The organism is Cupriavidus sp. GW822-FHT06G04, assembly GCF_058799075.1.
Genome location: NZ_JBXALD010000017.1, coordinates 1 through 57,671, shown reverse-complemented (window position 1 = coordinate 57,671; position 57,671 = coordinate 1). Strand labels below are relative to the sequence as shown.

The following is a 57,671-nucleotide window of genomic DNA, read 5'->3' as shown; positions in this document are numbered from 1 at the left end:
TCGGTGCTCGGCGTCATCGTGAAGTCCTGGAAAAACGGCGGCTCCGCAATGTAGGTCGATTTCGGCCAGTCGTAGACCTGTCCCTTGGTGCCCTTGATATTGGCCCACAGCTTGCTGGGCTTCTTCACCTGCTCGTAGTTGCCCTTGAAGGTCTTGGCGTCCATCGCAAACTTCAGCAGCGCGTGGATTTCCTCGGAAGTCGGCCAGATATCGCCGAGCCAGATGTCGCGCCCGTCCTTGCCCTTGCCGACCGGCTCGGTCATCAGGTCGCGCGTGATCGTGCCGGCGATGGCGTAGGCCACCACCAGCGGCGGCGACGCCAGGAAATTGGCGCGGATATTCGGGTGGATCCGGGCTTCGAAATTGCGGTTGCCCGACAACACGGCGGCGGCCACGATGTCGTTCTGCACGATCGCTTCGTTCAGCGCGGGCGTGAGATCGCCGGCGTTGCCGATGCAGGTGGTGCAGCCGTAGGCGGTGACGCCGAAGCCGAGCTTTTCCAGATACGGCAGCAGGCCCGCGGCGGTCAGGTATTCGGTGACGACCCGGCTGCCAGGCGCCAGCGAAGTTTTGATATGCGGCGCCACGTTGAGGCCCGCTTCGACGGCCTTCTTGGCCAGCAGGCCGGCCGCCAGCAGCACGCTCGGATTCGACGTATTGGTGCACGACGTGATGGCCGCGATCAGCACGTCGCCATTCTTGACCTTCACGCCGTCGGCGTTGGTGTATTCCTTGTCCAGGTCCGCAGCGTCCTTGTTGAAGCCGTTCTCGGCCACCGGCTTGCTGAACAGCGACGCGAACGTGCTTTTTACGTGGCCGATCTCGATGCGGTCTTGTGGACGCTTCGGGCCGGCCAGCGACGGGGCCACGGTGCCCAGGTCCAGCGTCAGCGTCTTGGTGTAGTCGATCTCGCCGGCCTTCGGCACGCCAAACAGGCCCTGGGCGCGGAAGTAGCCTTCAAATGCGGCGATTTCCTCGTCCGTGCGTGCCGTGCCGCGGAAGTATTCGATAGTCTTTTCGTCGACCGGGAAGAAGCCCATCGTGGCGCCGTATTCCGGGGCCATGTTGCCGATGGTGGCGCGGTCCGGCGTGGTCAGGCTGGCGGTGCCTTCGCCGAAGAATTCGACGAACTTGCCGACCACCTTCTCACGGCGCAGCATTTCGGTGATCGTCAGCACCAGGTCGGTGGCCGTTACGCCTTCGCGCAGGCGGCCCTTCAGTTCCACGCCGACCACGTCGGGCGTCAGGAAGTACACCGGCTGGCCCAGCATGCCGGCTTCGGCCTCGATGCCGCCGACACCCCAGCCCACCACGCCGATGCCGTTGATCATCGTGGTGTGCGAATCGGTGCCGACCAGCGTGTCCGGATAGTAGACGCCGTCCTTCTTGTGCACGCCGCGCGCCAGGTATTCCAGATTCACCTGGTGGACGATGCCGAAGCCCGGCTGCACCACGCCGAAGGTGTCGAATGCCTGCATGCCCCACTTCATGAACTGGTAGCGCTCGTTGTTGCGCTGGAATTCCAGTTTCATGTTCAGATCCAGCGCGTTCTTCTCGCGGAAATAGTCGATCTGCACGGAATGGTCGACCACCAGGTCGACCGGCACCAGCGGCTCGATCTGCTTGGGGTTCTTGCCCATTTTCTCGGCCACATTGCGCATCGCCGCCAGATCGGCCAGCAGCGGTACGCCGGTGAAGTCCTGCAGCACCACGCGCGCCACCACGAAAGGAATCTCATCCACGCGGTCGCCATCGGGCTTCCAGTGGGCCAGTTGCCTGACGTGTTCTTCCGTGACCTTCTTGCCGTCGCAGTTGCGCAGCACCGATTCCAGTACCAGCCGGATCGACACCGGCAGGCGCTCGATCTTCACGCCAAGCGCCTTGCCCAGTTGAGGCAGCGAATAGTACTGGCCGGAGCCGCCGGTGGCGAGCTTGAATTCCTTGAGGGTGTTATTGAGGTTGTGGGGCATTGCCTGACTCCAATCGAGGGATGACGCGGGAGATGCTCTTCTTCTTGATACCCCGGTACGCGAAAGGGTTCCGCCGCTGACCATGCGGCGCGGCCGACCGGCCCGGTCGCACACCGTTGACAAACATTCGGTTCAGGCCGCGCGGCGCCATCGGTCAGGCGCCGCGCGGGTAAGGCAAGACTTCGACTTTACTGCTTCGGCGCGGGTTGTGCACCGGGCTGCTGGCCTTCCGCCGGCTGGGCGGCCGGCTGCGACGGCGCCACCAGCAGCGGCGTGGCCACCGGCGCGCGCAGCGCACCGGCCTGCGTCGGCGCGGAGCCGCCGGCCTGCATGTCGGCGTTCTGGCATTCGTCGGCCAGGCGCTGGCCCAGGTTGCGGTTGAACAGCATGGCCTTGGACGGGATCACGACCAGGTCCAGGCCCGACGCGGCGTCGAAGTAACGGTCGGCGCCCGTGACGGTGGATTGGCGCGGCAGGCGGTAGTTCTTGCCTTGCCAGTGCACGGTCAGAACCTCGTCACGGAGCATGTTGCCGTTGATCCAGATGGCGTTGCCCAGCTCGCATTGCCACTTTTCGCCCGACGGCTCCACGGGCGCGGCGGCGGCTGCGGCGGTGGACTTCTTGGCGGGCGCTTTCTTGGTCTTGGTGGCGGCAGGCTTCTTGGCAGGTTCCTGGGCCAGCGCGGCGCCGGCAGTGGTCAGGGTCAGGGCGCCAAGGCAGGCCGCCAGCACGAGTTGTTTCATTGTGGATTCCTTCCGGATTGCTAAATGATCAAGGGGGCTCGTTATAGTGAAACCGTCGGGGGTAAAGCTGGGATGTTACGTGCACGCCCCGGCAACTTTCCGCCGCTATTCTCTACGATTTGTCTGACTGGGCGAAGTCTGACTTCCATTGGTTACACAATCGCCGGCAGTCGGTTCGTCATCGGCCACTTGGCGTCAGAAATGAGCAGTGTGCGCATGCATGGCGGCCAGGGGAGGCGGGTCAATCGAAGAAAAGCTCGGCGACAGGCGGGGGAAGCGGGGTGCCGGTGGCGTGGGCGCGTTGCAGCAGCGACCAGTAGTACCGATAGCTGGCGCGGTCGTGCAGTTGTCCATCATGCCGGATCGGCGCCCAGCTGTTTTCGTGCGCGGCCAGAAGAATCTGACTGGCGGCGCCGATCTCGCGGTCGCTGGGCCGGAACGCCGCCACGATCGGTTCGATCTGGCCCGGATGGATACTCCATTTGCGCAGGTAGCCGAATTCGGCGCGCGCTCGATGCGCGTCGTCGCCTGCGCGCTGCGGCGTATCGATGTCGGTGCTGACGTTGTGCGATGGCACCTTGCCGTGGCGGTGGCACGCGGCCGAGATCTCCAGCATGGCGCGCCGGATCAGCGGGTGCTCGAACTGCTCGGGCGAGCGCATCGCCTCGCCCGGAATCGCGCCGTGGTGTGCCGAAACAAAATCCATCAGCCCGAAGCTCAGGCATTCCACCTGGACCAGCGCGGCGATATCGAATGCCTGCTCGAGCGCGGCATGCGTTTCGATCAGGACATGGATCGGAATGTGACGTGCGATGCCTGCGGTGCGAGCAACCTGATTGACGTGATCGGTCACGCGCGCCACTTCCACCACGTCGGTCACCTTGGGGATCACCACATAGGCGAGACGGGCGCCGGCGGCTGCCACCAGGATGTCGATGTCCTCGCGCCAGCTGGCGTGGCTGGGATCGTGGATGCGCACGCCGACGCGGTTGTACGCATTGTCGGCACTGTTGATCAGCTGCGCGCACAGTTGGGCGTGCTCGCGTTCGAGTCCGACGGCCGCGCCGTCTTCGCAATCGAACGTGATGTCGAAAATGGGGCCAAGCGAACGTTGCAGCGCCAGCGATTTGCGCATCAGCTTTTCGCTGCCCGCATAGTGGTCGCAGACCGGCAGTTGCACCGGGATGGCTTCGCCCTGGAACAAGACCTCGGATGGATGCACGTTGATATAGCGATGAAGCGAAGGAGGTGGCTAGGAATTTCCGGTTGCCCAAACAAAAACCGGGGTCCGCGCCGATTCTTCAATCGATGCGGACCCCGGTTTCATCGAGCGGAAGGCTCTAAAGAATCAGCCCAGCAGGTGTTGCACGCCGGCACGCTCTTCTTCCAGTTCCTTGAGCGTGATGTTGATCTTTTCCTGGCTGTAGGCGTCGATTTCCAGGCCTTGCACGATTTCGTACTTGCCGTTGGCCGTGGTCACCGGGTAGCCGAACATGACGTCCTTGGGAATGCCGTATTCGCCGTTCGACGGGATGCCCATCGTTACGACCTTGCCGTTGCTGCCCAGCACCCAGTCATGCACGTGGTCGATCGCAGCGTTGGCTGCCGAAGCTGCCGACGACAGGCCGCGCGCCTCGATGATGGCGGCGCCGCGCTTGCCAACGGTCGGCAGGAACACGTCGTTGTTCCACACCGGATCGTTGATCAGGTCCTTGACGCTCTTGCCGTCCACGGTGGCGTAGCGGTAGTCGGCGTACATGGTCGGGCTGTGGTTGCCCCACACGAACATCTTCTCGATCGACGACACCGGCTTGCCGGTCTTGGCGGCGATCTGCGACAGGGCGCGGTTGTGGTCCAGGCGCAGCATGGCCGTGAAGTTCTCGCGCTTCAGGTTCGGCGCGCTCTTCATGGCGATGTAGGCGTTGGTGTTGGCCGGGTTGCCCACCACCAGCACCTTGACGTCGCGGCTGGCGACTTCGTCCAGTGCCTTGCCCTGCACCGTGAAGATCTGGGCGTTGGCTTCGAGCAGGTCCTTGCGCTCCATGCCCTTGCTGCGCGGACGGGCGCCAACCAGCAGGGCGACGTCGACATCCTTGAAGGCGACCTTGGGATCATCGGTGATGACCACGCCGGCCAGCAGCGGGAACGCGCAGTCTTCCAGTTCCATCACCACGCCCTTGACGGCGGCCTGGGCTTGCGGGAGGTCGAGCAGTTGGAGGATGACCGGCTGGTCTTTGCCGAGCATGTCGCCATTGGCGATGCGGAACAGCAGGGAATAGCCGATCTGGCCAGCGGCGCCGGTGACTGCGACGCGCATTGGGGCTTTAGCCATGAGTAAGTCTCCAAACGAAAAGAGGGGGGTAACCGGTCGGTGGCAACAGGCCATTCGGACATGTGTCTGGCCGGCGCTTCACCGGATGCTGGTTCGCGTGTCGCCACGGGCAGGCGGGCATCCGCCGCGAGCCCGCGGCGCTGCATCTGACCGGCGACGAGGAGCGCGCGGGCCATGAACAGGCGTCGAGGGCGACAAGGCGTAAGTCTACTACTGCTATGTGGTGCGCCGCATCCGGGAGGTGTCGGAAATTCAGAGGCGATGGCCCCGGGGCGAGACCAACCGGCGGCGGCGGCGCGGACTGCGCGAGTGTAGGGTGAGCCCTGATTGATGTCAATTCATATGTCTTATATAAGACATAAGACATTTCATAGCGCGCTGGACGCGATTCTGGCTTTTGTGGTTGAATCCGGCCTATGTCATCCCTGCCTACGTCCCCGTCCGCCGCGCATGCCAATGGCTCGCCGGAAACGGTCGCCCCACAGAGCGGCGCCGGGACGCAGCCGTCCCCCAGTTCTCAGGCCGCGCCGTCGGGCGCCACGCCGTCTCCCACTTTCAGTCCGCTCTACCAGCAGATCAAGGCCCTGATCATGCAAAGCCTGCAGACGGGCGAGTGGAAGCCGGGCGAAATGATTCCGAGCGAGATGGACCTGGCGGCCCGCTACAAGGTCAGCCAGGGCACGGTGCGCAAGGCCATCGACGAGTTGGCGGCCGACAATCTCGTGGCGCGCCGGCAGGGCAAGGGCACCTTCGTGACCACCCATCACGAGGATGTGGTCAAGTTCCGTTTTCTGCGTCTGGTGCCGGACGAGGGCGAGCCCCACTATGGCGCCAGCCGCGTGCTCGAATGCAAGCGCCTGCGCGCGCCGGCCGAGATCGCGCGCCTGCTGGACATCCGCACCGGCGACAGCGTCGTGCAGATCCGCCGCGTGCTGACGTTTTCCAATGAAGCGACGGTGCTCGACGAAATCTGGCTGCTGGGTGCCAATTTCAAGGGTCTGACGGCCGAGAAGCTCAACGAGTGGAAGGGTCCGATGTACGCGCTGTTCGAAGCCGAGTTCGGCACGCGGATGATTCGCGCCACGGAAAAGATCCGTGCGGTGGCCGCCGACGATACCGCCGCGGAACTGCTTTCCGTCGCGGTCGGCTCGCCGTTGCTATCGGTCGAACGTGTGTCGTTCACCTATGGCGATCGCCCGGTGGAAGTCCGCCGTGGCCTGTATGTCACGACGCGCCACTATTATCAAAACGACTTGAGTTGATGCGTAATGGCAATGCCAGGGCAGTCCCGTTCGCTGATTATTGCCGTGCGTATATGGGACATTCGCCAACCATTGTCGTTAGTGAATGGAATAGCGCGATTTTTCGCGTCCGGCATGGTGCGCGCATTGTCGCGTGCGATTGTCGGGCACGCCGCGCTGGTGCGCGATAGGCGAAAATTATTGGTGCGCTGCGCAACAAAGGCGCTAAAATCACGTCGATTTGCTCCACTGCATCCATTTGCATTCAGCGTTACCCACGCGCCCGATGCAATACGGTGCACAGACGGTACCCGTAGTGACGCACCGGTGCAATCGGGAGCAATGGCAGTGTCGTTCTTTTGCAGTTTTCTTTTCACAGCAAATGGGGTCTCGCATGGCTGAAGCCGCCAAACAAGCCAGGCCGGAATTCCGGAACATCGGTATCGCGCAAATCTCGCGCTACCGTTTGCCCTGGGCCGGCAAGGTATCCATCCTGCATCGCGTAAGCGGCGCATTGATGTTTCTCCTCCTTCCTTTCGTTCTGTACCTGTTCGAGCAGAGCGTCACTTCCGAACTGAGCTACGCGAAGTTCTCGGCCCTGCTGTCCAACGGCTTTGTCAAGCTGGTAATCCTGGCGCTGATCTGGGGTTATCTGCATCACTTCTGCGCCGGTATCCGCTTTCTGCTGCTCGACGTCCACGTCGGCGTGTCGAAGCCTGCCTCGGCCACCTCGGCCAAGGCCGTGCTGATCGTCAGCCTGCTGCTCACCCTGGTTTTCGGGCTGAAGCTATTCGGCCTGTTCTGAGGAGAATCACGGTGGCAAATAACAATATCGGTCCCAAGCGTCTTGTCGTCGGTGCCCATTACGGCCTGAAAGACTGGCTCGCGCAACGCGTTACCGCCGTCATCATGGTGGTCTTCACCGTGGTGCTCGCCGTGGCGTTTCTCGCCTTCGGCAATCCTTCGTACGAAGGCTGGTCGGGTCTCTTCGCCAATCAATGGATGAAGCTCCTGACGTTCTTGACCATCCTGTCGCTGCTCTATCACGCCTGGTTTGGCGTGCGCGATATCTGGATGGACTACGTGAAGCCGATGGCCGTGCGCCTTCTGCTGCAAGTTCTTACGATTCTGTGGCTCGTCGGTTGTGCGGGCTACGCTGCTCAGATTCTCTGGAGGGTGTAATAAATGGTCGCAGTCAAGACTGGATTGCCGCGTCGTAAATTTGACGTGGTCATCGTCGGGGCGGGCGGCGCTGGGATGCGCGCATCCCTCCAGCTCGCAGAAGCCGGCCTGAACGTGGCCGTGCTGTCGAAGGTTTTCCCGACCCGTTCGCACACCGTTGCGGCACAGGGCGGCATCGGCGCCTCGCTCGGCAACATGAGCGAGGACAACTGGCATTTCCACTTCTACGACACCATCAAGGGCTCCGACTGGCTGGGCGACCAGGACGCCATCGAGTTCATGTGCCGTGAAGCGCCGAAGGTCGTGTACGAGCTCGAACATTTCGGCATGCCGTTCGACCGTAATGCCGACGGCACGATTTACCAGCGTCCGTTCGGCGGCCACACCGCCAACTACGGCGAGAAGCCGGTGCAGCGCGCCTGCGCGGCAGCCGACCGTACCGGTCACGCGCTGCTGCACACGCTGTACCAGCGCAACGTGCGCGCCAAGACCCATTTCTTCGTGGAATGGATGGCACTGGACCTGATTCGCGACGAAGAAGGCGATGTGCTGGGCGTGACCGCGCTGGAAATGGAAACCGGCGAAGTCTATATCCTCGAAGCCAAGACCACGCTGTTTGCGACCGGCGGCGCCGGCCGTATCTATGCGGCTTCCACCAACGCCTTCATCAACACTGGCGATGGCCTGGGCATGGCGGCTCGCGCCGGCGTGCCGCTGGAAGACATGGAATTCTGGCAGTTCCACCCGACCGGCGTGGCCGGCGCGGGCGTGCTGATCACGGAAGGCGTGCGCGGCGAGGGCGGCATCCTGCGTAACAAGGATGGCGAGCGCTTCATGGAGCGCTATGCCCCGACGCTGAAGGATCTGGCGCCGCGCGACTTCGTCTCGCGCTCGATGGACCAGGAAATCAAGGAAGGCCGCGGCTGTGGCCCGAACGGCGACTACGTGCTGCTCGACCTGACGCACGTCGGCGCCGAGACCATCATGAAGCGCCTGCCGTCGATCCGCGAAATCGGCCTGAAGTTTGCCAACGTCGACGCGATCAAGGAACCGATTCCCGTGGTGCCGACCATCCACTACCAGATGGGCGGGATCCCGACGAACTTCCACGGCCAGGTCGTGGTGCCGAAGAACGGCAACCCGAACGAAGTGGTCAACGGCTTCTACGCAATCGGCGAATGCTCGTGCGTATCGGTGCATGGCGCCAACCGCCTGGGCACCAATTCGCTGCTGGATCTCGTGGTGTTCGGCCGCGCCGCCGGCAACCACATCATCGCCAACGCCGCGAAGCAGAAGGAACACAAGCCGCTGCCGGCCGACGCCGCCGATCGCGCGATGTCGCGTCTGGCCAAGCTGCAGGGCACGACGTCGGGCGAATACACGCAGGATGTGGCCAACGATATCCGCCGCAACATGCAATCGCACGCTGGCGTGTTCCGCACCCAGAAGCTGATGGACGAAGGCGTCGAGCGCATCCTCGAAGTGGCCGAGCGCGCCAACAACATCCATCTGAAGGACAAGTCCAAGGTCTTCAACACCGCGCTGGTGGAAGCCCTGGAAGTGGCCAATCTGGTGGAAGTGGCCAAGGCGACGATGATTTCGGCGGCAGCCCGCAAGGAATCGCGCGGCGCCCACGCCCACAGCGATTTCCCGAACCGCGACGACGAGAATTGGCTCAAGCACACGCTGTTCTACAGCGAAGGCAACCGCCTCGACTACAAGCCGGTAAAGATGCAACCGCTGACGGTGGAATCCGTTCCGCCCAAGGCCCGTACGTTCTAAGCCCGCGTCGTAGAGAAAACAGGACCCACAGAAATGAAGCGTATTTTCGAAGTCTACCGCTACGATCCGGACAAGGACGCCGCGCCCCGCATGCAGACCTACGAGGTCGAACTCGACGGTCACGAACGCATGCTGCTGGACGCCTTGGTCAAGCTGAAGAAGCTCGATGAAACCATTTCGTTCCGTCGTTCGTGCCGCGAAGGCGTGTGCGGATCGGACGCGATGAACATCAACGGCAAGAACGGCCTGGCGTGCCTGACGAACATGCGCGAGCTGCCGGACCGCATCGTGCTGCGTCCGCTTCCCGGCCTGCCCGTGGTGCGCGACCTGATCGTCGACATGACGAACTTCTTCAAGCAGTACAACTCGATCAAGCCGTTCCTGATCAACGACGAGCCGCCGCCCGAGAAGGAGCGTCTGCAGTCGCCGGAGGAGCGCGAGGAACTGGACGGCCTGTACGAGTGCATCTTGTGCGCCAGCTGCTCCACGTCGTGCCCGTCGTTCTGGTGGAACCCGGACAAGTTCGTAGGCCCGGCCGGCCTGCTGCAAGCCTATCGCTTCATCGCGGACACCCGTGATCAGGCCACGGGCGAGCGTCTGGATAACCTGAACGACCCGTACCGTCTGTTCCGTTGCCACAGCATCATGAATTGCGTCGATGTGTGCCCGAAGGGCCTCAATCCGACCAAGGCGATTGGCAAGATCAAGGAATTGATGGTTCGCCGCGCTGTTTAATCGGCCGGTATAAACTGCCTGTTGCGCCGGCCCCTGGCGCAACAGACAGTCTGCAGTTGATGTAAGCGGCGCGTCAGCCCGATGCGGTATCAATCGGGCCGCGCCGTTCAAAGAAGGCTGACCATGAGTCTTTCCACCACATTCTCCCATCAGGCCGATCCGCACAAGCGTGCCCGTCTGCGCTGGCGCGCCCGCCGCGGCCTCCTGGAGAACGACATCATCGTCGAACGTTTTTTCAACCGTTACGAGGAGAGCCTGTCCGATGAGGACGTGGCATCGCTGGGCGAGCTGTTCGAGCTCAGCGACAACGAGTTGATGGACCTGCTGCTTGTCCGCAAGGAGCTGGACGGTGAGCTCGACACGCCCCCGATGCAACGGGTACTCAGCCTGCTGCGTTCGGTCTGAGTTTGGTCAACACTATTATTCACAGTATTTGAAGGAACCGACATGACGCCGTCCGATGTGAAAGCCACGCTATCGTTTTCCGATGGTTCCCCCAGCGTTGAGCTGCCGATCTACAAGGGCACGGTAGGCCCGGACGTGATCGACATTCGCAAGCTGTACGGACAAACCGGCAAGTTCACCTATGACCCGGGGTTCATGTCGACCGCTTCGTGCAACTCCAAGATCACCTACATCGATGGTGACAAGGGCGAACTTCTGTATCGCGGCTACCCGATCGAGCAACTCGCGCAGAAGTGCGACCACCTCGAAACCTGCTACCTGCTGCTCAAGGGCGAGCTGCCCAACGCCAAGCAGAAGGAAGAATTCGTGAACTCGGTGATGAACCACACCATGGTTCACGAGCAGCTGCAATTCTTCCTGCGTGGCTTCCGCCGCGATGCCCACCCGATGGCCGTGCTGACGGGCCTGGTCGGTGCAATGAGCGCGTTCTACCACGATGCGATGGACATCGACGATCCGCACCAGCGCGAGATCTCGGCCATCCGCCTGATCGCCAAGATGCCGACGCTGGTCGCCATGGCGTACAAGTACAACATCGGCCAGCCGTACATCTATCCGCAGAACGACCTGTCCTATTCGGGCAACTTCATGCGCATGATGTTCGGCACGCCGTGCGCGCCTTACACCGTGAACCCGGTGCTGGAGCGCGCGCTGGACCGCATCTTCATCCTGCACGCCGATCACGAGCAGAATGCGTCGACGTCGACCGTGCGCCTGGCCGGTTCGTCGGGCACCAACCCGTTCGCCGCCATCGCCGCCGGCGTGGCCTGCCTGTGGGGCCCGGCACACGGCGGTGCGAACGAAGCCGCACTGAAGATGCTGGAAGAGATCGGCAGCGTCGACAACATCAACGAGTTCATCAAGCAGGTCAAGGACAAGAACTCGGGCGTGCGCCTGATGGGCTTTGGCCACCGCGTGTACAAGAACTACGATCCGCGCGCCAAGCTGATGCGCGAAACCTGCCACGAAGTGCTGGAAGAGCTGGGCCTGCACAACGACCCGCTGTTCAAGCTGGCCATGGAGCTGGAAAAGATCGCGCTGGAAGACGAATACTTCGTCAGCCGCAAGCTTTACCCGAACGTGGACTTCTACTCGGGTATCGTGCAACGCGCGCTGGGCATCCCGACGTCGCTGTTCACCTGCATCTTCGCGCTGGCTCGCACGCCGGGCTGGATCTCGCAGTGGGAAGAGATGATCACCGATCCGGAATACAAGATCGGTCGTCCGCGCCAGCTGTTCAATGGCGCCGCCGCTCGTGACGTGCCGGACATGGGCAAGCGCTGATCCGCCTGCTGTACCGCAGCATGAAGAACGCCCCGGATTTCCGGGGCGTTTTTTTGTTTGCTGGCCGCGGGCGATTGGGGGCTCGCCGCGGCGCCGTGGTCCGTCCCGCGCGGTTGCGCGAAGTGGCGCCATGCTGTGGTGGCGTCACAAATGCGGCTATGCACAACTGTTGTGAAAGTCGATTTTCGCGACGATTCCTGCTGTTGGCCGGTTGCAACCATCGGCATTAGTTGTCGGATTTTCTATAAAACCGAAGAACTTCACTCTATTCGGGTGCAACTTTGCCCCTATAATGCGGGCTGCTTTACCGACTGGCGGCCGGGCCACCCTTCCGGCATCGCCACGTTGGAGAAGCGGGGCAGGCGAAGCGCTTGCGCGCAATAGAGAACGCATCAACGTTGTCTTTCCGAACTTTTGGTGTGCGCCGCCAGGCGTGCGCCGACACATGCCGGGCCCCGCATTCGCTTCACTGTCTTCACCGCAGGCCCGACTTCCGCTTTGGGCCTTTTTCGTTCGCCACGTCAGGCGGCGCTTCTCCCCGCGGGTGTTGTTCGATTGCGCCGGTCATGCCGACTCTGCCCGGAATGACCCATACATAAATCGAGGAGCTCCTGATGACGCTGTCCCGTCTCACGTCCACTGCCATGGCTGCGGTGCTTGCCACTGCCGGTCTCGCTGCCTTCACGTCGGCCAACGCCGAAACCATCAAGATCGCCATTGCCGGTCCGATGAGCGGCTCCGTCGCCCAGTACGGCGACATGGTCAAGGCCGGCGCCCTGACCGCGATCGAGCAGATCAACGCTGCTGGCGGCGCCAATGGCAACAAGTTCGAAGCCGTCATGATGGACGACGCCTGCGAACCGAAGCAGGCCGTAGCGGTGGCCAACAAGATCGTCAGCCAGGGCATTCACTACGTGATCGGTCACGTGTGCTCGGGTTCGACCATTCCGGCTTCCGACATCTACGAGAACGAAGGTATCGTGATGGTCACGCCGTCGGCCACGGCGCCGCAGCTGACCGAAACGAAGAAGCGCAACTTCATCTTCCGCACCATCGGCCGCGACGACCAGCAGGGTCCGGCAGCCGCCCAGTACATCATCGGCAAGGTCAAGCCGAAGAAGGTGGCCGTGCTGCACGACAAGCAGTCGTACGGCCAGGGCATCGCCAGCTCGGTGAAGAAGGATCTCGAAGCCGCCAAGATTCCCGTGGCCGTGTTCGAAGGCATCAACGCCGGCGATTCCGACTACTCGGCGGTCATCACCAAGCTGAAGTCGCAGGGCGTGGATTTCGTGTATTTCGGCGGCTATCACCCCGAAATGGGCCTGCTGCTGCGCCAGGCGCGCGAACAGGGCGTGAAGGCTACGTTCATGGGGCCTGAGGGCGTGGGCAACAAGGACGTGACGGCGATTGCCGGTCCGGCTTCGGAAGGCATGCTGGTCACGCTGCCGGCGGACTTCTCGGCCGATCCGGCCAATGCCGCGCTGGTGAAGGCGTTTGCCGACAAGAAGCGCGACGCCAATGGTCCGTTCCAGATGCCGGCGTACGCCGCGGTCAAGATCATCGGCGATGCGATCGCCGGCGCCAAGAGCACCGATCCGACCAAGGTTGCCGCCTACATGCACAAGAACGCGTTCACCACGCCGATCGGCAAGGTCGAATACGACGCCAAGGGCGACCTGAAGTCGTTCAAGTTTGTCGTCTACACGTGGCACAAGGACGCCACCAAGACTGCCGCCAACTAAAACCGGCGCCATCCTGGCGAAACGCCCCGCTGCCGATCCGGCCAGCGGGGCGTTTTGGTATCGGTTCGATGTGGGTTAATCGCCACATAACGGCGACGCAGCATTGCACATCGGACTTTTCGATCCACAAGGTCCCCGCATGAACGAATTTCTTCCACAGTTCACCCAGCAACTGGTCAATGGCCTGACGCTAGGTGCGATCTATGCGTTGATCGCCATCGGCTACACGATGGTCTACGGCATCATCGGCATGATCAACTTTGCCCACGGCGAGATCTACATGATCGGCGCCTACGTGGGACTCGTGACACTGACCGCGATCGGTGCGCAGGCCGGTTATCCGCTGCCGCTGGTGCTGGGCGCGGCGCTGGTCGTCTCGGTCGTCGTCACCGGCTGTTATGGCTTTGCCGTGGAGCGCGTGGCGTATCGCCCGCTGCGTGGCGGGCCGCGACTCGTGCCGCTGATCTCGGCGATCGGCATGTCGATTTTCCTGCAGAACTATGTCCAGATCGGGCAGGGCGCGCGCGACGTGTCGGTGCCGCTGCTGATCTCGGGTGCGATCGAATTCCAGATGGGCGGCGATTTCACGGTGACCGTGCCGTATTCGCGCCTGTTGATCGTCGGCGTGACGCTGGTGCTGATGATCGCGCTGACGCTGTTCATCGGGCATTCGCGCATGGGACGCGCCTGCCGCGCCTGCGCCGAAGACATGCGCATGGCCAACCTGCTTGGCATCGACACGAACCGTGTGATCTCGTTCACGTTCGTGCTCGGCGCGATGCTGGCCGCCGTGGGCGGCGTGCTGATCGGGCTGACCATCGGCAAACTCAATCCGTTCATCGGTTTTATCGCCGGCATCAAGGCGTTCACCGCGGCGGTGCTGGGCGGCATCGGCAGCATCCCCGGCGCGATGCTGGGTGGCGTGCTGCTGGGCCTGGCCGAAACCTTCGCCTCCGGCTACATGCCCGCGGAATACAAGGACGTCGTGGCGTTCGGCCTGCTGGTGCTGGTGCTGCTGTTCCGTCCCACGGGCCTGCTGGGCAAGCCCGATGTGGAAAAGGTCTAAGGGGGACGACATGACTCAAGCGACTTCGATCTCGCGGGCGTCGGCCCCGCAAACGGCGGTCTCGGACACGCTCAAGAACGCGATTACCGCGTCCGTGCTGACCGCCATCCTGACCATTCCCGTGCTCGGCCTGCAACTGAAGCTGGACGGCTACAAGGTTGTGCTGGAGCCGCACTGGCGTCCGGTCTGGATCGCCGTTGCAGCGGTGTTCCTGTTCCAGTTGGCCAAGCCGCTGCTCGCGCGTGCGCGCGGGGCAGTGAAGCTGCCCGCGCTGCCCGCCATGGGTGCACAGCGGCAGCGCGCTGCGGTCTGGGTGTTGCTGGCCGTGGGCCTCGTGTTTCCGTTCTTCGGATCGCGCGGCGCCGTGGACGTGGCGACGCTGGCGCTGATCTACGTGATCCTTGGCCTGGGCCTGAATATCGTGGTCGGCTTTGCCGGCCTGCTGGACCTGGGCTACGTGGGCTTCTACGCGGTGGGCGGCTACACCTACGCGCTGCTGAACCAGTACTTCGGCCTGACGTTCTGGGAATGCCTGCCGCTGTCGGCCGGACTGGCCGCTACGTTCGGCTTTGTGCTCGGTTTTCCGGTGCTGCGGCTGCGGGGCGATTACCTGGCCATCGTGACGCTGGGGTTTGGCGAGATCATCCGCCTGCTGCTGAACAATCTGACCAGCTTGACCGGCGGCCCCGACGGCGTGTCGGGTATTCCGAAGCCTTCCGTATTCGGCATCGAGATGGCGCGCAGCGCGAGCGTGGAGGGCGCCAAGACGTTCCACGAACTGATCGGCTTGCCCTACGCCGGCCAGCACATGGTGATCTGGCTGTACCTGCTGGCGCTGCTGCTGGTGGGCTTCACGCTGTTCGTTACCAGCCGCCTGATCCGCATGCCGATGGGTCGCGCCTGGGAGGCGCTGCGCGAGGACGAGATCGCTTGCCGCTCGCTGGGTTTGAACCCCACGCGCATCAAGCTGTCGGCGTTCACGCTGGGCGCCTCGTTTGCAGGACTGGCCGGCGCGTTCTTCGCGGCGCGCCAGGGCCTGGTCAATCCGGAATCGTTCACCTTCATCGAATCGGCGCTGATTTTGGCCGTGGTGGTGCTGGGCGGCATGGGTTCGCAACTGGGCGTGATCCTGGCTGCGATCCTGCTCACGATCCTGCCCGAGGTGGCGCGGGATTTTGCCGAGTACCGGATGCTGATCTTCGGTCTGGTGATGGTGCTGATGATGATGTGGCGTCCGCAGGGCCTGCTGCCCGCAAGCCGTCCGCACGTGGAGTTGCCGCGATGAGTGCTGAAATGCTGAAAGTATCCGGCCTGCAGATGCGCTTTGGCGGTCTGCTGGCCGTGGACGGCATCGAGTTCGATGTGCGTCGTGACGAAGTCTTCGCCATCATCGGGCCGAATGGCGCGGGCAAGACCACTGTGTTCAATTGCGTGGGCGGCTTCTACAAGCCCACCGCCGGCGAGGTAATGCTCGACGGCCATTCGATCGCGCGCAAGCCCAGCCACGTAGTGGCGCGCCACGGGCTGGTCCGGACGTTCCAGAACATCCGCCTGTTCAAGCAATTGACGGTAGTGGAAAACCTGCTCGTCGCCCAGCACCGTCAGGTCAAGGCCGGACTGCTGCGCGGGCTGCTGGCCACGCCAGCGTATCGCCGCGCCGAGCGCGAGGCACTGGGCCGCGCGGCCGAATGGCTCGAACGCATGGGGCTTAGCGCGGTGGCCAACCGCGAGGCCGGCACGCTGTCGTATGGTCATCAGCGCCGCCTGGAAATCGCCCGCTGCATGATCACCGGGCCGCGCCTGCTGATGCTCGATGAACCGGCTGCCGGACTCAATCCGCAGGAAAAGATCGAACTGCAGCAGTTGATCGACCGGCTGCGCCGCGAATTCAAGATCTCGGTACTGCTGATCGAACACGACATGAGCCTGGTGATGGGAGTGTCCGACCGCATCCTGGTGATGGAACACGGCAAGCCGATCATGATCGGCAAGCCGGACGAAGTGCGCAACGATCCGCGCGTGATCAAGGCCTACCTGGGAGAGGACTGATGCTGAAGCTGGAACAGGTCCATACCCACTACGGCGCCGTGGAGGCGCTGTCCGGTGTGTCGATCGAAGTCAACAAGGGCGAGATCGTCACGCTGATCGGCAGCAACGGCGCGGGCAAGACGACTCTGATGATGACCGTGTGCGGCACGCCGCGTGCGTCGAGCGGACGCGTGATGTTTGAAGGCGAGGACATCACGCGGCGCAACACGCACGAGATCATGCGCATGGGCATGGCGATTTCGCCGGAAGGCCGCCGCGTGTTTCCGAGCCTGACCGTGCTTGAAAACCTCAAGATGGGCGCGTTCTTCGCCAGCCGTCATGACATCGAGGACGGCATCGAGCATGTGTTCAAGCTGTTTCCGCGCCTGAACCAGCGTGCCAGCCAGCGCGCCGGTACGATGTCCGGCGGCGAGCAGCAAATGCTCGCGATCGGCCGCGCGCTGATGAGCAAGCCGCGCCTGCTGCTGCTGGACGAGCCGACGCTCGGCCTGGCGCCGCTGATCATCGCGCAGATCTTCGACATCATCCGCACCATCCGCGAGGAAGGCGTCACGGTGTTTCTGGTCGAGCAGAACGCCAACAAGGCGCTGCAAGTGGCCGACCGCGGCTATGTGCTCGAAACCGGCCGTGTGGTACTGGCCGATACCGGCGCCAACCTGCTGGCCAACGACCGCATCCGCTCGGCTTACCTGGGCGGCTGACGACCGTCCAGCCTGCCGGGTTCACGGCATCGGGTACGGGCGGCGGCGCGCGAGGCGCCGCCGCCTTCGCCATCCACGAAATCCCCCTTTCGCCAATGACCGCCGCCCGGGTGGTCTGCCCGCCCCGTCGGCGGCTGGCGCACATGGCATAATCGCTTGCCATGTCAAGCAATCACCGGCATGGCCGGAAAAGCGCAAAATAGCCGCTTTCCAGCGCATCATCCGAACAACAACCCCCTGCAAACCAACGCGCGGATTCGCGCCGTTCGACGCCCTGGCGTGCGAGCGGACGGTCTGCCTCAGCATCATGGCCAAGACGCTCTACGACAAACTTTGGGATGACCACACCGTTCACGTCGAGGAAGACGGCACCACGCTGCTCTACATCGACCGTCATCTGCTGCATGAAGTGACCAGCCCGCAGGCCTTCGAGGGGCTGAAGCTGGCGGAGCGTCCGGTATGGCGTATCAGCGCGAACCTGGCCGTGTCCGACCATAACGTGCCGACTACCGACCGCACGCAGGGCATTGCCGATCCGGTGTCGAAGCTGCAGGTGGACACGCTCGACGCCAACTGCGACGCCTATGGCATCACGCAGTTCAAGATGAACGATCACCGCCAGGGCATCGTGCATGTGATCGGGCCGGAGCAGGGCGCGACGCTGCCCGGCATGACGGTGGTTTGCGGCGACTCGCACACCAGCACGCATGGCGCGTTCGGCGCGCTGGCGCATGGCATCGGCACCTCCGAAGTGGAGCACGTGCTGGCCACGCAGACGCTGCTGGGCAAGAAGGCCAAGAACATGCTGATCACGGTGGAAGGCAAGCTGCCGCGCGGCTGCACCGCCAAGGACATCGTGCTGGCCATCATCGGCAAGATCGGCACGGCGGGCGGCACCGGCTACACCATGGAGTTTGCCGGCTCGGCTATTCGCGATCTGACCATGGAAGGCCGCATGACCGTGTGCAACATGGCGATCGAGGCCGGGGCGCGCGCCGGTCTGGTGGCCGTGGACGACGTGACGCTCGAATACGTGAAGAATCGCCCGTTTGCACCGCAGGGCGTGGAATGGGATCAGGCCGTGGCCTACTGGCGCACGCTGCATTCCGACGCCGGCGCCCATTTCGACAAGGTCGTGCAGCTGCGCGCCGAGGAAATCCGTCCGCAGGTGACCTGGGGCACGTCGCCCGAGATGGTGGTCAGCATCGAGGATCGGGTACCCGATCCCGAGCGCGAAAAGGATCCGAACAAGCGCAACGCCATGGAGCGCGCGCTCGAGTACATGAACCTGCAGCCCAACGTGCCGATGGAATCGATCAGCATCGACAAGGTGTTTATCGGCTCATGCACCAACAGCCGCATCGAAGACATGCGCGCCGCCGCGTGGGTGGTGCAGAAACTTGGCCGCAAGGTTGCGTCGAACGTGAAGCTGGCGATGGTGGTGCCAGGTTCGGGTCTGGTCAAGGAGCAGGCCGAGCGCGAAGGCCTTGACAAGGTGTTCAAGGCGGCCGGTTTCGAATGGCGTGAGCCGGGCTGCTCGATGTGTCTGGCCATGAACGCCGACCGGCTGGAGCCGGGCGAGCGCTGCGCGTCCACCTCGAACCGCAATTTCGAGGGACGTCAGGGCGCCGGCGGCCGTACGCACCTGGTCAGCCCGGCCATGGCGGCGGCGGCGGCCATCGAGGGGCATTTCGTCGATATCCGCAAGCTCGGCTGAGGGCCGGGCAGGGCAACGGGTCAACCACGACTTTCGAACAGAGAGAACATGAAAAAGTTCGTGATCACGCTGCTGGCATGCCTGGGCATGCTGCAACTGGCTGGCTGCAACACGATGGCCGGATTGGGCAAGGACACGCAGGCTGCGGGGCGTTCGCTGGAAAACGCCGCCCGCAAGTAAGGACACCACCATGGAAAAATTCACCGTACATAGCGGCCTTGTGGCGCCGCTCGATCGCGAAAACGTCGATACCGACGCGATCATCCCGAAGCAGTTTCTGAAGTCGATCAAGCGCACGGGGTTCGGCCCGAACCTGTTCGACGAGTGGCGTTACAAGGATGTGGGCGAGCCCGGCAAGGACAACAGCAAGCGTCCGCTGAATCCCGATTTCGTGCTTAACCAGCCGCGCTACCAGGGCGCTTCGGTGCTGCTGGCGCGCAACAACTTCGGCTGCGGCAGCTCGCGCGAGCACGCCCCGTGGGCGCTGACGCAATACGGTTTCCGCGCCGTGATCGCGCCGAGTTTCGCCGATATCTTCTTCAACAACTGCTACAAGAACGGTCTGCTGCCGGTGGTGCTGACCGAACAGCAGGTCGATCACCTGTTCAACGAGACCAACGCGTTTGCCGGCTACAAGCTGACCATCGACCTGGACAAGCAGGTGGTATTCACGCCGGGCGGCAACAGCTATCCGTTCGACATCGCGCCGTTCCGCAAGTACTGCATGCTCAACGGTTTCGACGACATCGGCCTGACCTTGCGCCACAAGGACAAGATCAAGGCGTACGAAGCCGAGCGCCTGACCCGCATGCCGTGGCTCGGCAATCGCGTGGTCGGTTAAGGTTCGCTTAGTCCGGGCGACGCCGGCGATGCGGCCGGCGCGTCCACATCAAGGAAGACAGATGAAGATTGCAGTTCTGCCGGGCGACGGCATCGGCCCCGAAATCGTTGCGGAAGCCGTCAAGGTGCTCAACGCGCTCGACGAAAAATTCGAACTGGAAACCGCACCCGTGGGCGGCGCCGGCTACGAGGCCGAAGGTCATCCGCTGCCCGAGAACACGCTGAAGCTGGCCCAGCAAGCCGACGCGATCCTGTTCGGCGCCGTAGGCGACTGGAAGTACGACAGCCTCGAGCGTCCGCTGCGTCCGGAACAGGCCATCCTGGGCCTGCGCAAGCATTTGCAGCTGTTCGCCAATTTCCGTCCGGCCATCTGCTACCCCGAACTGACCGGTGCATCGAGCCTGAAGCCCGAACTGGTGGCCGGTCTGGACATCCTGATCGTGCGCGAACTGAACGGCGACATCTATTTCGGCCAGCCGCGCGGCGTGCGCGAGGCGCCGGACGGCCTGTTCAAGGGCGCCCGCGAAGGCTTCGACACGATGCGCTATAGCGAGCCGGAAATCCGCCGGATCGCCCACGTGGCATTCCAGGCCGCGGCCAAGCGCGGCAAGAAGCTGTGCAGCGTCGACAAGGCCAACGTGCTGGAGACGTTCCAGTTCTGGAAGGACATCATGATCGATGTCAGCAAGGAATATCCGGATGTCGAGCTGTCGCACATGTACGTGGACAACGCAGCGATGCAGTTGGTGAAGGCGCCGAAGAGCTTCGACGTGATCGTCACGGGCAATATGTTCGGCGACATCCTCTCGGACGAGGCCGCCATGCTGACCGGTTCGATCGGCATGCTGCCGTCGGCGTCGCTCGATGCGAACAACAAGGGCCTGTACGAGCCGTCGCACGGCTCCGCGCCCGATATCGCCGGCAAGGGCGTGGCGAATCCGTTGGCCACGATCCTGTCCGCCGCGATGATGCTGCGTTATTCGCTGAACCGCGCGGAACAGGCCGATCGTATCGAGGCGGCGGTCAAGAAGGTGCTGGCCCAGGGCTATCGCACCGGCGACATCCTGACGCCGGGCTGCAAGCAGGTGGGCACGCGCGAGATGGGCGACGCGGTGCTGGCAGCACTGTAATCGCCGCGCCCACCTCTTTCGCCCCTCCCGTCTGGCGCGAGGGGCGGGAGGACGGGGCGGCGGGCGATACCACGCGCGGCGGCACGATGCGAATGCGCAATTTGTTGCCGTTTGCAAAGCGGTGCGGCGGCTGGACGAGGCCGGAAATACCGGAAAATCGCTTCGAAAGCTACAAAACACCCCGCATTTCCGCTGCGGCGGCGCGGCAAATTCGTGTAGACTCTCCCGCTATGGCCCGAATCCACCAGTCCCCTCTGACTGCCAGCGCAGCTTGCACCGCCACCCGCGGCGCGATCGGCGTGGATTCGCCTGGCCAGGCAGTTACCGCAACGACGATTAAAACCATTACCAAAAAAACGATCCGCTAGATCGTTCGTCGTGCCTGCCCGTCTTCCCCGCGCAGCCACGCCGGGCGAGGAAAATGGCGGGGAAGTTCAAATCACATCCGAGGTAAGTCATGATTGTAGGTCTCGTCGGTTGGCGAGGAATGGTCGGCAGCGTCCTGATGCAGCGCATGCAGGAAGAGGGCGATTTCGACCATATCGAGCCCGTTTTCTTCAGCACGTCCAACGCCGGCGGCAAGGCCCCGGCCATGGCGAAGAACGAAACCACGCTGAAAGATGCCAATGACATCGAAGCGCTGAAGAAGTGCGATGTTGTGCTCACGGCGCAGGGTGGCGATTACACCAACGACGTTTTCCCGCGCCTGCGGGCCGCCGGCTGGAATGGTTACTGGATCGACGCGGCTTCGTCGCTGCGGATGAAGGACGATGCAATCATCGTGCTCGATCCCGTGAACCTCGGCGTGATCAAGGACGCGCTGTCCAAGGGCGTGAAGAACTTCATCGGCGGTAACTGCACGGTCAGCTGCATGATGATGGGTCTGGGCGGCCTGTTCCAGCACGATCTGGTCGAGTGGATGACCTCGATGACGTATCAGGCCGCTTCCGGCGGCGGTGCCCAGCACATGCGCGAATTGCTGACGCAATTCGGCACGCTGAACGCCGCGGTCAAGCCGCTGCTGGACGATCCGGCCTCGGCCATCCTGGAAATCGACCGCCAGATCCTGTCGACGCAGCACGGTCTGTCTGCCGACGAAACCAAGCAATTCGGTGTGCCGTTGGCCGGAAACCTGATTCCCTGGATCGACAAGGATCTCGGCAACGGCGTGTCGAAGGAAGAATGGAAGGCCGGCGCGGAAACCAACAAGATTCTCGGCCGTGGCGAAGGGTTCGTCGGCGCCACGGGCGCCAGCCCGATTGCCGTCGACGGCCTGTGCGTGCGGATCGGGGCCATGCGCTGCCATTCGCAGGCGCTGACCATCAAGCTGCGCAAGGATGTGCCGCTCGATGAAATCGAAGGCATGCTGGCCGCCAACAACCAGTGGGCCAAGGTTGTGCCGAATACGCGCGAAGCCAGCATGAAGGACCTGACGCCGGCTGCGGTGACGGGTACGCTGACGATTCCGGTGGGCCGTTTGCGCAAGATGCAGATGGGCGGCGAATACCTGTCGGCCTTCACGGTGGGCGATCAACTGCTGTGGGGCGCGGCCGAACCGCTGCGGCGTATGCTGCGCATTCTGATCGAAGCTTGATCGTCAGATTCGCCTCGCCGCTGCGTTGCGGGGAGGCAACAGAATGCACCGCTTTGCTTACAACGCCGCGCGCCAGCGCGGCGTTGTTGCATCCGGGACCCTATTTTTCTTGGGCTTGCGTCACAATACAGCGGCGCTTGGCCAGGGGGCATCGCGGCTGCGGGATCGGGAAAGGCCGCTGCGACACACGCGCGACAGGGGCGGCCATTTGGTCCGCCACCCGTTGCCGTCCGCCAGCCAGCCATTTGGGGTCGGGTTAATTTTTTGCTACTAAAACCATAAATGGAGCACGAGGTGAGTGTGAGCCTACTTCGCCGGAAAGATGCGCCTATTGTCCGTCAGCGCTGGTCAACGCTGGCCATCACGGCTGTTGGTCTGCTGCTGGCGCAGCCGGCTGCGTATGCCGCAGGGTTTGGACAACTACGGGTCCAGTCCAACCTGGGGCAGCCGCTCCAGGCCGAAATCGATATCACCGGCGTATCGGCCGAGGAAGCCGACAGTCTTGCTGTCAAGCTGGCTTCGCCGTCCGCCTATGCCCGCGCGGGGCTTACCTACCTGCCGGCGATTTCCGGCGTGAAGCTCGACGTGCAGAAGCGGCCGAACGGCAGCTACGTCGCCACTGTCCGCTCGAACCAGCCGCTAAGTGAACCGTTCGTCGACATCCTGATCGACATGAGCTGGTCCAGCGGCAAGGTCACGCGCGCATATACGTTCCTGCTGGATCCGGCAGGCGCCAAGTCGCCGGAACAGTCGTTTGCGCCGACGACCGTGGTGCAGGCCGCGACGCCCGATGCGTCGCCCGCTACCGCGCCGTCCGCACCGGCTCCCGTTGCCGCCGCGCCCGCCATTGCGCCGGCGCCGTCCGCCGAAACGCCACGCCCGGCGCCGCCCCGTCAGCCGCGCCGCGCCGCCGCCGCGCCTGCTGCCGCCGCGCCGGCTCGGGCCGAAGTCGCCACCGTCAGTGGCAGCTATACGGTTCAGCGTGGCGACACGCTCTCCAGCATTGCCGGTGAAGCGGCGCAGGGCCAGGATTCCGTATCGCTCGACCAGATGTTGCTGGCGCTCTACCGCAACAATCCCAATGCATTCATTGGCGGCAATATCAATCGCATCAAATCCGGTGCGGTGTTGAAGGTGCCGAGCGCCCAGCAGGCGCAATCGGTCACCCCGCGTGAAGCGCGCCGCGAAGTGGTGGCGCGCACGCAAGGATTTGATAGCTATCGCAGCCGCCTGGCTACCGCAGCCGCCGCAAAGTCGGTGGAGGCTGGTACCGGTCGCGAGCAGTCCGGAAATGTCACGGCGCGTGTGCAGGACACCACGGTGCCAGACGCCGGTCCGCGCGACGAACTGAAGCTTTCGAAGGCCGACAAGGGCGCGCAGGCGAAGGCCGAGGCCGATGTGGCCGCCCAGCGCAAGCTCAAGGAAGCCGAGTCGCGCGTGGCACAGCTGGAAAAAAACGTTTCCGATATGCAGCGCCTGATGGAGCTGAAGAACGCGGAAATCGCCAAGCTCGGCCAGGCCAACCAGGCGGCCAAGCCGGCTGCTGCCACGGCTGCCGCAACGACCGCCGCCACTGGCGCCGCGAAGCCCGCCGACACCGCGGCAGCGCCCGCCCCGGCCGTGGTCCCGCCCGAGCCGTCAAGGCAGGCCGATGCCACGACCAGTACCGCTGCGCCAGTGCCGGCGGCATCGTCGTCGGCTCCGTCGTCTGTTGCGGCACCCGCATCCGCGCCCGATAGCGCCGCAGTGGCCGCCGCATCTGCCCCGCTGGCCGCTGGCGCATCCACGCCGGCCGCCGCAGCACCTGCCTCCGCACCGGCAGTGGCCGCGAAAAAACCGCCCGTCATCCAGCCGGTGCCGGTCGAGACATCGTTCGTCGACGATCTGCTGGCCAATCCGATGCTTCTGCCCGGCGCGGGAGTGCTGGTTGCGTTGCTTGGCGGATATGCGTACTATCGCCGCCGCCAGAATCAGAAGGCGAGCGAAAACACCGGTTTCGGCGACAGCATCCTGTCCCAGGAGAGCACCGTCATGGCCGGCGGCCACTCGCTGTTCGGCACCGCCGGCGGCCAGAGCGTCGATACGTCGCAACATAGCGTTTTCGGCGCCGATTTCCGCATCGGCAACAACTCGCCGGAAGCCACGGAAGTCGATCCGATTGCCGAGGCCGAGGTGTATATCGCTTATGGGCGCGACGTGCAGGCCGAAGAAATCCTGCGCGAAGCGTTGCAACAGAATCCTGAGCGGCAGGCCATTCGCCTGAAGCTGCTGGAGATTTACAACACGCGTCAGGATGTGGAAGGTTTCCGGGTGATTGCAGAAGACATGTTCGCTCAGACGGGCGGACAAGGCGCCGAGTGGCTCCAGGCGGCGGAAATGGGCCGCAAGCTCGACCCGAGCAATGCGCTGTATCTGGCCGTCACGCCAGACGCTGGCGGAGAAGCCGATACCACTACGCCGGTGGCCGATCAATGGCGCACCCAGGATCCGGCCCAAAACCTGCAACAGGCGCCGCGGGAAGCCGCCATGCCGGATCTGGCGCTGCCCCTCGATGCCTTCCCGGCGCCCGCACCGGGCGAGCCAATCATTGCGCCGATGTCGGCTTCAATGGTGTTCGGTAACGACGCGCTGGGCGAACCCGATGTGCTCGACGCGCGCGGCGACGATGAAGCCGCCCAGCGCCTGTCGGACATTCCGGCGCTCGATACGCCCACGCGCTCGCGGCCGCTGGAATTCGACATGTCGGGCCTGTCGCTCGATCTGAATGCCGACACGCCTAGCACTGCGCCCGCCACCGCGCCCACTGACGTGGCCGCGATGTTCGATCTGCCGACGCTGGCTGACGTCCATGAGCCCTTGCCCGCGCCGACGATGCTGCAGAATGGCATGCTCGTCGAGCCGATCGATCTCAGCCGCGTGACCTCGGAAGGTGGCGATTCGACCCACGGTGTGTCGGCCAGCACATTGTCGCCAACCGGTATGGACGGTGGCCGCGACATGCAGATCAAGCTCGATCTGGCGCGCGCTTACATCGAGATCGGCGACAAGGAAGGCGCTCGCGAGTTGCTGCAGGAAGTGGTGGATCAGTCGCAAGATCCGTTGCAATCCGAAGCGCGCTCACTGCTGCGCGAGGTGGCCTGACGCCTCAATGGCCTGAGGGATCATTCCAAAGGCCGGTATGATGCAGGGTTTGCGGCGGAATCGCGCCGCAGCCCGAAGTGATGCGCCGGAAGCGTCCTTCCGGCGCATTTGTTTTTTGGCCCACGACATTTATGAATCGCATCGCCATCGGCCTGCACTACGACGGAGCGGCATTTTCGGGCTGGCAGTCCCAGCCGCATCGCAACACGGTGCAGGATTACCTGGAGGACGCCATCGAGCGCTTTGCAGGCGTGCGCTTGCTCACGACGGTGGCCGGACGGACCGACACCGGGGTGCACGCGCTAGGCCAGGTGATTCATATCGATACAGCGCTTGAGCGCGACAAGTTTTCCTGGGTCCGAGGCGTCAATGCCTTCCTCCCTCCGTCGATCGCGTTGCAATGGGCCGAGCCGGTCGACGAGAATTTTCACGCACGGTTTCTGGCATTCGAGCGTATGTATTACTACGCGCTCTACACGGGCCCGCATCGCGCGCCGATGATCCACGGTCGTGCCGGGTATCAGATGCTGCCGCCGGGACAGCGTCTCGATGTCGAGGCGATGCGCGCCGCCGGCGCCTGCCTGGTCGGCGAGCACGATTTCTCGGCGTTTCGTGCCGCCGAATGCCAGGCGAAGTCACCCGTGAAAACGATGTACGAAGTGACGATCCAGGCGGACGGAAACTGGGTGTTTGTGCGGTTGCGCGCGAGCGCGTTCCTGCATCACATGGTGCGCAACCTGATGGGATGCCTGGTGGCGATCGGTCGGGGCCGTTATCCGGCGGAATGGATGGCCGAGGTCTTGGAGGGCCGCGACCGGCGCAAGGCGGCGCCGACGTTCATGCCCGATGGCCTGTACCTGGCAGACGTAAAATATCCCGAGCCGTATCGCCTGCCCAGGGCCGATCTTTCCGCCAGCCTCTTTCACGGAGTGTTCGCCAATGACGACGCCTGATTCCGTTCGCCCACGCACGCGCATCAAGATTTGCGGGCTGACGCGCGAGGAGGATGTGCACGCGGCCGTGGATGCCGGGGCTGACGCTATCGGACTGGTGTTTTACGACAAGAGTCCCCGTTATGTCGACGTGGCGCGCGCCGCCGCACTGGCCGAGCAGGTGCCGCCCTTTGTCACCGTGGTCGGACTGTTCGTCAATGCCGATGCCGAGGAAGTGGCGCACGTGGTCGAACGAGTGCCGCTCACGCTACTTCAGTTTCATGGCGACGAGTCCGCGCAGCAGTGTTCCGAAATCGCCCGCCGCTGCCGCCTGCCGTTCATGCGCGCCGCCCGTGTCCGGCCGGGGCTTGATTTGGTAGAATTCGCCGATCAATACCGTGACGCAGCCGGTTTGTTGCTGGATGCCTTCGTCGAAGGCTACGGCGGCGGCGGTCACGTCTTCGACTGGACCCTGATCCCTGCTCAATGGCTTCCGCCCGATCCTGCCAACCCTCGCACCGGCGACGCTCCTCGCATCGTTTTGAGTGGTGGGTTGAACGCGCAAAACGTCGCTGGTGCGATTGAACGCGTACGCCCCCATGCCGTCGATGTCAGCAGCGGCGTGGAGGCGGCCAAGGGTGTGAAGGACCACGCCCGCATTGCCGCATTTGTGCGCGCGGTGCGCATGGCAGACGCAGGGTAGGCGGATCCCGCCTCAACAGTGCCGAGCCGGCACCCATCCCTGCCTTGTCATCGGCCGCGCCCGATTCCGATTTTTCGCGTTCCCACGCATGCGTGTGGGGAACGCCATCTGAGAGCCTGGACATGTACAACCTGCCCGATTCCCGGGGCCATTTCGGCCCATATGGCGGTACGTTTGTTTCCGAAACCCTGGTTCACGCCCTGGACGAGTTGCGCGCCGCCTATGCGCACTTCCAGAACGATCCGGATTTCACTGCCGAGTTCGAGCGCGAACTGAAGCATTTCGTCGGTCGTCCGTCGCCGATCTATCACGCCCAACGCTGGAGCGAGACGCTTGGCGGCGCGCAGATCTATTTCAAGCGCGAAGACCTGAACCATACCGGCGCACACAAGATCAACAACGTGATCGGCCAGGCGCTGCTGGCCAGGCGCATGGGCAAGAAGCGCGTGATTGCCGAGACCGGCGCCGGCCAGCACGGCGTGGCCACGGCCACGATCGCCGCGCGCTTCGGCATGGAATGCGTGGTGTACATGGGATCCGAAGACGTGCGTCGCCAGGCGGCCAACGTCTATCGCATGAAGCTGCTCGGCGCCACGGTGGTGCCGGTGGAAAGCGGCTCGCGCACGCTCAAGGATGCGCTGAACGAAGCCATGCGCGACTGGGTGACCAACGTGGAAACCACGTTCTACATCATCGGCACCGTGGCCGGCCCGCATCCGTATCCGATGATGGTGCGCGACTTCCAGTGCGTGATCGGCGAGGAATCGAAGGTCCAGATGCCCGAACTCACCGGCCGCCAGCCGGACGCCGTGATCGCGTGCGTAGGCGGCGGATCGAACGCCATGGGCATCTTCTACCCGTATATCGAACACAAGGATGTCGAATTGATCGGCGTGGAAGCTGCTGGCGATGGCCTGGAGACGGGGCGTCACGCCGCGTCGCTGATCGGCGGCACGCCCGGCGTGCTGCACGGCAACCGCACCTATCTGCTGCAGGATGGAAACGGCCAGATCATCGAGACGCATTCGGTCTCGGCGGGCCTCGATTATCCCGGCGTCGGACCCGAGCATGCATGGCTCAAGGACATTGGTCGCGCGCAATACGTGCCGATCACCGACGACGAAGCGCTGAAGGCCTTTCATGATTGCTGCCGGATCGAGGGCATCATCCCGGCGCTGGAATCGAGCCATGCCATCGCCTACGCGTGCAAGCTGGCGCCGACACTGGGCAAGGACAAGCTGCTGCTTGTGAACCTGTCCGGCCGTGGTGACAAGGACATGCACACGGTGGCCGAGCGTGCGGGGTTGAAACTCTGATGCGCGCGCTGCCCCCTGACATGCCGTCGCGAGTGGAAGAGGGCGGCGCTGCGGCGCCGTTCGATATTCTCGACACCGACGCGGTTCGCCTGTTCCAGGAAGATGCGCTGGAAGGCATCCAGCGTATCGCCGACGGATCGATCGATCTGATCGTTGCCGATCCGCCCTATGGCCTGGGCAAGGATTACGGCAACGATTCGGACCTGCTTTCGGGCGACGCCTATCTGGAATGGTCCGAGCGCTGGATGGACGCGATCATTCCCAAGCTGGCGCCGCGCGGCACGCTCTACCTGTTCTGCACCTGGCAATACTCGCCCGAGTTGTTCGTGATGCTCAAAAAGCGGCTGACGATGATCAACGAGATCATCTGGGATCGCCGCGTGCCGAGCATGGGCGGCACCACGCGCAAGTTCTCTTCGGTGCATGACAACATTGGCTTCTTTGCCCGCCAGCGCGACTACTACTTCGATCTCGATCCGGTGCGCATTCCGTACGACGCCGAGACCAAGAAGGCGCGTAGCCGGCCGCGTTTCGAGGGCAAGAAGTGGCTTGAGGTCGGCTACAACCCGAAGGATCTGTGGAGCGTGCCGCGCATCCACCGCCAGGACCCGGAACGCGCCGATCATCCGACGCAGAAGCCGCTCGAAATCGTCGAGCGCATGGTGCTGTCGAGCTGTCCGCCCGGCGGCGTCGTGCTCGATCCATTCACCGGCAGCGGCACGACGGCCGTGGCCTGCGTGCGTCATGGCCGGCGCTTCGTCGGATTCGAGATGAATCCGCAATACGCGGCGCTGGTGCGCGAGCGCGTGACCGCCGCGCAACCCGTGTATGCGCAGATCCAGCCCGACGCTTCCGAACCGACCTCCGACGCTGCCAACGACGACGCCCAGGCGTCGATCGTGGAACGTCTTATCTGATGGCCACTGACATGTCCCGTATCCAGAAGACTTTCGCGGCGCTCGCCGCGCAGAACAAGAAGGGTCTGATTCCGTTCATCACCGCTGGCGATCCCGAGCCCGGCCTGACCGTGGCGCTCATGCATGCGCTGGTGGAAGGCGGCGCCGACGTGATCGAGCTTGGCGTGCCGTTCTCGGACCCGATGGCCGACGGCCCGGTCATCCAACGCGCTTCCGAGCGCGCCCTGGCGCAAGGCGTGTCGCTGACGCACGTGCTGGGCTGGGTGGCCGAATTCCGCAAGACCAACGCCACCACGCCGGTTGTGCTGATGGGTTATGCCAACCCGATCGAGCGCATGGGCGAGGACGCCTTCGCCAAGGCGGCCGCCGCTGCTGGCGTCGATGGCGTACTCGTGGTCGACTATCCGCCAGAGGAGTGCGAGTCGTTTGCCGCGCTGATGCGGACCAACGGCATGGATCCGATCTTCCTGCTGGCGCCCACTTCGACCGACGCGCGCATCGAGGCCGTCGCCAAGGTCGCCAGCGGCTACCTCTACTACGTGTCGCTCAAGGGCGTGACCGGTTCGGCCACGCTCGATCTCGACAGCGTCGCGGCGCGCCTGCCGCTGATCAAGCAGCATGCCAACCTGCCGGTCGGCGTTGGTTTTGGCATCCGCGACGCACAGACCGCGCGCGCGATCGGTGGCGTCGCCGATGCCGTCGTGATCGGCAGTCGTCTGGTGCAACTGCTCGAAGATGCGCCGCGCGACCAGGCGGTGGCGTCGCTGCGCAGTTTTATCGCTGGCATCCGCGAGGCATTGGACGCCTGAAATCGTGTCCAACGCCTGACGTTCCTGCCGAAAACCGCATCGATTGAGATTTATGCATCACAATTGATGCGGTTTGACTCGGCGAGTCGTCGCGGGCGTGGTAAATTCGCGGCCTGATTCCCTGCCGTCCCTGTGTCCGGCCTCTCGGCGAGAGGCGTCGATGCGCGGGCGGCAGTTATCCGAAAGGAGCTTTCATGAGCTGGTTGGATAAACTCCTGCCTCCCAAGATTCAACAGACCGACCCATCGACCCGCAAGGGCATTCCCGAGGGGCTGTGGGTCAAGTGCCCGTCGTGCGAGTCCACGCTGTACCGCACCGATGTCGAGGCCAATCTGCATGTGTGTCCGAAGTGCGACCATCACATGCGCATCCGCTCGCGCGAGCGGCTGGACAAGCTGCTGGACGCCGAAGGACGCTATGAAATCGGCCAGGAAATCGTGCCCGTCGATGCGCTGAAGTTCAAGGACACGAAGAAGTATCCGGACCGCATCAAGGCCGCCATGGATGAAACCGGCGAGACCGATGCGATGGTGGTCATGGGCGGCGCCATCCACACCATCCCCGTGGTGGTGAGCTGTTTCGAATTCGAGTTCATGGGCGGTTCGATGGGCTCGGTGGTCGGCGAGCGCTTTGCGCGCGGCGCGCAGGCAGCGCTGGAGCAGAAGGTGCCGTTCATCTGCATCACCGCCACCGGCGGCGCGCGCATGCAGGAAAGCCTGCTGTCGCTGATGCAGATGGCCAAGACCACGGCCATGCTGAACCAGTTGTCGAATGCGAAGCTGCCGTTCATCAGTGTGCTGACCGACCCGACCATGGGCGGCGTGTCCGCGTCGTTCGCGTTCCTGGGCGACGTGGTGATCGCCGAGCCGAAGGCCCTGATCGGCTTTGCCGGTCCGCGCGTGATCGAGCAAACCGTGCGCGAAAAACTGCCGGAAGGCTTCCAGCGCGCGGAATTCCTGCTGCAGAAGGGCGCCATCGACATGATCGTGGACCGCCGCAAGCTGCGTGCAGAACTTGCGCAACTGCTGGCCTTGCTGCAGAAGCAGCCGGCCGATGCGGTGGCCTGACGCGATAGCGTGAATTGCAGGACAATGGCGCGGGTGCCACAACCCGCGCCATTTTGTTTTTCTGAAGCCGCGAGCGGGACGCCGCCGGCGCCTGAATCCCCGGCGCTTCCTTGGTGCCGATAGCGCTTCTTCGCGTAGTACGACGAGACGTAACCAGCATGCCCATCTTCCACAATCTCCCCGACTGGCTCGCACATCTGGAAATCGCCCATCCGGTGGGCATCGACATGGGCCTGACGCGCATTACGCGCGTCAAGGAAGCGCTGGGCCTGCGCATCGACGCCGTGGTTTTCACGGTGGGCGGCACCAACGGCAAGGGATCGACCTGCGCGATGCTCGAGCGCATCCTGCTCGAGGCCGGCTACAAGGTGGGTCTGCATACGTCGCCCCACCTGATCTCGTTCAACGAGCGCGCGCGCATCAACGGCGAGCAGGCCACCGACGCCCAGCTGCTGCCGCATTTCGAGGCGGTCGAGCGCGCCCGTACCAGTTTTGCCGATCCGGTCAGCCTGACCTATTTCGAGTTCACCACGCTGGCGATCATCCACATGTTTGCCGCGGCCGGGCTCGACGCCATGGTGCTCGAAGTCGGGCTTGGCGGCCGGCTCGATGCGGTCAATGTGATCGACACGGATTGCGCGGTCATCACCAGCGTCGATATCGATCACACTCAGTACCTGGGCGACACGCGCGAGAAGATCGGCTTCGAGAAGGCGGGGATTTTCCGGCCCAACGTGCCGGCCATCTGCGGCGACCCGTTGCCGCCGCAATCGCTGATCGATCATGCCGAGGCGATCGGCGCCGATCTGTGGCTGGTGGGGCGCGATTTCCGCCATCAGGCCGCGCAGGGACAGGAGCGCCAGCAATGGGACTGGAGCGGGCGCGGGCGCAAGCTCAACGGACTCGGCTATCCGGCGTTGCGCGGCGCCAACCAGCTGCTGAACGCTTCCGCTGCGCTGGCCGCGCTGCAGGCCATGCGCCCGCGCCTGCCGGTCAGCGCGCAGGAGGTGCGCAACGGGCTTGCGTTCGTTGAATTGCCGGGGCGTTTTCAGGTGATGCCGGGACGCCCGGCCGTGATCCTCGATGTCGCGCACAATCCGCACGCGGCGGCGACCCTGGGGCAGAACCTCGAAAACATGGGCTTTTTCCGCTACACCTATGCGGTCTTCGGCTCCATGCGCGACAAGGATATCGACGGCGTACTGCGTCATGTGGCCGACAAGGTCGATCACTGGTGCCTGTGCGACCTGCCTTCGGAGCGTGCCGCGACGGCCCGGGAACTGCGCGAACACCTCGACACCGCGGGTTTTCAAGAAGGCCCCGACAATACCGCCGCCTGCTTTTCGAGCCCCGAACTGGCGTATCGCGATGCCATCGAGAGAGCGACCGAGAATGATAGAATCCTGGTCTTCGGGTCGTTCTTCACCGTTGCCGGCGTGCTGGCGTATCGCGCTACGCAAGCCAACTGAGAAGCCATTCCACGGCTTTGCACGGGTACGACATCGCACCGAACACCACTCTTTGGGCATTTATGGGCCTGCTTTCGCTGTTCTCGTCCCGCAAGGGCACTGATCCGGCGCCGGAACGCGGTCGCCGCACACGCGCGGAATCGAGCGCCGGCGCGTCGCGACGGTCGGCAGACGATTACGCCGACGACACCCTCGATCCGGATTTCCCCCAGAAGCAACGCGCCCGGCGCCGCCTGATCGGTGCGGTGGTGCTGCTGGCCGCGGCGGTCATCGTGTTGCCGATCGTGTTCGAGCACAAGCCCCGGCCGGTTTCCGAGGATGTGGCCGTCAGCGTGGCCAACGGGCAGGCCGCCTCGCAGAAGCCGAAGATCGAACAGCGCAAGGCCGAACCGTTGCCGCCGGCTGCCAACGCCGGCCGCAACGACGCAGCGCTCGATGCCGGCGAGGAAATCGTCAGTGCGCCGGCCGCCGACAAGCCGAAAACCGATGCCAAGGCCGACACCAGGCAGGCCGACGCCAAGCCCGCGGATAAGCCCGCGGACAAGTCCGCCGCGGCAAATACCAAGTACCTGATTCTGATTGGGGCGTTTTCCTCCGAGGAACGTGCCAAGAACTGGCTGGCCAAGCTCAAGGAGAGCAAGGTGCCCGCCTACGTGGAAAAGAAGACGCTGGCCGACGGCGACCGCCTCCTGCTGCGCGCGGGGCCGTTCGCCAATCGCGACGCGGTCGACGTGGCCGAGAAAAAGGTGCGGGCGCTGGGCCTGACCGCGAAGGTGGTCGAGCAATAACGCCGCAATTGCAGGGCGGGAATTTGCCCCCATCTGACAGGGATTGACGTCGCGCGCATGGCTTTTACTTTTTTCGATTACGGTGTCGCCTTCATCCTGGTGGCGTCGGCGCTGATTGGTGTATTGCGAGGCCTGGTGCGCGAAGTGCTGGCGCTGGTGGGATGGGTGGTGGCGTTTGTGCTGGCCTACCACTTTGGCGGCATCGCCGCGCAGTGGATGCCCGAATCGTTGCCGGGCGGCGCCCTGGCGCGCAGTGCGCTGGGTTTCCTGACCGTCTTTTTCGGCACATGGATCGTATCGGCGCTGGCCGGCGCAGTGCTGGGGCAGTTGCTGGAAACCACCGGGCTGAAGCCGGCCGATCGCGGGCTGGGTTTGGTGTTCGGGCTGGCGCGCGGCGTGCTGATCGTGATGCTTGTCGTGGTGCTGGCCGGGCTGACAAAGCTGCCGGAAGAACCATTCTGGCGTGACGCGGTGTCGCGTACCTATGTAGTGCAGGCGATGGATGCGTTGCGGCAATGGCTGCCGCCCGACCTGGCCAAGTATGTGAAGACATAATCGAAGACGCGAGCGTTTGCACAACGCGCGCTTGCGGCGCAGTATCAACGCAGGTCCCGTCGCGCCCATGACGGATCAGCGCCCCTGAATTAATTGCCTTTCCTGGGAGTTCGGCATGTGCGGTATCGTCGGCGTGGTTTCCACCAGCCCTGTCAACCAACTCATTTATGACAGCCTGCTGCTGTTGCAACACCGCGGACAGGATGCAGCCGGCATCGCCACGGCCAACGGCAGCACCTTCCACATGCACAAGGCCAACGGCCTGGTGCGCGATGTGTTCCGCACGCGCAACATGCGCAGCCTGCCCGGCAATTCGGGTATTGGCCAGGTGCGTTATCCGACGGCCGGATCGGCATCGAGCGAGGAAGAAGCCCAGCCGTTCTACGTGAACGCACCATACGGCATCATCCTGGCGCACAACGGCAACCTGACCAATTCCGAGCAGTTGCGCGAAGAAATGTTCCGCCGCGATCGCCGCCACATCAACACGCACTCGGATTCGGAAGTGCTGCTCAATGTGCTGGCCGACGAATTGCAGCGCGGCAGCAACGGCCAGACGCTCGACGCCGAAGCGATTTTCAAGGCGGTGTCCGGCATGCATCGCCGCGTCAAGGGCGCGTATGCGATCACCGCGCAGATCGCCGGGTCGGGCCTGCTGGCCGTGCGCGACCCGTTCGGCATCCGTCCGCTGTGCATCGGCAGCATTGATACGCCGACCGGCAAGGAATACCTGATTGCCTCGGAATCGGTGGCCCTGGAAGGCATGGGCTACAAGATGGAGCGCGACGTGGAGCCCGGCGAGGCAATCTTCGTCGATCTGGACGGCAAGCTGCACAGCAAGCAGTGCGCGGAAAATCCGCAGCTGACGCCTTGCATCTTCGAATATGTCTATCTGGCGCGTCCCGATTCGTGTATCGACGGAGTGCCCGTCTACGATGCGCGGCTGCGCATGGGCGATTACCTCGCGGAGAAAATCCGCCGCGAAGTGCCGGCCGGCGATATCGACGTGGTGATGCCGATTCCCGATTCGAGCCGCCCCGCTGCGATGCAGGTGGCACGCGCGCTGGGCGTGCCGTATCGCGAGGGCTTTTTCAAGAACCGCTATGTTGGCCGCACCTTCATCATGCCGGGCCAGGCGGTGCGCAAGAAGTCGGTGCGCCAGAAGCTGAACGCCATGGGCGTCGAGTTCAAGGGCAAGAATGTGCTGATCGTCGACGATTCGATCGTGCGTGGCACCACGTCGTTCGAAATCGTGCAGATGGCCCGCGACGCCGGCGCCAAGAAGGTGATCTTCGCATCGGCCGCGCCGCCCGTGAAATTCCCGAACGTGTACGGCATCGACATGCCCACGCGTGCCGAGCTGGTTGCCCATGGCCGCACCGACGAGGAAGTGGCGCGCATGATCGGCGCCGACCAACTCGTGTATCAGGATGTCGAGGCGATGAAGCAGGCCGTGCGCGACATCAACCCGAAGCTGCGCGATTTCGATGCGTCGTGCTTCGATGGCAAGTACATCACCGGCGATATCGACGAGGCGTACCTGGATCGGCTGGAAACGGCGCGCAGCCAGGCCGACCGCGAAGGCACCAGCGGCGGCGAGACGGAACGTTCGCAACTGCACTTGCAACGCTCGGGCGGCAACGAATAACGACAACCAACCATTGGGGCAGCACAGCAGCATGAGCGAACCGTTCAATCCCGAGTCCTACGGCATCGACACCCTCGGCGTGCGCGCCGGCACCTTGCGCACCGGCGAATTCATGGAGCACTCCGAGGCGATGTACCTGACCTCGAGCTTCTGCTTCAACAACGCCGCCGAGGCCGCCGAGCGCTTTGCCAACTCGGAAGAGGGCTACACGTACTCGCGTTTCACCAACCCCACCGTGTCGATGTTCCAGTCGCGCCTGGCTGCGCTGGAAGGCGCGCAGTCGTGCATGGCCACGGCGTCGGGCATGAGCGCGATCCTGTCGGTGGCGTTGGCCTCGCTGCAGTCCGGTGATCACCTGGTCAGCTCGCGCTCGATCTTCGGCTCGACGATGACGCTATTCAACACGATCCTCGCCAAGTTCGGCGTGGAGACGACCTATGTCGACGGCGGCGACCTGTCGGCGTGGCGTGCGGCCGTGAAGCCCAATACCAAGCTGTTCTTCCTGGAAACGCCGTCGAATCCGCTGACCGAAGTGTCCGATATCGCGGCCATCGCCGATATCGCGCATAACGCTGGCGCGGTGCTGGTGGTCGACAACTGTTTCTGCTCGCCTGCGCTGCAACAGCCGATCAAGTTTGGCGCCGATGTGGTCGTGCATTCGGCCACCAAGCACATTGATGGCCAGGGCCGCGTGCTCGGCGGCGCCGTGCTGGGCAAGCACGACTTCATCATGGGCAAGGTCTTCCCGTTCGTACGCACGGCCGGGCCCACGCTGTCGGCCTTCAATGCGTGGGTGATGCTCAAGGGCATGGAGACGCTGGCAATCCGCATGGAGCGTCATTCGCAAAGCGCGCTGGCGATCGCTGAGTTCCTGGAGTCGCATCCGGCCGTGAACCGCGTGTTCCATCCGGCGCTGAAGTCGCATCCGCAGTACGACGTCGCGCAGCGCCAGCAAAGCGGTGGCGGGGCGATCGTCTCGTTCGAACTCAAGGGGGCCACGCCGGAGCAAATGCGCGCCAACGCCTGGCGTGTAATCGACAACACCAAGTTGTGCTCGATCACCGGCAACCTCGGCGATACGCGCACGACCATCACGCATCCGTACACCACCACGCATGGCCGTGTGGCACCGGAGGCGAAGGCCGCCGCAGGTATCACCGAAGGGCTGATCCGCCTTGCTGTTGGCCTGGAATCGGTCGACGACCTGAAGGCGGACCTGCTGCGCGGTCTCGGCCAGTAAGCGTTTGATCCGCCCGTTCCCGACGGTGGGAGCGGGCGGCTTCCTCAGCGCAGCAATCGCCTGCGCAACAGTATCAGCGCCACCACCAGCGCCACGGCCGCGTATGCGGCAAGCACCGCGACGTGCAGTGCGGCATTTTCCACCGGTCGGCCCAACATCAACGGACGTATCAGCGCCACGGCATGCGCCAGCGGCAGCACTTGCGTGGCCTTTTGCGCGGCCTGCGGCAATTGCTCCAGCGGAAAGAACACGCCTGAAAGCAGCAACATCGGCGTGATCACCAGCGTCTGGTAGAACATGAAAAAGTCGTAGTTGGGCGCCAGCGCGGTGACGATCATCGCCAGGCTTGCAAACGCGATGCCGGCCAGGACGATGACGGGTAGTGCGGCCAGCGCGCCAGGAAAGTGCGCGTAGCCGAGCAGCCCGGCCACCAGCATGATCGCCGCACCGGACAGCACGGCCTTGCTGGCGGCCCACAGGATTTCTCCCAGTACCACATCGCCGAGCGTGAGCGGCGCGTGCATGATCGCTTCCCAGGTACGCTGCACGTGCATGCGCGAGAACGCCGAGTACATCGATTCGAAACTGGCCGACATCATCACGCTGGACGCGGTGGTGCCGGCTGCCAGGAACGCGATGTAGGACACGCCATGCACCTGGCCGACCAGCAGGCCGAGCCCGAGACCCAGACCGAACAGGTAGATCATCGGATCGGCCAGATTGCCGATCATCGACGGAATGGCCAGTTTCTTCCAGACCATGAAGTTCCGGTACCACACCATCATCCAGTTGCGGGCATTGCGCGGCAGCAACGGTTGCGGATAGTGTTCGCGCCGAGGTATCGCGGCGGTGCCGTCGGCCGGCATCGCAACCTCGGATTTTTGCGGATCCTGTTCGCTCATCTCAGTCTCTCATTTCGCGGCCGGTCAGCTTGAGGAACACATCCTCAAGGTTGGCGGGGCGGTGCAGGTAGCGCACGCCACCCTTGCCGTGCAACGCGGCGAGCAGTGCATCGGGTTGGCGCACGTAACAGAACAAGGTTTCGCCGCGCATCTCGCAGCGGTCAGCCAGTGGTGTCAACGAATCCCGCAGCGGTCCCAGTTCGTCGCCGTAGACCTCCACCACATCGCAGCCGATTTCGCGGTCGATCAGTTCGTGCGGCTTGCCCTCGGCGATCTTCCGGCCCGCATCGATGACGCAAAGATAGTTGCAGAGCCGTTCCGCTTCTTCCATGAAATGCGTGGTCAGCAAAATCGTCTTGCCCGCCGCCAGCAGCGATTTCAGACGCTCCCAGATCAGATGGCGCGCTTGCGGATCCAGACCGGTGGTGGGTTCGTCCATCACTAGCAGGTCGGGGTCGTTGATCAACGCTCGCGCTACGGTCAATCGTCGGCGCATGCCGCCGGAAAGGTCGCGCACCTGCGCCTCGGCGCGGTTTTCGAGCCGTGCAAATTCGAGCAGCTTGGGTACGCGCCGGGCGATTTCGGCCGACGACAGGCCGAAGTAGCGGCCGAAAATGCGCAGGTTTTCGATGACCGAAAAATCGGGGTCGAGGTTATCGAACTGCGGCACCACGCCGACACGCATACGCGCCTGCGGCGCCCGCTGGGGAATCGGCTCGCCGCACAGCATCAGTGTGCCCGAGGCCGGTGTCGTGAGCCCCAGCAGCATGCGCAGGGTGGTGGTCTTTCCCGCGCCGTTCGGCCCCAGCAGGCCGTAGCACTGGCCAGGCTGGACTTCGAGATCGAGGTTGTCCACGACGAGATGGTCGCCGTAAAGCTTGCGCACATTGCGCATTTGGAGGATGGCAGTCAAGGCAGCGTCCCTGAAGGCGATATGCGCCATTATGCAGGGCATCGCGCGGCGCATTGTTGCCGCAGCGCGGCAAGACAATTCCATTGGGAGGCCGGGGCGAATTCCCGCGGTGGATCCGGGATAGGCGTACTCTCTACTTTTTGCGACGACACGTTGAGGAGCGGCAATGTCTTTCGAACACTGGATTGCATTCGTCCTGACCAGCGTAGTTCTGCTGATCATTCCCGGCCCGACCATCCTGCTGGTCATCGGCGACGCACTGGCGCATCGCGGCCGCAGCGCCTACGCGACGGTGGCCGGTGTGGCCGCGGGCGACCTGACTGCCTTCACGTTGTCGATGGTCGGCCTCGGCGCCGTGCTGGCGGCCTCTGCCACGTTATTTACGGCGCTCAAGTGGGCTGGCGCCGCCTATCTGGTTTATCTGGGCGTGCAAACGCTGCGCACGGCTGGCGCGGCCAGATCGTCCGAGATGGCGCCTCAGGCCGGCAGCGGCTCGCAGCGCTTTGCCAAGGCCTGGCTGGTGACCGCACTGAATCCGAAGAGCATCGTGTTCTTTGTGGCGTTCGTGCCGCAATTCATCGACGCAAAGCTGGCATTCTGGCCGCAGGCGATCGTGCTGATCCCCACCTTCGTCGTCTTGGCGACGGCAAATGCCATGGTGTACGCGATGTTGGCGCGCTCCCTGGCGACGCGGCTGACTTCCCGGCGTGCACAGGCGAATGTGCAGCGCGCCGGTGGTCTTACGCTGATCGGCGCGGGCGTACTGATTGCCACGCGGGCCTGAGGCTTGACGCATCGACGGCGTTGGAGCGCGCCGGGACGAAAAAAAACCGCCAGCATGCTGGCGGTTTTTTTGGGGCAATGCGCGAATCAGTAGAGCTTCTTCGGCAGCATTTGCATGCGCAGACGCTTGCGCAGGCGGGCCTCGGCAGCCTTCTTCTTGCGCTTGCGCTCAGTCGTCGGCTTTTCGTAGGCGGTGCGGCTCTTCAGTTCCACGATCAGGCCAGTCTGCAGAATGGCGCGACGGAAACGACGCATTGCAACTTCAACGGGCTCACCCGGTTTCAGAACGATCTTAGTCAATTCAGTCCTTCAGGAAATACCGCCCAAGGGCGGAGGGTTCATACGGGGGGAAACATCGCCGCGTCGGGCTCCGGAGCCTTTCGTGACGGTGGTATTGCACGCTGCGGCGAACGCCGCGGTGCGCCCCCGCGAACCTGCATGGACCGAAATCCGTACTGCCAGTGTCAGGGGTGATGGGCCAAATTTTCCTACGTAGGTAAAAACTTGGCGCTACCTGTTTCCATGATATTGCGCAAGAAATACGCCGGTAAGCTTTTACAGGTATACCGGGCGGGAGTCAAGCTATTCAGGGCAATCCGAGATGATACACCAAATAATGTGCGCGCGAGTCGCCAAAATTTGGTGTCGTGGCACCGCGGCACCTGCAGCGCAAACTGTGATGCGGTGGGCATAGCGTGGGTGGCCGACGGCGCTTTTTCTCGACCTTCGCGCACCGTGTCAGGGGGGGGGGGGCGGCGGCGGGGCGAGGGCGAATCAAGTTCGTGACTGGCCCTTGAGATCGTGTGCGGCCGTCCGAGGCTCGCGCAGGCTGTCGAAAAAGGAAGCGACGGGGTGGCTTGAAAAGTGATTCCGGAAAAGCAAAAGGCCGATGCTTTCGCATCGGCCTTTTGCTTCTATCGGTTGGCTCCCCGACCTGGGCTCGAACCAGGGACCTACGGATTAACAGTCCGGCGCTCTACCGACTGAGCTATCGGGGAACAGCTGAGAAAGAAATTATAACCAGCTTCTCTTCGTTTCGTCAACAACTTTTTAACGTTTTGTTTTCGTTAGCAGGTTGTCATCGGAACTCTGGTTCGCCTCGAAACCGGCCTGCAGTGGGCGTTTCCGCCTTTTGCTTGGTTGCCGTGTTTGTCAGCGAGGCCGCATTATAGCCAGCTTTTTGATTTATGCAAACAAAAAAACCGCCGTGTGGCGGTTTTTTTGCGATGGCGCTCGAAGTATCAGTCGAACACCGGCGTTTCGACGCCCAGCACCTTGTGCAGCTTCGGCGAGGTCGTCGTGTATTGCATGTGGATCTTCTTGTCCGGGAAGATGTACGGCGCAGCGCCGAACGCTGCCAGCGCAGCCTCGTGGAAGCCCGACAGGATCAGCTTCTTCTTGCCCGGATAGGTGTTGATGTCGCCCACCGCGAAGATGCCTGGGATGTTCGTCTCGAACTTCTCGGTATCCACCTTGATCTGCTTGCGTTCCAGATCCAGGCCCCATTCGGCGATCGGGCCCAGCTTCGGCGACAGGCCGAAGAACACCAGCAGGTCGTCCACGGGCATGCGGCGCGTCACGCCGTCGCCGCCGGTGACCTTGATCTCGGTCAGCACGCCGTCTTTTTCCTCATAGCCGCCGATCTGGCCGACCATGAATTGCATTTCCATTTGCTCGCAGAGTTCGCGCATCTTGGCCACCGAGGCCGGTGCGGCGCGGAAACCGTCGCGGCGGTGAATCAGCACGACCGATTCGGCCTTGCCCACCAGATCCAGCGTCCAGTCCAGCGCCGAGTCGCCGCCGCCCACGATCACCAGGTTGCGGCCGTGGAAGCGGCTCGGATCCTTGACGCGGTAGAACAACTGCTTGCCGTCGAACTTGTCGATGCCTTCCACCTTGACCGTACGCGGCTGGAACGAACCCACGCCGGCGGCGATGAAGATGGTCTTGGTAATGAAGCGGGTTCCGAGCGACGTTTCGACAAAGAAACGGCCGTCTTCGCGGCGTTCCACGACGCTGACTTCCTGGCCCAGGTGGAACGTGGGCGAGAACGGTTCGATCTGCTTGAGCAGGTTGTCGGTCAGTTCCTGGCCCGTGCAGATAGGCACGGCGGGAATGTCGTAGATCGGCTTGTCCGGATACAACTCCACGCATTGGCCGCCGACGACCTTGAGCGAGTCGATCACGTGGGCCTTGATTTCGAGCAGACCCAGTTCAAAGACCTGGAACAGGCCGACGGGGCCCGCGCCCACGATCAGCGCATCGATTTCCAGCGGCTGTCCGCCGGTGTGGCCGCCGGCCTGCTGAGTCGCGTCGGCCACGGGATTTGGAATGCTCAAGTCCATATTCGTCCTGATACGTTGTGGGCACGCAGGTGCCCGGCATTACGGGAAAGCGCGTGGGGACGGGCTTTCGACGGCGCTCTGCCGGTGCTGTCCGGCATCGGTCGCGCCTGTTTGTCTTAGCGCTGCAGGTATTGCAGCTTGTCGGTGGCGTCCTTCCACTCTTCGGCTTCGGCCAACGGAGCCTTGGTCTTGGTGATGGACGGCCAGTTGCGGGCAAGCTCGGCATTCAGTTCGATGAACTGTTGCTGGTCGCCCGGCACATCTTCTTCAGCGTAAATCGCGTTCACCGGGCATTCGGCCACGCACACGGCGCAGTCGATGCATTCGTCGGGATCGATGGCCAGGAAATTCGGGCCTTCGCGGAAGCAATCGACCGGACACACATCAACGCAGTCGGTGTAGCGGCAACGGATGCAGGATTCGGTGACAACGTGAGTCATTTCGGTTCCAGAAAAACGGATCGGTCTTCGATGGGGGATAGTCCAAGGCCATTCCTGCCTTGCTCTTGCAAGCCCCCGCGCCTGTTGTTGGCGTGCATGTCAATCGGGGTAACTTGGGGCGAGCGAGGGCCGTGGCCTTTCAAAGACCGATATTGTAGCCGAGCCTTCCCGCAAGGATAGCCAGTCTATATAGCCGGGTAAGATAGTTTTCTTATTTCTTTATGTACATCTCTGTCGACCTGCCGTGGGAGGAGTGCGTGGAAGGCGGCTTCGACGCGATGTGCCTGCCGAGTGCGCGGGCGCCAACTAGTATTCGTTGGGACCTCAAGCAGCGCTTCAGGCCAAAAAAGTTACCTATATGCAACAATCCCGCTCAGTCACCTTGCAACGCAGTCCAGGAGAACAACGATGAAGGCTCGTTTTGCGATCCGGTTGCTTTGGTGCGTGGGCACGGCGGCGGCCCTCCTGGGCGCCGCCGTGGGGATGGCGCAGCCCGTCGAGCCCCCTGTGGCGCCATCGGCGAAGCGGGGTGAAATGGCCGATAGCGTGGTGTCGCGGCTGGTGGCATGGCGCTCGCGGACGGATCAACCCGTGTCGCTGGCCGCCCTGACAGCCTTCGACTGGGACAGTTTCAGCGTGATCCGCACACCGGCGGGCATCGCCATGGCCAACTGCAATCGGGATGGATTTCTGCCGTGCGGCCAGGATCTGCAGCCGCCGTCGGATGCGCTGATCCAGGTGCTGCGCTTCGATCGCGCGGGCCAGGCGGTCTACCAGGAGCGCATCATGGTCGCCTCGGCCGCCTTTGCCGATCCGCTTCCGACGGCCGTGTCGCGCGCGCAGGCCATGCTCGTGACGTGTCCCAATGCGCAAGGACGGCCCCTCTGGTGCCTGCAATCGCGCGAACGTCCGCACCAGGCGCCGTCGGCGCTGGATAATCTCAATGGCGCCTGAAGGGTCCGTGCCAACCCGGGCGTGACTTTCGGTTAGCATGATGGCCTGACTTCGGCGCCCCCGCGTCTGGCCTTGTTATGATCATCCGCTCACTGCTCGACACCGACCTGTATAAATTCACGATGATGCAGGTAGTGCTGCATCACTTTCCCCAGGCGCAGGTCGAATATCGCTTCAAATGCCGCAATGCCGGCGTTGACCTCACGCCATATGTCAGCGAGATCCGCAGCGAGATTGCCAGCCTGTGCCAGTTGCGATTTGCCGATGAAGAGCTGGAATACCTGCGCGGCCTGCGCTTTATCAAGAGCGATTTCGTCGATTTCCTGGCGCTGTTTCACCTGAACGAGAAATATGTGGTGGTGCAGCCGTCGGCGTCCGGCAACGGCGAAATCGACATCATCATTCGCGGACCGTGGCTACATACGATCCTGTTTGAAATCCCGCTGCTGGCAATCGTCAACGAAGTGTATTTCCGCCGCACCCAACCGCAGGCCGACCTGCAGGAAGGGCGCCGACGCCTGGAAGCGAAACTCACCTTGCTCAAGGATCCGCGCTATCTCGATTGCGTGATTGCCGATTACGGGACGCGCCGCCGTTTCTCCGGCGATTGGCAGGAAGAGGTTTTGCTGTCGATGCGCGCCATGCTCGGCCCGCAATTGGCTGGCACCAGCAACGTCCACTTCGCGCGGCTGCACAATATGACCCCGCTCGGCACGATGGCGCACGAGTATCTGCAGGCGTGCCAGGCGTTGGGCCCGCGCTTGCGCGATTCACAGGTCTATGCGCTAGAAAACTGGGCGCGCGAATATCGCGGCGACTTGGGCATCGCCTTGTCGGATACCTATGGTTTCGATGCCTTCCTGCGTGATTTCGATCTGTATTTCTGCAAGCTGTTCGATGGCGTGCGTCACGATTCCGGGGACCCGTTCGAATGGGGCGAACGCATGCTTGCGCATTACGCCGCCAATCGCGTGGACCCGCGCGGCAAGACGCTGATATTCAGCGATGCGCTCGATATCCCCAAGGTTATCGAGCTCTACGAACGTTTTCACGGCCGCTGCAAACTGGCATTCGGGGTCGGCACAAATCTCACCAACGACGTCGGTTATACGCCGCTGCAGATTGTCATCAAGATGGTGCGCTGCAATGGTCAGCCGGTCGCCAAGCTTTCGGATACGCCAGAGAAAACGATGTGCGACGACCCTGGCTATCTCGCCTATCTGAGGCAGGTGTTCGAGGTCAAGGTAGCCGCCTGAATGGATTCACTTACCCCGCGTCTGCATTTCTTATAATCGGCCAGCCAACCTTCGTCACATACCGCAATGGAAACCAACGCCGCTCGTGATCGCATATTCGCCCGCATTCGGGCCGCCCAGGGCAGGGGAGCGAAAGTAACCGAGGGCGAGCGCGAGGCCGTGGCTGATTATCTGAACCGGCATCCGCAGGGCCCCCGGCCCGCTGTCGGGCAAAACCTTGCCGAGGCTTTCAGCGAGCAGGCGCAGAAAATGGCCTCGACGGTGGACCGTGTGGCAACGCTGGCCGATGTGCCGGGCGCCGTGCTGCGTTACCTCGACGGCTTGAACCTCGCGCGTCGCGCCGTGGCATGGACGGCGCTGGGCGCGCTGCCTTGGGCGGCGCAAGGCATCGAAGTGGAATGCCGACCTCCGTTGCGCGAGCCGCAGGCAGATCGCGAGCATGGCGATCTCGTTGGCATTACCGGCTGCTTTGTCGCGATCGCCGAAACCGGGTCGCTGATGCTGCTTTCCGGGCCCGACACATTTGCTTCGGCGGCATTGCTGCCCGAAACGCATATCGCGGTGGTGCCGGTGTCGCGCATCGTCGCCAATATGGAAGAGGCCTTCGCGCGCATGCGTGCCGAGCACGGGCAGCTGCCGCGCGCCACCAACATCATCAGCGGCCCGTCGCGCACCGGCGATATCGAACAGACCATCGTGCTGGGCGCGCACGGCCCGTATCGTGTTCACGTTGTCCTCGTCGAGCAAGGCTGAGCGGTCATACTTTCAGGCCGCATTTTGAGATCTTTCTCGCAGGGCTTTGCTTTACACTGAGCCCTTCATTGCGTGACGCCGCCCCGACGCCCTGGTAGACCGGGCGCGTACGCCGTTTTGGTCAATCTCATCGCATGGTCCATGGCTCCGGCACTTGTGTCGGGACGCGTCGCGCGCCGCGATAAAGGAGAGTCTCGTTCGATGCAACGTGCAGTTACGCTGCTCCTGTCAATTGTCTTGCTGACGCTTTCGCCCACCTGGGCGCTGGCCGCGGACCTCGATGGCGCAAAGCTTTCGCCGGCCTGGGGCGTACCGTTTGCAGGCATTCTGCTTTCGATTGCGCTGTTTCCGCTGTTCGCGCCCAAGTTCTGGCATCACCATTACGGCAAGATCGCCGCGGTGTGGGCGGCGCTGTTCCTCGCGCCATTTGCGGCGCAGTTCGGCGTGCACGCGGCGATGGCCAATGTCGTACACGCGCTGCTGGCCGAATACATTCCGTTTATCGTGCTGCTTACCGCGCTGTATGTCGTGGCGGGCGGCATTTGCGTGCGCGGCAATTTGCATGGCTCACCACGCCTGAATACAGGCATCCTTGCCTTGGGAACGGTGCTGGCAAGCGTGATGGGTACCACGGGTGCGGCCATGCTGCTGATCCGCCCACTGCTACGCGCCAACGACAACCGGCGCCATGTCGCCCACGTCGTGGTGTTCTTCATCTTCCTCGTGGCCAACGCTGGCGGCGCGCTCACACCACTGGGCGATCCGCCCTTGTTCCTCGGATTCCTCAAGGGTGTCGAGTTTTCCTGGACGTTGCGCAATATTTTTCCTGAGACCATCTTCATCTGGGTGGTGCTGCTCGCGCTGTTTTACGTGGTCGATCGTCACTATTTCCTGAACAAGGAAGAGGAACTGCCGCTGGCTCACGACCCCACGCCCGATTCCACGAATTTGCGGATCGAAGGCAAGGTCAATTTCCTGCTGCTTCTGGCGGTAATTGGGCTGGTGTTGATGAGCGGACTCTGGAAGCCCGGCATCGCATTCGACGTGATGGGAACAGAGGTGCCGCTACCAGCGCTGACGCGTGACGTCCTGCTGATTGTGGTAACTGTTGTGTCGCTGCTTGCCACACCTCATGTGGCGCGCGCGGGCAACGAATTCAACTGGGAGCCGATTCTGGAAGTCGGCAAGCTATTCGCCGGTATCTTCCTGACGATCATTCCGGTGATAGCGATGCTCAAGGCCGGTACTGACGGCGCATTCGCAGGCGTGATCCGGGCAGTCAGTGACGGTAACGGGCAGCCGATCGACAGCATGTACTTCTGGGCTACGGGCATGCTGTCATCGTTTCTCGATAATGCCCCCACGTATCTCGTGTTCTTCAACACGGCAGGCGGCGATGCTGCGACGCTGATGACCCGAGACGCATCGACCCTGGCGGCAATTTCTGCAGGAGCAGTCTTCATGGGCGCGAATACCTATATCGGCAATGCGCCCAACCTGATGGTCAAGGCAATTGCAGAAAGCCGCGGCGTGCGCATGCCCAGCTTTTTCGGGTACATGGCGTGGTCTGGCGCCGTGCTAATGCCGTTGTTCCTGGTGATGACCTTTATCTTCTTTCACGTATGACTGCCATGAAGCCCTCAATTCTGGTGACGCGCGCAATTTTTCCTGATGTCATCGACCGACTCTCCCTGTATTTCGACGTCGATGCCAACCAGGACGATGTCGTTCTCGACGCTGCGGCGCTGCGCGCTCGTCTCGCCGGCAAGGCGGGAGTGCTGGCCAACGCTGCGGACCAGATCGATGGCAGCCTGGTGAGTGGGCTGCCGCAATTGCGCGCGGTCTGCAATATGGCGGTCGGTTATAACAATCTCGATATTCCCGCGCTGACTGCGGCCGGTATTGTGGCCACCAATACGCCGGATGTTCTGACGGAGACCACGGCCGATTTCGGATGGGCTCTGCTTATGGCAACGGCGCGCCGCGTGACCGAAAGCGAGCACTATCTGCGTGCTGGCAAGTGGCAGCGATGGAGCTACGACATGCTGGTCGGTGTCGATGTATATGGAAGCACATTGGGCATCCTTGGCATGGGGCGTATTGGCCAGGCGCTCGCCCGACGCGCAGCGGGCTTTGGCATGCAGGTGCTTTATCACAATCGCAGCCAGCTGCCGGCCGATGTCGAGAAATCGTTGAATGCGCGCTATGTCAGCAAGGCTGAACTGCTTGAGCAATCCGATCATCTGATTCTTGTGTTGCCGTATAGCGCGCAAAGCCATCACGCGATTGGCGCGGCCGAGCTGGCGCAGATGAAACCCACCGCGACGCTGATCAATCTGGCGCGCGGCGGGATTGTGGACGACGCCGCGCTGGCATCCGCGTTGCGGGATCGTCAGATATTCGCTGCCGGCCTCGACGTGTTCGAGGGCGAACCCCACGTCCATCCGGATCTATTGACCGTGCCGAATGTCGTGCTTACCCCGCACATTGCCAGCGCATCGGAAAAGACGCGGCGCGCGATGGCAAACCTGGCAGCCGACAACCTTATCGCAGCGCTCGATCTCGGCCCGCAAGCCGGCCGGCCACCTGCCGTTATCAACCCTGATGTCATGGCCCATCGTCGTTGATCGTCGTGAGTGCCGGCAGTTATGACGCTTATTCCTCTGCTCACGCTTCTTGTCGCCGTTATCGCTGTCGGCTTGCTCGTCGCCCTGGTCCTGCGCAAGCCAAACAGTGCATCGACTGACTTGCTACCGATGCTTGGCGATCTTCGCGACGATGTGCGCGAGGACACCGCGCGCGGTTTTGAAAGGCTCGAACGCGAGTTGCGCGCCGAGCTGGCCGAGACTTCCCGCGCCAATCGCGGCGAAGCGGGGCAGCATATGCTGCGATTCCAGCAGCAGTTGTCGTCCCAGTTGACCAGCATTGCCACCGTGCAGCAGCAACAGCTTGCACAGATGTCGGAAGCCAATGAGAGGAGGCTTGCGGATGTCCGCGCAACGCTCGAGCAGAAGCTGCGCGACATCGAGGCGAACAACGCCGCGAAGCTGGAGGAAATGCGCCGCACGGTAGATGAGAAGCTGCATGCCACGCTGGAGCAGCGGCTCGGCGAGTCTTTCAAGCTGGTGTCAGACCGACTGGAACAAGTTCATCGCGGTCTGGGTGAAATGCAGGTGCTGGCGCAGGGTGTTGGAGACCTCAAGCGCGTGCTGACCAATGTGAAGTCACGCGGCACCTGGGGAGAAGTCCAGCTGGAAATGCTGCTGGAGCAAATACTGACCCAAGAGCAATACAGCAAAAACGTCGAGACGGTGCGGGCCTCGGGTGCGCGCGTGGAATTTGCCATCCGTCTGCCGGGGCGCGATGCGGTAAGCGGGCCAGTGTGGTTGCCCATCGATGCGAAGTTTCCGAAGGAGCAGTACGAACGTCTGATCGATGCGCAGGAACGCGGCGACGTCGATGGGGTGGTTGCGGCCGGCCGAGAGCTTGAGATGGCGGTGCGCCGGGAAGCGCAAACCATCGCCCAAAAGTATCTATCGCCGCCAGCCACCACGGATTTTGCAATCCTGTTCTTGCCGACCGAAGGGCTCTATGCGGAAGTTCTGCGCCGGCCTGGCCTGATGGATGTGTTGCAACGCGACTGCCGCGTAACCGTGGCGGGGCCGACGACCTTGACCGCCTTGCTGAACAGCTTGCAGATGGGCTTTCGGACGCTGGCGCTGGAAAAACGGTCGAGCGAAGTGTGGGAAGTGCTGGGCGCCGTGAAGACCGAATTCGGCAAGTTCGGCGAGATCCTGGCCAAGACGCGCGATACGCTGGTGCGCGCTGCGCGCAATATTGAGCAGGCAGAGGTCCGGACTCGGCAGATGGAACGCAAGTTGCGCACGGTCGAGGCGCTGCCCGGCGAGCGCGCCGAGCAGTTATTGGGAACGGCGGGCAGTATTGCCGGGACGCATGATCAGCCGACCCAGTCTATCGAAGCAGACGGGGACGGCCAGGATGATCGGGTGGTTTAAGCGCGGTCGTCGGCGGTGAGTTCGCGGACGTGGACTTCGATGCCGCCAAATCGCGCGGCAACCCAGTTATAGGCGCGGCAGCCGAGCCATAGCAAACCGAATCCAATCAGCGCGTTAAGGATAAGAGCCGTGAAGACCGCGATGCCCGGCAGGTCTCCGTAACGAATGAACGCTACGAACAGGCCCATGGCAACAATCGGCACCGAAAAACACAGATACACGAGTACGAGCGCACGGGCGGTCTTGACGGGGTGGAGGTACGCGATCTCCTGATTCATGACGACGGACAAGGTATTGGGGGGAATCGAATTTTCGTGCTGCAAGTGTAGCGACTGGTTCTAGCGACGCCTAGCCTGCCCCACTTCTGGATGATGCTTTTGGCGGGCGAGCCGGGCTATCCGGCAACTAGTGCGGCACAAATACGACACCTTGGTGGTGAGCTGCTGTGAATGAATCGCATCTATTCATGCTTGCGGCGTCTCAACCCGTTTGCCAACTGCCATTGCGCCTGCCCGGCGCCTCCATGGCAACTGCAATGCCGTTCTGCGTGGCGGGACAGCCACTGAGGAAGAGTGCCCACGTGGAGAGCGGGCAAGGCGGGCAGAACACGCAGGTTGGCCAGAATGAGCAGGGTGGGCAGGGCCTAAAGCTAGATCAACCCGTGGAATAGAACGACTTCCACCAGGTCGCCAATCTCGACCGATTCTTGGTCGTGTCCAAGGACAATGAAGCAGTTTGCTTCGCTCATTGATCGAAGCACGCCGGAGCCTTGTTGGCCGGTTATGCGGACTTCGAGCTCGCCGTTCGGCCCCGCGGCGACGATGCCGCGCTGATACTCGGTGCGGCCCGGCCGCTTGCGGATCGGCGTCGCGCTGCGCACTCGAACCCGGGGCAGCGCGGCGGCACTGGCTCCCATCATTCGGTGCAGGGCCGGCCGGACGAAATTGTAGAAGGTGACCATCACCGCTACGGGATTGCCGGGCAGCCCGAACAGCATTGCCTCATGGCCATTCGAGCCGATTCGGCCGAACGCCATCGGACGGCCCGGACGCATCGCAATCTTCCAGAACGTGACATCGCCGAGCTTCGCCATGATCTGCTTTGTGTAGTCGGCGTCGCCCACCGATACGCCGCCCGAAGTGATGATTGCATCGGCATTTTCGCAAGCGCTGCGAAATGCTACTTCCATTGCGTCGGGATCGTCGCGCACGACGCCCATATCGATCAGATCGACGTTGAGTCGGCGCAGCATGCCGTGCAGCGTGTAGCGATTCGAGTCATAGACGCAGCCTGGATCCAGCACTTCGCCGATGGAGCGGAGTTCGTTGCCGGTCGAAAAAAAGGCCACGCGCAAACGTCGGCGAACCTTGATTTCGGCGACGCCCAGCGAGGCGAGCAGGCCGAGGTCGGCGGGTGTGAGGATACGGCCGGCGCTCAGCGCGGCCTGGCCGCGCGCCAGATCTTCGCCGCGCAGACGACGATTGTCCCCGGGGCGGACGGCGTCGCGAGAGAACCGGATCTGATTGCCGCCCGCCTGGATGTCGACCAACTCCTGGGGCACCACGGTGTCGCAGCCATTCGGCATGACGGCGCCAGTCATGATGCGAACCGCTTGCGCCGAGGTGGGGGCGCCTTCAAATGCCTTGCCGGCATAGGCGGTGCCGATCACCTCCAATACGACGTCGCAGGCGGTGTCCTGCGCGGCCTGGCTGGCAAACGCATAGCCGTCCATTGCCGAGTTGTCGTGCGCAGGAACATCGATCGGCGAAATCACATCATCAGCCAGAACGCGATCCAGTGCCGCCCGAATCGCCAATTGCTCGATACCTTGCACCGGCTCCAGCACATTGCGGATGATGGTGTTGGCCTGATCGACGCGCAGCGCGCTCGGATCATAGTCTGACAGGCACGAAATGACGGATTGCAGCGAAGGCATGGATTGGGCGGAAGAAGCGGGATTGTGGCGACAGGATTGGCCAGGTTGAGTCTAACGCGGCCGGACAGTTGTCTCGTGCCTGTGAAGCTCGTCGAGTGTGTTGATGTTGGCAAACGCGGCGGCGTCTTCGAAAAGCACCTGCGCCAGCCGCAGGCCGGTGACCCAGGTTTCGATCTTTCGCTGTCCGGTAGCGACGTATTCGCGCAGGCTTTTGCCTGCGGTGGCCGGCATCAGGCAGAACACCGGCTGCAAGCGCCGCTTGCCATCGCTATCGAGCGTGACCGGGACGGCCACCTCGGCCTCTTCTGTCTCGATAGCCCTCGTTAGGCGATCCACGAGATCGACTGGCAGATCGGGGGTATCGCACGGTGCGGTGACGATCCAGCGTGTCGTGCATTGATCGAGCCCCGCCAGCATGCCCGCCAGCGGGCCGGCGAAATCCGGCAAGGCATCCGCAACCACGGGTACGCCGAACATGGCGTAGCGGTCGACGTTCCGGTTGGCGTTGATCAGCACGGCGCTGGTTTGTGGCGCCAGACGTTGCAGAACGTGCTGCACCATCGGCGTGCCGTGGAAAGTCTGCAGTCCCTTGTCGACGCCGCCCATGCGGCTGCCGCGGCCGCCCGCCAGAATCAGTCCGGTAATGTCGTTGCGCGCAATCATCCGCCGATATACGACATTTCGATCTTGCTTTCGGCACGCGCCGCGCGGACCGCTGGATCGCTGCGTTGCTCGGAATAGTTGTCAGTGCGACCTTGCCAGACTTGCGCAATGGCATTGCCGATTTCCAGATCGCTCCGATCACCGCGCAGCAAGGCGCGGAGATCGTAGCCTTCCGTGGCAAACAGACACAGGTACAACTTGCCTTCGGTGGACAGCCGGATGCGGCTGCAGTCGCCACAGAAGGCATGCGTAACGCTCGAAATCAGTCCGATCTCGCCGCCGCCGTCGCGATAGCGCCATCGTTGGGCGGTTTCGCCCGAATAGTTGGCACCGACAGGCTCCAGCGGGAAGACTTCGCCAATGCGGCGAACCACCTCGGACGACGGCAAGACTTCGTCCATCTGCCAATGGTTGCTGCCGCCGACATCCATGAATTCGATAAAACGGACGATGATGCCGCTATGGCGAAAGTGCCGCGCCATCGGCACGATTTCCTGGTCGTTGGTGCCGCGCTTGACCACCATATTGACCTTGATCGGCGCAAGCCCCACGGCCTGTGCGACTTCAATGCCGTGCAACACGTCGCTTACGGCGAAGTCGACGTCGTTCATCGTGCGGAACGTGCCGTCGTCAATGGCATCGAGGCTGACCGTCACGCGGGTGAGGCCGGCGTCGCGCAGCGACCGGGCTTTTCGAGCCAACAGCGATGCATTGGTAGTCAACGTCAGGTCGAGCGGTTTGCCCGACGCGGTTTCGATGCGCGCGAGCATTTCCACAAGGCGCTCGATATTCTTGCGCAATAACGGCTCGCCACCGGTCAGCCGGATTTTCTCGACACCCTGGCTCGCGAAAATGCGCGCCACACGTTCGATTTCCTCGAAACTGAGCAGTTCGGAATGCGGCAGGAAGGTGTAATCCTTGTCGAAAACTTCCTTTGGCATGCAGTACACGCAGCGGAAGTTGCACCGATCGGTCACGGAAATGCGCAGGTCATGGAGCGGCCGGCCGCGCGAGTCGGCAATGAATCCCGTCGGCGCAAGAAGCTGCGCAGGGATACTCGGCACCATCGATCTGTATCGATGGTCGCGCAAATCGAAAATCGGAATGACAGTATCGGTCATGGCAGAGGGGGCTGCGGCTAACCAGCGCAAAGGCGCCGGGTGGATGGCCGTCTGCTTGCCATTCTAGCCGAGTGTGGGATTCTGCCGTGCGCCGCGCCGGCTAGCCCGGGATGACAGATCGCCCGCCGTGCTGCCGGTACAGTTGGCGAATATGACTTCCACGTCAAATTGGCGGGACAAATAAAAAGGGACGGCGATTTGCCGTCCCTTTTGCCTGTCAGCGCCGAAGCGCCTTATTGCTGTTGCTGCGCGGCTTCCTGACGCTGGCCGCCGGTTTCGACCAGGATCATCGGGCCTTCCGGCAGCGGCGGCAGCGGCTTGCGTTCGCGCGGGACGCGGGGCGCCGGCGCAATGCGGGCCGAAGCTGCCTGGGCGGCGCGCAGCTTGTCGCTGTCGGTACGGACCCATTCAAGGCCGGCCGCGGCCAACATCGGCTCAAGCGCGGTCGCGTTCAGGTCCACCGGCGCGGCGGCGCTTGCCACCGCGACAGGCGCTTCGACAGCCGGGACCGACGTCGGCGTCGCCACGGGCGTCACGGCAACCGGTTCCGGGATTGCCGGAGCGGTCGCCACGTGCGGCTGGGCTTCCACCGGCGCGATGGCCGCAGCCGTTTCCGTTTCCACGGGGGCGGGAGGCACAACCGGGGCGGCTTCGGGCGTGGCCACGGCGGCAAACACCGGCTCGGCCACTGCGGGTGCCGCAACCGGCTCGGCCTGCTCGACCGTCGACGTCTGCACCGGCGTCGCTACGATGGCGACTGGCGCGGCCTGAACCTCGGCCGTCACCTCGGCGGGCTTCGGCTGCGTGGCGGCCTGAGGCGCCGGTTCCGCTACCGGAGCCTGGACAGGCTGCTCGGCCACGATGGCGGGCGAGGCGGCCGATTCCGCTTCGGATTCGGTCACGCCAGCGCTGACTTCGGCCAGATTGCTTTCGTTGACTTCCAGATCTTGCGTGCCGTCTTCGCGCTCGCGACGATAGCGATTGCGACCGCGACGATTGCGGCGGCGACGCTCTTCGCCTTCGCCGGTCTCGGCCACGGCTTCCAGATTTTCCGCGCCGGCCGGTACGTCGATGGCCGTCAACGCTGCCGGTGCGGCTTGCGCGGCTTCAAACGACGTTTGCGGCGCGGATTCGTCTGCATTCAAGCCGTCTTCGCGCGACTCTGCGCGTTCGCGCTGTCGCTCGCGTTGACGTTCGCGGCGTTCCTGGTTGCGTTCCCGTCGGGCTTCCTGACGGCCTTCGGCCGCCGGGGCGGTCACCGCCGGAGCCGGCTGAGCCTCGCGCGGGGCGCGCGGCTGGCGTTCGCCACGCGGTTCGCGGGGCTCACGCTGCTCCCGCGGTTCGCGTTGCTCGCGCGGCTCGCCGCGCTGCGACTCGCCACGGGTTTGCTCGGCACGTTCGCCACGCTGGCCACGGCCCTGGCGCTCGCTGCGATCGCCACGTTCGCCTCGCTCTGCGCGTTCGCCACGTTCGGCCCGGTCGCCACGCTCAGCACGCTCGCCACGCTCCGAACGGTCGCCACGGCCCTGACGGCTGTCGCCACGCTCGCCTCGTTGGCTGCGCTCGCCGCGACCCTGGCGGCCTTCGCCGCGCGAGGAGGTTTCAGCAGGCTTGACCGGCTCGGCCACCGGCGTTTCAGCCGGCTTGACGCCAAACAGGCCCTTCAGCCACGCCATGAAACCGCCACCGCTGACCGGCTGGGTGGCCGGGGCAGGACGGGCGGCGGCAGCTTCCGGACGCGCGGCGCGCTCCGGCCGCGGCACCGACACCGGCGCCGGCGCGTCGGGCGTGATGCCCTTGACGGCGGCTTCCTGGCGGGGCCGTGCATCTTCCTTCTTGCGGCTGCTGTAGCTGGTGTCCGCTTCCAGTTCCTTCGCGGCCGCCTCGGCCATGCGATAGCTGGCGGTCGATTCTTCCAGGCGCGGATCGTCGTGACGCAGGCGTTCGAGCTTGTAGTGTGGCGTTTCCAGATGCTTGTTCGGAATCAGCAGCACGTTCACCTTGAAACGCAGTTCGATCAGGTTGATGTCCTGGCGCTTCTCGTTCAGCAGGAAAGCGGCCACTTCCACCGGCACCTGGCAGTGGATGGCGGCCGTGTTTTCCTTCATCGCCTCTTCCTGGATGATGCGCAGCACCTGCAGGGCGGACGATTCGGTATCACGGATATGGCCCGTGCCGTTGCAGCGCGGGCAAGTGATGTGCGAGCCCTCGGACAGCGACGGACGCAGGCGCTGACGCGACAGCTCCATCAGGCCGAAACGGCTGATCTTGCCCATTTGCACGCGGGCGCGATCGTGGCGCAGGGCGTCCTTCAGGCGCGTTTCCACGTCCTTCTGGGCCTTGCCCGATTCCATGTCGATAAAGTCGATCACGATCAGGCCGCCCAGATCGCGCAGGCGCAACTGGCGGGCGATTTCGTCGGCGGCCTCGAGGTTCGTGCGCAGTGCCGTTTCCTCGATATCGGCGCCCTTGGTGGCGCGAGCCGAGTTCACGTCGACGGACACCAGCGCTTCGGTGTGGTCGATCACGATGGCGCCGCCCGAAGGCAGCATGACCATGCGCGAATAAGCCGACTCGATCTGATGTTCGATCTGGAAGCGCGAGAAGAGGGGCACGTCGTCCCGGTACTTCTTCACGCGGTTCAGGTTGTCCGGCATCACCACGCTCATGAAGGCGCGGGCCTGCTCGTGGATCTCGTCGGTATCGATCAGGATCTCGCCGATATCGGGCTGGAAGTAGTCGCGGATGGCGCGAATCACCAGGCTCGATTCCAGATAGATCAGCAGCGGGGCCTTGTTGTCGCCGGCGGCGCCGTCGATGGCCTTCCACAACTGCAGCAGGTAGTTCAGATCCCACTGCAGCTCTTCGGCCGCACGTCCGATGCCCGCCGTGCGCGCGATGATGCTCATGCCGTCCGGCACTTGCAGCTGCGCCATGGTTTCGCGCAGTTCCTGGCGGTCTTCGCCCTCGATGCGGCGCGAAACGCCACCGCCGCGCGGGTTGTTCGGCATCAGCACCAGATAGCGTCCGGCCAGCGAGATGAACGTGGTCAGGGCGGCGCCCTTGTTGCCGCGCTCTTCCTTCTCCACCTGGACGATCAGTTCCTGGCCCTCGTGCAGCGCGTCTTGGATGCGTGCGTTGCGCACGTCCACGCCATCCTTGAAGTAGGCGCGGGCCACTTCCTTGAACGGCAGGAAACCGTGGCGTTCTTCGCCGTAATTGACGAAGCAGGCCTCCAGCGACGGCTCGATGCGGGTAATGACGCCTTTGTAAATATTGCCTTTGCGCTGTTCGCGCCCGGCAGTTTCGATGTCGATATCGATCAGTTTCTGACCATCGACAATGGCGACGCGCAACTCCTCTTGCTGCGTCGCGTTGAACAGCATGCGTTTCATCGCAATACCTCACTTCAATGTCGCGGGCGGCCAATGGGTCATGAGTGGTTCATGCCCGCGACGGTCCAGGGAGCACGCGAGGAAAGTGAGCGAGGGCGGGAGAATTGCCGATGATGCCGGTGCGTACTACAACGCAGTTGCCGGCGGGGCGCGGGTGAAAGGAGAGGCTGTCGGCGTACTGGCCATCCGCAAAGACTGCGGACGGTCCGCTGGGTCGGGAGAGGGCAAATGGGCACTGCTCCTGATACAGCGACTTCCGGCGGATGTCGGCATGCCGGGCGACGAGATGCTGCGGGCCGTGCCAGCGGCACAAGCTTCGCTTCCCATCGCGGCCGGGCGGGACAGCCAGGACGCGTCAAAGAGCAAGTAATCCGGACGCGGCAGGCGCAATGCCCCGCACCAAACTGACCTGTCCGCTGACGGGCGCGCCGCGGCTTGTTGGCGTTCTGCGTCCGGGCGCCGGTGCCGGTTCGACAAAATACGTCGAATGGCGATGATTGCGGCCGATACTTCAGGTCAGTTGGCAGGGGTGCCTGCCGAGCCGGCACCGATTCCCGGTGCGGGCGGTCTTCTCTCACCGATGTGGATGCCTCTGTCTGGCATCCACATTGAATTCTTTTCTACCTGAACACTCAGTTCCCACGTGCCGGCCGATGGTTTGCCGAAGCCGCCTCTGGGCGACTTCCTGCGGATCGGTGCGGCGCGTGCGTGCTGCTGATTGCCACCATTTGCCCATCTCGCGCCTGCGGGGTACGCAACATGCGGAAAACGGGCCGGGTCGATGGCAACCCGAAGTGTAAAATGCGAAATCTTGCGCGAATACTGGTGGGAATACCCAAGACAACGTCTGGGACCCTGCATGTTCCGGATCGGATTGCCGCAAATATGGCTGGCATTTCGATCGGGTTCGCGCCAAACATCGCTACACAGGTCGTGCGTCACCGGTCTTTGGCCGGGAACGGCCGGGAAATTATATTGAAAATGAATGAGTTACGCCATCAAATTGAAACGGAGCCGCAATCGCGCCCCAGCGGCC

General features: G+C 63.2%; 52 protein-coding genes and 1 tRNA gene (1 of these 53 running past the window's edge). 38 read left to right on the top strand and 15 right to left on the bottom strand.

What is annotated here, in order from left to right:
* The 4 genes from acnA to AC1RKI_RS27645 all read right to left on the bottom strand — a co-directional run.
* On the bottom strand, positions 1–1,970 hold the 5' portion of the coding sequence (acnA, locus tag AC1RKI_RS27660) for an aconitate hydratase AcnA (protein ID WP_150982247.1). 736 nt of this gene lie to the left of the window's left edge; the window shows 1,970 of its 2,706 coding nt (coding positions 1–1,970); its start codon is at positions 1,968–1,970; the stop codon falls past the left edge of the window.
* 188 nt (positions 1,971–2,158) lie between these two features.
* Positions 2,159–2,713 (bottom strand): hypothetical protein, encoded by a 555-nt coding sequence (locus AC1RKI_RS27655; protein ID WP_227459162.1) that lies wholly within the window; start codon positions 2,711–2,713, stop codon positions 2,159–2,161.
* A gap of 241 nt (positions 2,714–2,954) precedes the next feature.
* Entirely contained in the window at positions 2,955–3,935 is a 981-nt protein-coding gene (locus tag AC1RKI_RS27650; protein ID WP_061959459.1) for an HpcH/HpaI aldolase/citrate lyase family protein, read from the bottom strand.
* A 126-nt stretch (positions 3,936–4,061) separates the two neighbouring features.
* Positions 4,062–5,045: a malate dehydrogenase gene (locus AC1RKI_RS27645; protein WP_492794864.1), complete on the bottom strand. Its 984-nt coding sequence runs from the start codon at positions 5,043–5,045 to the stop codon at positions 4,062–4,064.
* A gap of 416 nt (positions 5,046–5,461) precedes the next feature.
* Here AC1RKI_RS27645 and AC1RKI_RS27640 point away from each other — a divergent pair, with 416 nt between their 5' ends.
* From AC1RKI_RS27640 to AC1RKI_RS27495, 30 genes are all read left to right on the top strand, one after another.
* Positions 5,462–6,307 (top strand): GntR family transcriptional regulator, encoded by an 846-nt coding sequence (locus tag AC1RKI_RS27640; RefSeq protein WP_061959457.1) that lies wholly within the window; start codon positions 5,462–5,464, stop codon positions 6,305–6,307.
* A 373-nt stretch (positions 6,308–6,680) separates the two neighbouring features.
* On the top strand, positions 6,681–7,091 hold the full coding sequence (gene sdhC / locus AC1RKI_RS27635) for a succinate dehydrogenase, cytochrome b556 subunit (protein ID WP_061959456.1): 411 nt from the start codon (positions 6,681–6,683) through the stop codon (positions 7,089–7,091).
* Positions 7,092–7,102: 11 nt separating this feature from the next.
* Positions 7,103–7,468, top strand: coding sequence for a succinate dehydrogenase, hydrophobic membrane anchor protein (gene sdhD / locus AC1RKI_RS27630; RefSeq protein WP_061959455.1), 366 nt, complete (start codon positions 7,103–7,105; stop codon positions 7,466–7,468).
* Between the two features lie 3 nt (positions 7,469–7,471).
* Positions 7,472–9,250 carry a succinate dehydrogenase flavoprotein subunit gene (gene sdhA, locus AC1RKI_RS27625; RefSeq protein ID WP_061959454.1) on the top strand — a complete coding sequence of 593 codons (1,779 nt, stop codon included), beginning with the start codon at positions 7,472–7,474 and terminating at the stop codon, positions 9,248–9,250.
* Positions 9,251–9,283: 33 nt separating this feature from the next.
* Positions 9,284–9,985 (top strand): succinate dehydrogenase iron-sulfur subunit, encoded by a 702-nt coding sequence (locus AC1RKI_RS27620; RefSeq protein ID WP_061959453.1) that lies wholly within the window; start codon positions 9,284–9,286, stop codon positions 9,983–9,985.
* 123 nt (positions 9,986–10,108) lie between these two features.
* Positions 10,109–10,390: an FAD assembly factor SdhE gene (locus AC1RKI_RS27615; protein WP_084004222.1), complete on the top strand. Its 282-nt coding sequence runs from the start codon at positions 10,109–10,111 to the stop codon at positions 10,388–10,390.
* A gap of 42 nt (positions 10,391–10,432) precedes the next feature.
* On the top strand, positions 10,433–11,734 hold the full coding sequence (gene gltA / locus AC1RKI_RS27610) for a citrate synthase (RefSeq protein ID WP_061959452.1): 1,302 nt from the start codon (positions 10,433–10,435) through the stop codon (positions 11,732–11,734).
* Between the two features lie 614 nt (positions 11,735–12,348).
* Positions 12,349–13,476, top strand: a complete 1,128-nt coding sequence (locus tag AC1RKI_RS27605; protein WP_150982250.1) for a branched-chain amino acid ABC transporter substrate-binding protein — start codon at positions 12,349–12,351, stop codon at positions 13,474–13,476.
* 139 nt (positions 13,477–13,615) lie between these two features.
* Complete coding sequence (gene livH, locus AC1RKI_RS27600; RefSeq protein WP_061959450.1) at positions 13,616–14,542, top strand: high-affinity branched-chain amino acid ABC transporter permease LivH; 927 nt, start codon at positions 13,616–13,618, stop codon at positions 14,540–14,542.
* Between the two features lie 10 nt (positions 14,543–14,552).
* The gene (locus AC1RKI_RS27595; RefSeq protein WP_150982251.1) at positions 14,553–15,827 is read left to right on the top strand and encodes a high-affinity branched-chain amino acid ABC transporter permease LivM; all 1,275 of its coding nucleotides are present in this window, start codon (positions 14,553–14,555) and stop codon (positions 15,825–15,827) included.
* Positions 15,824–16,591, top strand: coding sequence for a high-affinity branched-chain amino acid ABC transporter ATP-binding protein LivG (gene livG / locus AC1RKI_RS27590; protein ID WP_150982252.1), 768 nt, complete (start codon positions 15,824–15,826; stop codon positions 16,589–16,591). The genes AC1RKI_RS27595 and livG overlap by 4 nt, the downstream gene beginning before the upstream one ends.
* Positions 16,591–17,292, top strand: coding sequence for an ABC transporter ATP-binding protein (locus AC1RKI_RS27585; protein WP_061959447.1), 702 nt, complete (start codon positions 16,591–16,593; stop codon positions 17,290–17,292). The genes livG and AC1RKI_RS27585 overlap by 1 nt, the downstream gene beginning before the upstream one ends.
* Positions 17,293–17,599: 307 nt before the next feature.
* Positions 17,600–19,009, top strand: coding sequence for a 3-isopropylmalate dehydratase large subunit (gene leuC, locus AC1RKI_RS27580; protein WP_061959446.1), 1,410 nt, complete (start codon positions 17,600–17,602; stop codon positions 19,007–19,009).
* 48 nt (positions 19,010–19,057) lie between these two features.
* A complete protein-coding gene (locus tag AC1RKI_RS27575) occupies positions 19,058–19,189 on the top strand; it encodes an entericidin A/B family lipoprotein (protein ID WP_061959445.1) in 132 nt (43 codons plus the stop codon).
* A 10-nt stretch (positions 19,190–19,199) separates the two neighbouring features.
* Positions 19,200–19,850: a 3-isopropylmalate dehydratase small subunit gene (gene leuD, locus AC1RKI_RS27570; RefSeq protein ID WP_061959444.1), complete on the top strand. Its 651-nt coding sequence runs from the start codon at positions 19,200–19,202 to the stop codon at positions 19,848–19,850.
* Between the two features lie 61 nt (positions 19,851–19,911).
* Positions 19,912–20,979, top strand: coding sequence for a 3-isopropylmalate dehydrogenase (gene leuB, locus AC1RKI_RS27565; RefSeq protein WP_061959443.1), 1,068 nt, complete (start codon positions 19,912–19,914; stop codon positions 20,977–20,979).
* A 92-nt stretch (positions 20,980–21,071) separates the two neighbouring features.
* The gene (locus tag AC1RKI_RS27560) at positions 21,072–21,347 is read left to right on the top strand and encodes a hypothetical protein (RefSeq protein ID WP_157779603.1); all 276 of its coding nucleotides are present in this window, start codon (positions 21,072–21,074) and stop codon (positions 21,345–21,347) included.
* A gap of 89 nt (positions 21,348–21,436) precedes the next feature.
* The gene (gene asd / locus AC1RKI_RS27555) at positions 21,437–22,573 is read left to right on the top strand and encodes an aspartate-semialdehyde dehydrogenase (RefSeq protein WP_061959442.1); all 1,137 of its coding nucleotides are present in this window, start codon (positions 21,437–21,439) and stop codon (positions 22,571–22,573) included.
* Positions 22,574–22,867: 294 nt separating this feature from the next.
* Complete coding sequence (locus AC1RKI_RS27550; RefSeq protein WP_227459165.1) at positions 22,868–25,714, top strand: FimV/HubP family polar landmark protein; 2,847 nt, start codon at positions 22,868–22,870, stop codon at positions 25,712–25,714.
* A gap of 131 nt (positions 25,715–25,845) precedes the next feature.
* The gene (gene truA, locus AC1RKI_RS27545; protein WP_061957858.1) at positions 25,846–26,667 is read left to right on the top strand and encodes a tRNA pseudouridine(38-40) synthase TruA; all 822 of its coding nucleotides are present in this window, start codon (positions 25,846–25,848) and stop codon (positions 26,665–26,667) included.
* Positions 26,654–27,349 (top strand): phosphoribosylanthranilate isomerase, encoded by a 696-nt coding sequence (locus tag AC1RKI_RS27540; RefSeq protein WP_061957859.1) that lies wholly within the window; start codon positions 26,654–26,656, stop codon positions 27,347–27,349. The genes truA and AC1RKI_RS27540 overlap by 14 nt, the downstream gene beginning before the upstream one ends.
* Positions 27,350–27,471: 122 nt before the next feature.
* A complete protein-coding gene (gene trpB, locus AC1RKI_RS27535) occupies positions 27,472–28,665 on the top strand; it encodes a tryptophan synthase subunit beta (RefSeq protein WP_227459167.1) in 1,194 nt (397 codons plus the stop codon).
* Positions 28,665–29,582: a DNA-methyltransferase gene (locus AC1RKI_RS27530; RefSeq protein ID WP_244785673.1), complete on the top strand. Its 918-nt coding sequence runs from the start codon at positions 28,665–28,667 to the stop codon at positions 29,580–29,582. Before trpB ends, AC1RKI_RS27530 begins: the two co-directional genes overlap by 1 nt.
* 11 nt (positions 29,583–29,593) lie before the next feature.
* Positions 29,594–30,391, top strand: a complete 798-nt coding sequence (gene trpA, locus AC1RKI_RS27525; RefSeq protein WP_061957886.1) for a tryptophan synthase subunit alpha — start codon at positions 29,594–29,596, stop codon at positions 30,389–30,391.
* Positions 30,392–30,585: 194 nt separating this feature from the next.
* On the top strand, positions 30,586–31,458 hold the full coding sequence (gene accD, locus AC1RKI_RS27520) for an acetyl-CoA carboxylase, carboxyltransferase subunit beta (RefSeq protein WP_061957862.1): 873 nt from the start codon (positions 30,586–30,588) through the stop codon (positions 31,456–31,458).
* 158 nt (positions 31,459–31,616) lie between these two features.
* Positions 31,617–32,927 (top strand): bifunctional tetrahydrofolate synthase/dihydrofolate synthase, encoded by a 1,311-nt coding sequence (gene folC / locus AC1RKI_RS27515; RefSeq protein WP_061957863.1) that lies wholly within the window; start codon positions 31,617–31,619, stop codon positions 32,925–32,927.
* Positions 32,928–32,989: 62 nt separating this feature from the next.
* The gene (locus AC1RKI_RS27510) at positions 32,990–33,715 is read left to right on the top strand and encodes an SPOR domain-containing protein (RefSeq protein WP_492794874.1); all 726 of its coding nucleotides are present in this window, start codon (positions 32,990–32,992) and stop codon (positions 33,713–33,715) included.
* 57 nt (positions 33,716–33,772) lie between these two features.
* The gene (locus tag AC1RKI_RS27505) at positions 33,773–34,270 is read left to right on the top strand and encodes a CvpA family protein (protein WP_244785666.1); all 498 of its coding nucleotides are present in this window, start codon (positions 33,773–33,775) and stop codon (positions 34,268–34,270) included.
* Between the two features lie 115 nt (positions 34,271–34,385).
* The gene (purF, locus tag AC1RKI_RS27500; RefSeq protein ID WP_061957866.1) at positions 34,386–35,918 is read left to right on the top strand and encodes an amidophosphoribosyltransferase; all 1,533 of its coding nucleotides are present in this window, start codon (positions 34,386–34,388) and stop codon (positions 35,916–35,918) included.
* A gap of 31 nt (positions 35,919–35,949) precedes the next feature.
* Positions 35,950–37,158, top strand: coding sequence for an O-succinylhomoserine sulfhydrylase (locus AC1RKI_RS27495; protein ID WP_061957867.1), 1,209 nt, complete (start codon positions 35,950–35,952; stop codon positions 37,156–37,158).
* Positions 37,159–37,202: 44 nt separating this feature from the next.
* On the opposite strand, the gene AC1RKI_RS27490 is transcribed toward AC1RKI_RS27495, so the two are convergent.
* Together AC1RKI_RS27490 and nodI are read right to left on the bottom strand one after the other, a co-directional pair.
* A complete protein-coding gene (locus AC1RKI_RS27490; protein WP_280519588.1) occupies positions 37,203–38,060 on the bottom strand; it encodes an ABC transporter permease in 858 nt (285 codons plus the stop codon).
* A gap of 1 nt (position 38,061) precedes the next feature.
* On the bottom strand, positions 38,062–39,003 hold the full coding sequence (gene nodI / locus AC1RKI_RS27485) for a nodulation factor ABC transporter ATP-binding protein NodI (protein WP_227459170.1): 942 nt from the start codon (positions 39,001–39,003) through the stop codon (positions 38,062–38,064).
* A 136-nt stretch (positions 39,004–39,139) separates the two neighbouring features.
* Between nodI and AC1RKI_RS27480 the strand changes: the two genes are divergently transcribed.
* Positions 39,140–39,757, top strand: a complete 618-nt coding sequence (locus AC1RKI_RS27480; RefSeq protein WP_492794877.1) for a LysE family translocator — start codon at positions 39,140–39,142, stop codon at positions 39,755–39,757.
* A gap of 86 nt (positions 39,758–39,843) precedes the next feature.
* Here the strand turns inward: AC1RKI_RS27480 and rpsU are convergent, their stop codons facing one another.
* From rpsU to fdxA, 4 genes are all read right to left on the bottom strand, one after another.
* Positions 39,844–40,056 carry a 30S ribosomal protein S21 gene (gene rpsU, locus AC1RKI_RS27475; RefSeq protein WP_008648415.1) on the bottom strand — a complete coding sequence of 71 codons (213 nt, stop codon included), beginning with the start codon at positions 40,054–40,056 and terminating at the stop codon, positions 39,844–39,846.
* A 622-nt stretch (positions 40,057–40,678) separates the two neighbouring features.
* Positions 40,679–40,754, bottom strand: a tRNA-Asn gene (locus tag AC1RKI_RS27470).
* A 243-nt stretch (positions 40,755–40,997) separates the two neighbouring features.
* Positions 40,998–42,101, bottom strand: a complete 1,104-nt coding sequence (locus AC1RKI_RS27465) for an NAD(P)/FAD-dependent oxidoreductase (RefSeq protein WP_150981846.1) — start codon at positions 42,099–42,101, stop codon at positions 40,998–41,000.
* Between the two features lie 116 nt (positions 42,102–42,217).
* Entirely contained in the window at positions 42,218–42,541 is a 324-nt protein-coding gene (gene fdxA / locus AC1RKI_RS27460; RefSeq protein ID WP_061957871.1) for a ferredoxin FdxA, read from the bottom strand.
* Positions 42,542–42,949: 408 nt separating this feature from the next.
* On the opposite strand from fdxA, the gene AC1RKI_RS27455 reads away from it, so the two are divergent.
* From AC1RKI_RS27455 to AC1RKI_RS27430, 6 genes are all read left to right on the top strand, one after another.
* Positions 42,950–43,495, top strand: a complete 546-nt coding sequence (locus AC1RKI_RS27455) for a hypothetical protein (RefSeq protein WP_061957872.1) — start codon at positions 42,950–42,952, stop codon at positions 43,493–43,495.
* Positions 43,496–43,572: 77 nt separating this feature from the next.
* Positions 43,573–44,751, top strand: a complete 1,179-nt coding sequence (gene pncB / locus AC1RKI_RS27450; protein ID WP_061957873.1) for a nicotinate phosphoribosyltransferase — start codon at positions 43,573–43,575, stop codon at positions 44,749–44,751.
* A gap of 66 nt (positions 44,752–44,817) precedes the next feature.
* Entirely contained in the window at positions 44,818–45,504 is a 687-nt protein-coding gene (locus tag AC1RKI_RS27445) for a LutC/YkgG family protein (protein WP_061957874.1), read from the top strand.
* Positions 45,505–45,705: 201 nt separating this feature from the next.
* The gene (locus AC1RKI_RS27440; RefSeq protein WP_492794881.1) at positions 45,706–47,130 is read left to right on the top strand and encodes a sodium:proton antiporter; all 1,425 of its coding nucleotides are present in this window, start codon (positions 45,706–45,708) and stop codon (positions 47,128–47,130) included.
* A gap of 5 nt (positions 47,131–47,135) precedes the next feature.
* Positions 47,136–48,131: a 2-hydroxyacid dehydrogenase gene (locus AC1RKI_RS27435; RefSeq protein ID WP_244787691.1), complete on the top strand. Its 996-nt coding sequence runs from the start codon at positions 47,136–47,138 to the stop codon at positions 48,129–48,131.
* A gap of 21 nt (positions 48,132–48,152) precedes the next feature.
* Positions 48,153–49,520, top strand: a complete 1,368-nt coding sequence (locus AC1RKI_RS27430; protein ID WP_492794883.1) for a DNA recombination protein RmuC — start codon at positions 48,153–48,155, stop codon at positions 49,518–49,520.
* Here the strand turns inward: AC1RKI_RS27430 and AC1RKI_RS27425 are convergent.
* From AC1RKI_RS27425 to AC1RKI_RS27405, 5 genes are all read right to left on the bottom strand, one after another.
* A complete protein-coding gene (locus tag AC1RKI_RS27425; protein ID WP_061957877.1) occupies positions 49,517–49,798 on the bottom strand; it encodes a hypothetical protein in 282 nt (93 codons plus the stop codon). The genes AC1RKI_RS27430 and AC1RKI_RS27425 overlap by 4 nt on opposite strands.
* Positions 49,799–50,169: 371 nt before the next feature.
* Positions 50,170–51,456, bottom strand: coding sequence for a molybdopterin molybdotransferase MoeA (gene moeA, locus AC1RKI_RS27420; protein WP_492794885.1), 1,287 nt, complete (start codon positions 51,454–51,456; stop codon positions 50,170–50,172).
* 51 nt (positions 51,457–51,507) lie between these two features.
* Complete coding sequence (mobA, locus tag AC1RKI_RS27415; protein ID WP_341248797.1) at positions 51,508–52,119, bottom strand: molybdenum cofactor guanylyltransferase MobA; 612 nt, start codon at positions 52,117–52,119, stop codon at positions 51,508–51,510.
* On the bottom strand, positions 52,116–53,240 hold the full coding sequence (gene moaA / locus AC1RKI_RS27410; protein WP_061957880.1) for a GTP 3',8-cyclase MoaA: 1,125 nt from the start codon (positions 53,238–53,240) through the stop codon (positions 52,116–52,118). Before moaA ends, mobA begins: the two co-directional genes overlap by 4 nt.
* A 233-nt stretch (positions 53,241–53,473) precedes the next feature.
* Complete coding sequence (locus AC1RKI_RS27405) at positions 53,474–56,635, bottom strand: Rne/Rng family ribonuclease (protein ID WP_341248798.1); 3,162 nt, start codon at positions 56,633–56,635, stop codon at positions 53,474–53,476.
* 708 nt (positions 56,636–57,343) lie between these two features.
* On the opposite strand from AC1RKI_RS27405, the gene AC1RKI_RS27400 reads away from it, so the two are divergent.
* On the top strand, positions 57,344–57,671 hold a 328-nt coding region (locus AC1RKI_RS27400; RefSeq protein ID WP_492919062.1), incomplete at its 3' end, for a hypothetical protein.

Bases quoted from the DNA above. Each gene is read 5' to 3' on its own strand.
- leuC (WP_061959446.1), top strand. From the start codon at position 17,600: ATGGCCAAGACGCTCTACGACAAACTTTGGGATGACCACACCGTTCAC.
- truA (WP_061957858.1), top strand. From the start codon at position 25,846: ATGAATCGCATCGCCATCGGCCTGCACTACGACGGAGCGGCATTTTCG.
- AC1RKI_RS27655 (WP_227459162.1), bottom strand. From the start codon at position 2,713: ATGAAACAACTCGTGCTGGCGGCCTGCCTTGGCGCCCTGACCCTGACC.
- accD (WP_061957862.1), top strand. From the start codon at position 30,586: ATGAGCTGGTTGGATAAACTCCTGCCTCCCAAGATTCAACAGACCGAC.
- AC1RKI_RS27615 (WP_084004222.1), top strand. From the start codon at position 10,109: ATGAGTCTTTCCACCACATTCTCCCATCAGGCCGATCCGCACAAGCGT.
- AC1RKI_RS27430 (WP_492794883.1), top strand. From the start codon at position 48,153: ATGACGCTTATTCCTCTGCTCACGCTTCTTGTCGCCGTTATCGCTGTC.
- AC1RKI_RS27595 (WP_150982251.1), top strand. From the start codon at position 14,553: ATGACTCAAGCGACTTCGATCTCGCGGGCGTCGGCCCCGCAAACGGCG.
- AC1RKI_RS27495 (WP_061957867.1), top strand. From the start codon at position 35,950: ATGAGCGAACCGTTCAATCCCGAGTCCTACGGCATCGACACCCTCGGC.
- pncB (WP_061957873.1), top strand. From the start codon at position 43,573: ATGATCATCCGCTCACTGCTCGACACCGACCTGTATAAATTCACGATG.
- AC1RKI_RS27585 (WP_061959447.1), top strand. From the start codon at position 16,591: ATGCTGAAGCTGGAACAGGTCCATACCCACTACGGCGCCGTGGAGGCG.
- AC1RKI_RS27505 (WP_244785666.1), top strand. From the start codon at position 33,773: ATGGCTTTTACTTTTTTCGATTACGGTGTCGCCTTCATCCTGGTGGCG.
- AC1RKI_RS27605 (WP_150982250.1), top strand. From the start codon at position 12,349: ATGACGCTGTCCCGTCTCACGTCCACTGCCATGGCTGCGGTGCTTGCC.
- AC1RKI_RS27640 (WP_061959457.1), top strand. From the start codon at position 5,462: ATGTCATCCCTGCCTACGTCCCCGTCCGCCGCGCATGCCAATGGCTCG.
- trpB (WP_227459167.1), top strand. From the start codon at position 27,472: ATGTACAACCTGCCCGATTCCCGGGGCCATTTCGGCCCATATGGCGGT.
- mobA (WP_341248797.1), bottom strand. From the start codon at position 52,119: ATGATTGCGCGCAACGACATTACCGGACTGATTCTGGCGGGCGGCCGC.
- folC (WP_061957863.1), top strand. From the start codon at position 31,617: ATGCCCATCTTCCACAATCTCCCCGACTGGCTCGCACATCTGGAAATC.
- moaA (WP_061957880.1), bottom strand. From the start codon at position 53,240: ATGACCGATACTGTCATTCCGATTTTCGATTTGCGCGACCATCGATAC.
- AC1RKI_RS27465 (WP_150981846.1), bottom strand. From the start codon at position 42,101: ATGGACTTGAGCATTCCAAATCCCGTGGCCGACGCGACTCAGCAGGCC.
- AC1RKI_RS27480 (WP_492794877.1), top strand. From the start codon at position 39,140: ATGTCTTTCGAACACTGGATTGCATTCGTCCTGACCAGCGTAGTTCTG.
- asd (WP_061959442.1), top strand. From the start codon at position 21,437: ATGATTGTAGGTCTCGTCGGTTGGCGAGGAATGGTCGGCAGCGTCCTG.
- AC1RKI_RS27490 (WP_280519588.1), bottom strand. From the start codon at position 38,060: ATGAGCGAACAGGATCCGCAAAAATCCGAGGTTGCGATGCCGGCCGAC.
- sdhC (WP_061959456.1), top strand. From the start codon at position 6,681: ATGGCTGAAGCCGCCAAACAAGCCAGGCCGGAATTCCGGAACATCGGT.
- AC1RKI_RS27440 (WP_492794881.1), top strand. From the start codon at position 45,706: ATGCAACGTGCAGTTACGCTGCTCCTGTCAATTGTCTTGCTGACGCTT.
- purF (WP_061957866.1), top strand. From the start codon at position 34,386: ATGTGCGGTATCGTCGGCGTGGTTTCCACCAGCCCTGTCAACCAACTC.
- AC1RKI_RS27575 (WP_061959445.1), top strand. From the start codon at position 19,058: ATGAAAAAGTTCGTGATCACGCTGCTGGCATGCCTGGGCATGCTGCAA.
- AC1RKI_RS27425 (WP_061957877.1), bottom strand. From the start codon at position 49,798: ATGAATCAGGAGATCGCGTACCTCCACCCCGTCAAGACCGCCCGTGCG.
- livH (WP_061959450.1), top strand. From the start codon at position 13,616: ATGAACGAATTTCTTCCACAGTTCACCCAGCAACTGGTCAATGGCCTG.
- nodI (WP_227459170.1), bottom strand. From the start codon at position 39,003: ATGGCGCATATCGCCTTCAGGGACGCTGCCTTGACTGCCATCCTCCAA.
- AC1RKI_RS27435 (WP_244787691.1), top strand. From the start codon at position 47,136: ATGAAGCCCTCAATTCTGGTGACGCGCGCAATTTTTCCTGATGTCATC.
- livG (WP_150982252.1), top strand. From the start codon at position 15,824: ATGAGTGCTGAAATGCTGAAAGTATCCGGCCTGCAGATGCGCTTTGGC.
- AC1RKI_RS27560 (WP_157779603.1), top strand. From the start codon at position 21,072: ATGCGCAATTTGTTGCCGTTTGCAAAGCGGTGCGGCGGCTGGACGAGG.
- AC1RKI_RS27405 (WP_341248798.1), bottom strand. From the start codon at position 56,635: ATGAAACGCATGCTGTTCAACGCGACGCAGCAAGAGGAGTTGCGCGTC.
- AC1RKI_RS27530 (WP_244785673.1), top strand. From the start codon at position 28,665: ATGCGCGCGCTGCCCCCTGACATGCCGTCGCGAGTGGAAGAGGGCGGC.
- leuB (WP_061959443.1), top strand. From the start codon at position 19,912: ATGAAGATTGCAGTTCTGCCGGGCGACGGCATCGGCCCCGAAATCGTT.
- fdxA (WP_061957871.1), bottom strand. From the start codon at position 42,541: ATGACTCACGTTGTCACCGAATCCTGCATCCGTTGCCGCTACACCGAC.
- AC1RKI_RS27510 (WP_492794874.1), top strand. From the start codon at position 32,990: ATGGGCCTGCTTTCGCTGTTCTCGTCCCGCAAGGGCACTGATCCGGCG.
- AC1RKI_RS27540 (WP_061957859.1), top strand. From the start codon at position 26,654: ATGACGACGCCTGATTCCGTTCGCCCACGCACGCGCATCAAGATTTGC.
- gltA (WP_061959452.1), top strand. From the start codon at position 10,433: ATGACGCCGTCCGATGTGAAAGCCACGCTATCGTTTTCCGATGGTTCC.
- AC1RKI_RS27645 (WP_492794864.1), bottom strand. From the start codon at position 5,045: ATGGCTAAAGCCCCAATGCGCGTCGCAGTCACCGGCGCCGCTGGCCAG.
- AC1RKI_RS27455 (WP_061957872.1), top strand. From the start codon at position 42,950: ATGAAGGCTCGTTTTGCGATCCGGTTGCTTTGGTGCGTGGGCACGGCG.
- leuD (WP_061959444.1), top strand. From the start codon at position 19,200: ATGGAAAAATTCACCGTACATAGCGGCCTTGTGGCGCCGCTCGATCGC.
- AC1RKI_RS27620 (WP_061959453.1), top strand. From the start codon at position 9,284: ATGAAGCGTATTTTCGAAGTCTACCGCTACGATCCGGACAAGGACGCC.
- moeA (WP_492794885.1), bottom strand. From the start codon at position 51,456: ATGCCTTCGCTGCAATCCGTCATTTCGTGCCTGTCAGACTATGATCCG.
- sdhA (WP_061959454.1), top strand. From the start codon at position 7,472: ATGGTCGCAGTCAAGACTGGATTGCCGCGTCGTAAATTTGACGTGGTC.
- AC1RKI_RS27445 (WP_061957874.1), top strand. From the start codon at position 44,818: ATGGAAACCAACGCCGCTCGTGATCGCATATTCGCCCGCATTCGGGCC.
- trpA (WP_061957886.1), top strand. From the start codon at position 29,594: ATGTCCCGTATCCAGAAGACTTTCGCGGCGCTCGCCGCGCAGAACAAG.